This is a genomic window from Bifidobacterium hominis (assembly GCF_040095915.1).
Lineage (GTDB): Bacteria > Actinomycetota > Actinomycetes > Actinomycetales > Bifidobacteriaceae > Bifidobacterium > Bifidobacterium hominis.
In genome coordinates, this window is sequence record NZ_JBBMFR010000002.1 from 230687 (window position 1) to 288357 (window position 57671).

Sequence of the window (57671 nt, forward strand, 5' to 3'; positions counted from 1 at the left end):
CGCTCTCCCCCTCGCGGGTAAGGTCAAGCAGGATCGAATGTGCGGCGTCGCGTGCGGTTTGTCCGTCTTTCAACGTGTGGCCGCCGGTTTCGATAAGCCTGTTGAGGCTGCGTACGAACCGCTCTTCTACGATTTCGCGCGGCAGTTCACCGGTCAACGGGTCGAATGTGGATCGCAACAGTGCGACATACAGCATGGAATTGGCGCGCAGCAGCAACCGTAGCACGCCGGTTTCGTATACGGGTCGGAGTCGCTCCATCTCCCGTCTGATTTCAGCCAACAATACGCCTTTCCACGTGTTCCGATGCCTTGACGCAAGTCTTTATTGTAAACGAAAACATGAAAAAGACGCCGCATTTACAGTACGAATGCGACGTCTTTCCCATGTTTACGAAAGAGGGAAACCTACCTCCGTCCAGTTTCAGGCTAGATGCTCATGCTCATGAGCTGGGCCGCGTACTCCTCCACTAGTTCGCTGTCCCGTTCCGTCCACTCGTGGCTGGCGGAATCGTCCGGCACGAAAATAATGTCGCTGTTCTCATTCATTTGTTTTTACCTCCGTCCGTTCCGCTCTTCCCCGGCATCGTTGCCTGTTTGGCGGAACCGCTCCAAGTCTCCCGCATGGATTTTCCCTTTTCAAGAGAACGTTCACATTGTGGTCAAACGTTTTTTCAGCGAAGAAGGATCCGGCTCGGATTCGGGACGCGCGATCCGTTGGTCGGATACTTGGTTCTGCAATCCCGCGGTCTTTACCGGGATATGAAAAAAGCTTCCTTTCGGAAGCTTTTTGATGGAGCGGACAACGGGACTCGAACCCGCGGTCTCAACCTTGGCAAGGTTGCGCTTTACCAACTAAGCTATGTCCGCAAGTGCTTTCCACCGTGGTGGGCAACGAGTAGAAAATATACATGAAGCATGCCGACTCTGCAAATTACGGCGTGTCGCGCTATTTTCCAACGATAAAGCCGATATTGCGTCATGGTCCGAGGAGCCGGCGCCAACGATGCGGCCGGCGTTCCGACCGACTTCGTCCCCCCAGTGCGTCCTGCTGTCGAATGCCTTGCCGTTCCGCCATCTGTGCCCCATCGCTCTTCGCATTATGGCAGGCACCCATTATCCAACCGCGGCGGATAAGGCAGATGGCGTTGGGAAAAGCCGAACATAAGCTGTTGACGCGGATCGAAGGCGACTAGGCGTCCCACAGGCAACGGGCGAGATCGACGCGCAGTCCGGAAGCCCCGGCGTTCGAGTCTTTCATCTCGCCCGACTCGCTGAGTTCGGACATGCCCTTCGGGAGTATGAAGGCAACGCCTTCCTCTTCGAGCAGAAGCCGCTGTCTTTCCGGACCGCCGAACGCGAATCCGGGTGCCAACGAACCGTCTCGAAACACCACACGATGACACGGAATCACGCCCGGTTCAGGGTTCGAATGCAGGGCATAGCCGACGAAACGCGCGTTGCGCGGCGCTCCAGCCAAAACCGCAACCTGCCCATAGGTGGCGACTTTGCCCTTTGGAATGCGCCGCACCACCTCATAAACACGCTTATTGAACAGCCCTTTCTCCATCATCGCCCCTTTCCTGGTCGATAAATCCACCATGACTGACCTTACTATGCCCATTATGGTCTTGTTTTTCATGATGGAAGAGGCATGATGAACGTTCCGGTCATTTATGGTTGCGGGCGTTCGGTATGATGTTCGATTGGCGTTTGGCTTTATGAAAACGATGGGCAGGCCGTTATGTGCGGCACGGCCAGTTTGGAACGACAGTAACGAAAGTGCAGAGGTGTTGAGGCATGGCAATTGAAGCGCAGGAGCTTGAGATTCAGATCGGCGCGCGCACGTTGCTGCATCCCACGAATTTCCACGTCGCCAAGGGCGACAAGATCGGTCTGGTCGGACGTAACGGTGCCGGCAAGACCACGCTCACCCGCGTGATCACCGGCGACATGCTGCCCACCGCCGGCAAAGTGCGTGTATCGGGCAAGCTCGGCTATCTGCCACAGGACACGCATGCCGCCGATCCGGAACAGACCGCGCTCGACCGCATGATGAGCGCGCGAGACATCGCATCGATCATCAGTCGTATCCGCAAGGCCGAAAAGGAGATGACCGATCCGGATCCGGACGTCATGACCCGCGCGATGAACCGTTACGACAAGGCCATGCAGGATTTCGAAAAGGCCGGCGGCTATGCGGCGCAATCCGAGGCGACCGCGATGGCCGCAAGCCTCGGTCTGCCGCAGGAGGTCATGGGCCAGCAATTGGGCACGCTTTCCGGCGGCCAGCGTCGTCGTATCGAACTGGCCCGCATCCTGTTCTCCGACGCGGACACGCTGATCCTCGACGAGCCGACCAACCATTTGGACGCCGACTCCATCGAATGGTTGCGCGGCTACCTGAAGAAATACGAGGGTGGATTCCTGGTCATCTCCCACTCCACCGAACTGCTCGACGAAGTGGTCAACAAGGTCTGGCATCTGGACGCGCAGCTCGGCCAGATCGACATGTATTCCCTCGGTTGGAAAGCCTACCTGCACCAGCGTGCTGTGGACGAGGAACGTCGCCGTCGCGAACGTGAAGTGGCAGAGAAGAAGGCGGAACGCCTCATGCAGCAGGGTATCCGCTTGCATGCGAAGGCAACCAAGGCCGTGGCCGCGCAGAACATGATGCGTCGTGCGGAGAAACTTCTCGAGAACACATCCGAGGCACAAAAGCAGGAGAAAGTGGCGGATATTCGGTTCCCGGAGCCGGCTCCGTGCGGTCGCACGCCGATCATGGCGAAGGACGTTTCGAAAGCGTATGGTTCGAACATCGTGTTCGCCGGCGTGAACTTGGCCATTGATAAGGGTTCGCGTGTGGTGATTTTGGGATACAACGGTGCTGGTAAGACCACCACCCTTCGTCTGCTCGCGCATTTGGAAGAGCCGGACACCGGTTCCGTGGATTACGGTCACGGCTGTAAGATCGGCTATTTTGCACAGGAACATGACACGCTTGATTTGAACGCCACGGTGCTCGAAAACCTCATTCACGTGGCCCCGGAACTGAACGATACGCAGGCGCGTTCGATTCTTGGCTCGTTCCTGTTTTCGGGCGATGATGCGTTGAAACCGGCCCGTGTGCTTTCCGGTGGTGAAAAGACCCGCTTGGCGTTGGCGACATTGGTGACGAGCCGTGCGAACGTGCTGCTGCTTGACGAACCGACCAACAATCTTGATCCGGCTTCACGCGATGAGATCCTTAAGGCCATCGCCAAGTATGAAGGCGCCATTGTGCTCGTCACCCACGATGAGGGTGCGGTGCAGGCATTGAACCCTGAACGTGTGCTGCTCATGCCTGACGGCGACGAAGACCTATGGAACGACTCCTATCTGGAACTGGTCGCCGAAGAGTAAACCGAGTAATTCGAGTTTTATTGGGATTGAAAATGCCGGACGCGAGAAACGTCCGGCATTTTCTTTTCGCATGCGCTTCACAAGTATTCGACGACCCACAAACTTGCCTTGGGACCTGCGAACAATCCATGGCTTGCAAGCGGTCCCGACCCATGAATCGCATGTTGATTGCCAATTGTCGGCTTGAGCTAATTTGTTTGTCTGGAAGTCGCCATGCCAATCGTCTGAATCATTTTCGGATTTCGCCACGCATCCCCTAGCCTCCGCGCTCCTCTTGCGAAGGCAGCGCGCGGAACAGGCCAGAGGGACGCGACCTGTGCACAAGCCTTCATCGGCTTCGATTGGTGAGCGGCTCCCAAGGTTCAAGCTCAACCGGCTGATCGGCCAGTATTTCGCGCGTGGCCTCGTCAAGATACTCTTTGCGAATGATCAGTTCGGTAACATAACGGTCGAACCAAGCATCGGACGCCACATAATAGCCATCCTGACCATTATCCTTACCCCAACTGTTCTCCACCTTCCAACGATTCGGGCGACCATCCTCATCTAAATTCACGCCGGTCAAAGTCATGGCATGATTGCTTGGGCAATCGCCATACTCCAACCCCCTAGCCTTGTCGAACGTGAATTCCGTACCGAAAAGCTGGTCAACGCGCACGGTATCGCAATCAAAGAAGCCATCGCCACGCAGCGAAAACTGCATGCAATCACAAGCGAACCAAATCGGATGACCACCACTGATCTGATCCACGGCAGCCTTCTTGAACACGTCAAGAGGCACGTTCACGAACTCCATATCACCCGCCTCAGCCACATTGGCCGAAAAACGAATACGATACCGCTTGCCAAACGGACGGCTTTCCACCGGCACATTGCACAACGTAACCAGATCGTTCACGTCCACCGGCACGTACTTCTTGTAAAACTCCATCGGAGTGATGCCGAACTCACGAATCTGCGGACGCTCATCCTTACCGGTCTTCGCAGCCTTTTCAGACGAACCATCCCCCGCGGTTTTCTTCTTGGCATCATCCTTGTCATCGCTCATACGCGCAAGAAAATCAAAACGCTCCGGAGGCTCCCCCAACGCGATCGCGCACATGCGATACACCGTGGCCATATCCTCATTCTTCAACGCACGCAATTCATCCAACGACGTTCCAGCCGTATGACGGTCACGCAAATCGGATGCGAACTCACGCAGCTTCGTATTCAAATACTGCTTGAACGCATCCGAATTTCTCGAATTAGCCGACTCCGGATAAGCGCTCTTCGGCACCAAACCATACTTGTTCACCAAATCGGCGAACATCTGCCACCAACCACCATCATCGGCCGGACCATAATTAATCGCCTCGAACACACGACTATCCAACGGCTCATCCAACGTGGCAAGCACATTCTCCAAATACGTGTTCGACTTCTCCATCGCATCCCAGAAAAACAGGTAGGTTTCCGAAAACTCGAAGTCCTCCAAATTCCAACGATGCATCAACTCATAACGCAACGTATTAAGCGCCGCAAACATCCAACAACGTCCCGAACTACGCTGATTGGTGATACTCCCCTGCCTCAGTTCAATGGAGAAATCATTCTGCAGTACGCGCTCGCCCTTGTAGTCGGTAGCTGCGGCAAGTACGCCGGACGATACTGCCGCATTGGCGGCCACCAGATTGGCTCGGTCAGCGTTGAAGTCCACGGAATACTGTTTGAGCAGCGCTGGGTCGAGTGCTTTGACATCACTCATGGTTCATGGTCCTTTCGATGTGTTTGATTTCGGATTCTATGCCGCGTAAACGGCAACGCAGGTCGGATTCCACGTCCACGCCGTCGCGTTGCGCCTTGCGTATGATGGCGATGATTTCGTCGGCATAAGGATGGCTGACATCATGCTGTTCGTCCGTCCGTTCTGCGTTTGGATTGAATGCGGTTTCGAGCTGGTCACGATACTGCGATTTGTGCACTCTCGATACGATTTTCGTGGCACGTGGCAGTGCGCCTTGTGCGTGGGAGATGCCTTCGAGCACGGACTTGCGATGCTTCTCTTTCTGCTTCATCGCTTCCCACAGTTTCAGCGTATCTTGTGCGCTTTCCGGTGCCGGTACGGAATCGTCGGCAGCATCGTCTGTTTGGAAGACGTGCGGATGGCGGGTGATGAGCTTGTTGACGAGACGATTGCACACTTCATCGATATTGAACGGATCCTGCGCATCCACGGCACATACTTGCGCTTGGAAGACGGATTGTAGCAGCATGTCGCCGAGCTCCTCGCGCATATTGTCTCGATCGTTCGTTTCCACGGCGTCGATGTATTCGTAGGTTTCTTCCAACAGTGGTTTAAGCAGGCTTGTATTGGTCTGTTCGCCGTCCCAAGGGCATCCGCCTGGTTCGTGCAGAATGCGTACGACTTGCTTGACACGGTCCAACGCGCTAGGTGCATCGCGTACAGGGTCAAGTTTCGAACAATGCTCGAATCCTTCGGGCAACTGGTAATCATCATGTGCAGCTTCAGTCATGCCACCGATTGTTCTCGCATGTGCCGACCATGCAGCTGCAGCCGACAGCGGGCAGATTCCTCCAGTCGGTGGAGGAATCGGTACGTTCACGGTCGCCTCGATGCGGTCGCCGAGGAGCCCAACGACAGGCCACGGATCGGATGCCGGAGAAGATACGTGCGCACAAGCTCAAGGAGACACCTAATAAGAAAGCGTGCGAAAAGGAGGAGCTGGCACTCCGAATTCGTCGGAATGCCAGCTCCTCCTGAAAACCGTATCGTCGCCTCATACTCTACGTCTCATAACCATAGGTACACCGCACACCACTACGAGACGATTTTGTGGTCGGCGCGGTAGAGGTCGGGCTCTACGTAGATTTCGAAACGGAACCACGGCAGCGCGGTACGCACGCTTCGTTCGATTTTGTTCACGGTTTCAACATCGTAATCGCGGTCGAGCTTGCTGGTCTGCACCTTGACGCACAGCAGAATGTCATCCTCGGACATATGCACGGTCTGCATATTCAGCAGTCGTTCCACACCAGGCGTTGAAATAACAGCCTGCTCAATCTTCTTGCGCGTATCCGAATCGACGGCCTCACCAATCAACAGCGAACCGGATTTGAACATGAGCAGCAACGATCCCGCAATCAATACAAGACCAACCATCAAACCGCCGAATGCATCAAATATCTCATTATCAAACAGAATCGCAAGACCGATGCCAGCCCCTGCGAATGCCAAGCCGATCAAAGCAAGCGTGTCTTCCATAATGACGGACGCAAGCTCCGCCGACTTGGTACGCCTCCAAAAACGGAACACACCCATATGGGCCACACCCGTGCGCTCCATACGCTCGTTCGCTTCCTTGATGCTTTGATGCAGGCCGTAGCCTTCCAAACAAGCGCTGATAAACACCACGATAAACGCCACCAGCAGTTCCATCTGGTTGGCGTCACGCAGTGCGGGGTCTTCGGCAATGGCGAACAATTTCTTCACCGCCTCCGAAGTGGAGAAGAAACCACCGACGAAAAACAGCAGCGTCGCCACTACGAACGAAGCGAGATATTTGGCGCGGTACAGACCGAACGGATGATCGCCGTCCGTCTTATGCTTGGAGAAGCGACCGCCTGCCATGAGCACGATTTCGTTGGAACAGTCGGCGATGGAATGCACCGATTCGGAAAGCATCGCGGACGATCCGGTAAAGAACGCCGCAGCGAGCTTGGCGATGGCCACACCAATGTTGGCTCCGAGCGCCGCTTTTACGGCCGCTCCTTGATGTTCTGCCTCCTGTTGGCGAATATCGTTCGGATTGCTCGTACTACTGTCGTTGGAATCTTGCGATTCGTTCATTGCCTTTCCATTTCTTTCTGGAGTTAATACAAGACATATTCAATCATACATAGGGTGCTGTCATAGGGTGCCACCCGGATTGACACGCTTGCAGGTTCAGCGAAAAATCACTTCCTTGCACAGCGGATAGCCCCACGCGAACTGACATGCCATAGTCAGGAACTTCACCAACACCGCATTCCATCCGAATGCGGAAGGCAGCCATGCCAGCATGATCGAACCGAACAGGTAATTCCAAACCCACAGCAGCATGAACAAAGCCACGCTACGGCCGAAATTGCTGGACGATTTGAACGTGACATTGCGGTTCATCAGGAAGTTGTACGAAGCCGACAGCACGATGGCCACGCCGTTCGCGATGGCGGATGGTACGGAAAGCACATGCAGCAAGGTGAACGATCCGAATTCCACAATGGTTTGCGTTGCCGACACCAACAGATATTTGCCGAGCGTTTTCGGCTTTTTCGATGATTCCTGATTGGAGGATTTCGGATTATCCGACGTACCACTTTGCGCTGCCATTGCCTGCCGCCCGGTCCCATCACTCATATCACCCCCCCCCGAATCATATGTCGTTCAATCGCAAAACACTATAATGCGCCCGTCTCATATTCCCGACGTAATCGTGCATTTTTCTGAAGGATTGACTAGTCTTCCCTAGGTATTTTCACTGACAGCACAACAAGGAGCATCCAATGACGTATTCCCAGAACGCGCCGTTCCGCGCCGACGTGGTCGGCTCATACCTGCGTCCGGCAGAACTCAAGCAGGCTCGCGCCGATTTCGCAGCAGGCAAGATTGACGAGGCCGAACTCAAGGCCGTGGAAGATAATGCCATTACCGAACTGGTCGCCAAGCAGAAGGCCGCCGGTCTGCACGTCATCACCGACGGTGAATTCCGCCGTGGCTGGTGGCATCTCGACTGCATGTGGGGCTTCGCCGGCGTGGAAAAGGTGTCGATGGACAAGGGCTATTTCTTCCACGATGAGGAGACCCGCGCCGAATCCGCACGCCTGACCAGCAAGATCGCCTTCGACCCGGCCCACCCGTTCGTTGAGCATTTCAAGTTCATCAAGCAGTTCGAAGACGACACCGCCATTGCACGCCAGACCATTCCGGCTCCGGCACAGCTGTATGCGGAGCTGTTCCGCCCGGAGAACATCGCTTCCGTGCACGAGTTCTACGGCGACACCCAGAAGGATTACGACGAGCTTGCCGACGACAACGCCAAGGCCTTCCATGGTCTGATCATGGCATTGTATGAGGCCGGCTGCCGCAATGTTCAGCTGGATGACTGCACGTGGGGCATGTTCTGTGATCCGAACTTCAACCAGCATTACACCGCCGATGAGTTCGCCGCCATGCAGGAACAGTATGCCGCCATGAACAACGCCGCCATCGAGGATCTGCCAGAGGATCTGGTGATCACCACGCACGACTGCCGTGGCAATTACCACTCCACGTGGGCTTCCGCCGGCGGATACGCCACTGTGGCCGACGTGCTTTTCGGCAAGGAAAACGTCGCCGCCTACTACCTGGAGTTCGACGATGATCGTTCCGGCGACTTCGAGCCGCTCGCCAAGGTTTCCGGAGATAAGAAGGTTGTGCTCGGTCTGATCACTTCCAAGAAGCCGGAACTTGAGGATCCGGAAGTGATCAAGGCTCGCATTGCCGAAGCGGCCCAGTATGTGCCGCTTGACCGCTTGTGCCTGTCCACCCAGTGCGGTTTCGCGTCCACCGAGGAAGGCAACAAGCTTACCGAAGAGCAGCAGTGGGCCAAGATCGCGCTCGTGCAGTCCGTCGCCAAGGACGTATGGGGCGAGTGATGATCGCACACGCGTAGCGCGCTTGTAAAAAACATATAAGGGGCTGTTTGCAATCCAATCGTGACTGGCAAACAGCCCCTTTCGTACTGAAGCGAACGAAATCCTACCGCAATCAGCCTTGCATCTGCTCCGCTGCATCGTTGATGCAACGAATCGCATTCAGCGTACGCGGATACCCGATATACGGCATGCACTGCGAAATAACGGCAATCAGAAATGCCTTCTCATTGCCTACGCCCATATTGGCCTTCGCATGAGACGTCAGCTGCGGCTCGCAACCGCCCTGCGCGGCAAGGAAGCACAACGTGATCATTTCACGCTCACGCGTGCTCAAGCCATCGCGCGTGTAGTAGTCGCCGAAGCAGTTGCAGGCAAGCCACTTGTTGATGTGTCGCGTATCTTCGGGGCCGGATTGCGTGAATCCACGCATTCCTTCACCGAAGATTTCGATCTGCTTGTCTTCGCCCGCCCTGGCACGCGTTTCCGGCGTGGTGGTGCCTTGCGGTTCAAGCGGAAGATGCACGTTGGCCGCGCCGAGAAAGTTGTTGAGTTTCTTCAGGAACGGCAGGGTTTTGCCGAAACCACAGTATGCGGTCGCCTGATACACCATTTCCTTGATGGCGATGGACGACAGTCCGGTTTCGTAGGCCACCGGCAGCATCATTTCGAAAGCATCCAAGCCTTGGCATCCGACCAGCACGGCAAGAATGGCCAAAGAGCGGGTTTTGTCATCCAAATCAGGATGGTTCGCTCCCGGTTCGTTCACCACTTCGTCATAAGCGAAATTCGAGAAGAATTCAATGAATTCCGGATCGGTTTGCGACAATGTCCTGTCATTATTCCAGAACGAATTCATCCGTTTGTGCAGCTCTTCAAACAAGATTTGCTTCCTTTCGTTTGATTTGCGCTTATTCTATCGTCGGTATATTGCTCAGACCTCACTGATGCGCAGCAGCGACTTTACGGTGCGGCGCTCGTCCATGGCCGCGTACGCTTCCTGAATATCGTCGAGCGTGTATTCGGAGGTGTAGACGATGCCGGGATTGATGTTGCCGTCGAGCACTTCCTTGAGCAGTCGCTGCAGATCGTACGTGCGCACCGGTGCCGGACCGCCGCGCAGACCAACGTTGCGGTAGAACAGTCCTGGAATATCGGCTTCCACGCCGTGCGGCAAGCCAACGCGCCCGACTACAGCGCCCGCACGCGCAACCTTCATGGCAGTGTCGTTCGACAATGCGGACCCTACGCATTCAAGCACGGCGTCGGCACCGTAACCATCAGTCATTTCCAGTACCTTGGCTACAGCCTCGTCGCCACGTTCCTCCACGAAATCGGTGGCACCGAATTCGCGTGCGATACGTTGGCGGTCGGCATGGCGGCTCATGGAAATGATGCGGGTGGCGCCCATCAGCTTGGCGGACAGCACTCCGCACAGGCCGACCGCACCGTCGCCGAACACGACTGCGGTGTCTCCCGGCTTGATTTCGGCGGAAGCAGCCGCATGGTAACCGGTCGACATCACGTCAGAGAGGGTGAGCAGCGATGCGAGCATTTCGTCGGAGAAGCTCTTCGCGTCGCCCGGAACGACCACCAGCGTGCCATCGGCCTCGGGAACGCGCAGGTATTCCGCCTGACAGCCCAATCCCTCGTCTCCGAAATATCCGCCGTGGGGGCAGCTGGATTCGAAACCGGCCTTGCATACCGGGCACTTGCCGCAGCTGAACGGGAACGGTACGATCACGAAATCGCCCGGCTTGGCCACGGTCACGTCGTCGCCGATCTGCTCGACCACGCCGATGGCCTCATGTCCGGCCTGAGTGTTGGGTTCCTTGCTGCCGTCGCGGTAGAACCACAGGTCGGATCCGCACACGCATGCGCGTACCACGCGGATGATGGCATCTCCCCCATCGATGATGGTCGGTTCGGCATGCTCTTCGCATGCCATCTGCTTGACTCCCTTGAAGATCGCTGCCTTCATGAGTTGCTCCTTTGTTATACGAATTGAATTAAGGTAACGTCTGCGATGACGCCTCGACTTATGCGTCAGCCTTGCTACGAATCTGTTTTTTCACTGTTTCGATGACATCGTGGTTTTCCTCCAGAAGTCGTTGCGCTTCGTCGTCATGGCCTTCCGCCACGGCACGCCAATACAATGTTTTAAGGGAAACATAGGCTTGCTGCATGCGGATGCTTTCGGCTTTTGCGGCCAAACGCAACGCCTGCGCGTCCAGTAGCGCCATTTGCCTGCGCGCACCTTCGGTTCCGTCGAAACGGTTTTTCAGATACTCGCGCATGGCGTCAAGCGGCATGCCAGTCGCAGACAAGCAGGAAATAGTGACCAACGATTGAATGTCTTCGTCGGTGTAGGCGCGATGGCCAGAACTTGGGTCACGTGCGATCGGGGCAATGATACCGATTTGCTCGTAGTAGCGCAAAGTGGATTCGGGAAGTCCGGAAATCATGGATGCTTCACGAATCGTATGCCATGTTGTAGTGCTCATACCCTGCACTGTAAAAACTTAAAGTGCTTGAAGTCTAATTGGCGTGTTGCATGCTATCTCATAGCAAAAGAACATGTAATCCTGACAATTAGCTAAGTTGCGTCTGCAAAGCGTAACTTACGTGTTCATCGTAAGGAACATCAGACCACGCTGTTTTGGACGAATGCCACCTCACAACAAAAAGCTCTTATGCTGCTGAGTTGAACGAAATCGTGCGGATTAGATGTACTGGACTGGACCGTACGCCCGGATTTGTAATATTTGTAACGATATTTTGGATACAGGGAAATCCATGATGCGTATTCGGCAAACAACACGTCGTATAATACCTTTCGTCGTTCCTGCCCGAGCCGCGCAGGTCGAGGAACGGCCCACGGCGACTGCCGCGATCTCCGACTCACGGTGCACGGCATCGACCAACGCAAGGATTCATTATCATTATGGCGAAGCCATTCTCTAAAACCGTTATTCATAATACAGACGCGAAGCTGTCGAAGCAGGTAAGGCAGCCTTTGAAAACAAACCAAGGAATACACAAGGCCCTCACATGGCGTGTGGTCGATATCGCGGTCGGCGCGGCGGTCGGCGTGATGTCGGGAGTGATGTTTTGGGTGTTCGACGGCCTGTCGTATGGTCTTTTTCCGTTGATGACTTTGATTCTTCCTGGTTCAGCGGCGCTACTTCATGCTTTGTTCTACTTCCCCGCCACGCTGGGCTCTCTGATCGTGCGCAAGCCGGGAGCTTCGGCCTACGTGCTTTTGGTCGCATCGTTCGTCGAGGTGGTACTCGGCACGAAATACAGTGTGAGCCTGGTGGTAATCGCATTGCTGCAGGCGGCAGCCGCAGAAGCGGTATTCGCACTGTTCCGCTACCGTCGTTGGACGCTCGGCGTCACCATTCTGTCTGCTTTGGCGATTGGAATCGTCTACAACTTCTACCTGCTGTTCTTCTACTATCAGGCATTCACGTTCTTCAGCCCGCGAGGCATCATCGGCACTATTTGCGAGCTGCTTAGCGCGGTGGCATTCGCCGGTTTCGGTTCCTGGGGAATGTATTGCGCTTTACGTAAGTCAGGTGTTCTGTCGCGATTCGCTTCCTCGCATAAGGAACATAACGAAGAAAACGCCTGAAAGTACGTTTGAAAGCATGCCTCGACCATTTTAATTTTTTAATCAAATCTCATCAGTTTTACTGATTAAAAGGACGCAACGCCGGCTGCGACGTTGCGTCCTTTTATGCCATCGCACATAGTGCGATTACTGCGGAATCTTCGAACTCGAAATTCCCGGAATCAATCGGCGGTGATCAGCTCGCTCGAATCCATGTCGAAGTCGGACATGGCAAACGAGCGGATCGCCGGATCCTCATACGTGTTCATGTAATACGTGTTAGTCTTTCCGGAATAACCGCTGGTGAACAGCGTGCGCTCGAACTGGCCGTTGCCCATCTTGGACATGCCTTCAACCATCTGTACGGAGGCCAGCGTGTGGAACAGACGAGACACATTGGCGGACTCGTTGTTCTGCTGTGGATAGTGCGTGTTGGTGTAGGCGACACGTACGAAACGCGACGGCGAACTCACGTCACCGGGAATGCCGTGCATGCTCACGCCGGCGCCCCATGCGCTCAGTTCCGCCTTGCCCCAAGTGGTCGGCTCCGCCATTTCGTTGCTCACGCACATGTAGTTGCGCAGGTTTTCCATATGGAAGTCGAAGGTCGGTTGATTGGTGAGCACATCCACATCGTCATGATGAACATGCATGCCATCAGCCATCTGCTCGATGACGATGCTACGGGTGCCATCGCCAATGAACCAGTGCAGCAAGGACTCCTGCTGGCCGGGCACGACCTGCGAAACGAGCGTCACGTCCTTCAACGCCTCTTCGACTTCGTCGACACTGTCGAAATTGCGTGCCACCCACAGCGGGAATTCGAAAGTGGCGACGTTTTCGGTTCCCTCGACCGGTTCGTGCGCGAAGGAGGCGTATCCGGGGAAGTTCAATCCGGCGATGGCCAAGCCGTGCTCGTTGGCACAATCGAAATACATGGGGCGATCGGCCATAACCACGCCCACGCCGATCACCGCATTCGGCTCGCTCTTGCCTTTGGCCCCATACGCATAGTCATACCGGTAGCCTCGCGGAGTGACCAGAATGGTCTCGCCGTAGGAGAAGCTCCAGTCGAGATTACGGCCGAAATATGTGTTTCCCTCATCGTCGGAGAAACGAACACCAGTGCACATATGGACTCCCTTCCATGATTTGCCGTGTTTTTCTTGCTTGCGTGTTCATGGTAAACGCCGTTTGCTGGGAAAATCTTAAGTTTTGCCCGTGGAAGAACCTAGTCTGGATATCTACGCATTCTACGACGACCGTGATCCGCTGGATCCTCGCAACCGATAGCAGAGTCTCCGTCAAACGCGCAAATTCGAGGTCTCCTGCATGCGTGTTAGAGAATAGCCCGCCTCCCGAGTCCCCAAAACACCCACCCGCTGGAACAATCCGTACGCCAACTGCCTTCTTGGCGGGAAGATTCCCCCATTGGGTGGAAGATTCAGGACGTTACAAGCCGGCCAATGCCAGAAACTTTTTGTCGGACTGGATGCCTTGGGTGAGGAATTTGCCGTCCCTAAACAACGCATACGTGGTGACCGGCGCGGGCGTACGTTGGGCGGTCTCTTTATCGGTGATATGAATCGTTTTGAATGGAATATTGTGCTCTTCCGCCGTTTGCCGCACCCGCGGAACCCAATAGCATGTAAACGGGCATTGATCGGTGTAGTAGAGCACGAACCCGTCTTCGTCCACCGCGGGATGCTTGGCGCATTCCTTGAATTTCGGCAGCTCCGCATTCTCTTCAAAAGGCAGGGCCATGAGATTGATGCCGCAATCAGATATGTCGGTCACTTCGAAACCCTTGTAGGACAGAAACTTCGGATCGGCAAGGAACTCTCGTTTGCGACCCTCGGCTGAGAGAATGCAAATGCCTTTGCGCCCCTGCTCTTTGGCGTCTCGGATGCATTCGCTCAGCAGATTACCGGAATGTCCATGACCTTTCAAAGAACCGGCCACCCATAGACAGTTGATATAGATCCACCCGTCCGCATCGATCGGCACCCATGCGTTTTCCGCCGGAATATATTCGATGAAGCATTTGCCTCGTTCCTCGCTACGATAGAAGACGAGACCTTCGTTGAAACGCTGCTTGAGCCACTCTTTTTTCGCAAGGCTTTGCTTGCCGGACATGGCACAGCAGATATGTTCCTTGTCGATGTTCTCTTCAGTGATGTGGATGTAGCTCATTTTTCCTGCACCTCTGAGTCGGGGATGCTGTATGGGCATCTTCGTTGATTCCTCGAATATGACAAAAGCCCTTGATTTCCAAGGGCTTTCAAATGGCTCCTGCGACTGGGCTTGAACCAGTGACCGTCCGATTAACAGTCGGATGCTCTGCCAACTGAGCTACGCAGGAATGCGCTGTGCACAAGACAAAAATACTACACCAAAACTTGTGGATTTCAAATCTTCAGCGTGTCACATGTGTGTTTCGACTTGCAAAACGTTTCCATACGATGCTTTCGGCCTAATCTTACATGGAGATCTTCGTCAACGGCATGGCCGAATCGATGGCGAAATCCGGGTTTGACGGAGCCACTCCCGCTTCGACCAGGTTGACGCCCAGCATGGCCACCATGGCACCGTTGTCGGTGCACAGTTTGAGCTGCGGCACACGCACCTCTACCCCATGCTCGGCCCCGACTTCCAACAGTTTGGCACGAAGCTGCGAATTCGCGGAGAAGCCACCTCCTACAATCAACGTCTTCGAATCGTACTGCTCGCAGCCGCGCATCGCCTTCTTGGCGAGTACAGTCGCCACGGAATCCGCCAGCGACGCGCACACGTCATCGACGGGAATCTCATTGCCTTGCGCCTGCTGTTCCTCGATCCAACGCGCGACGGCCGTTTTCACGCCGGAAAAGCTGAAATCGTACGGATGCTGCTGGCCCGCTTTGCCTTGGGTGAGTCCCTGCGGCACTTTGATGGCATGCGGGTCGCCCAACTGCGCATGACGATCGATATGCGGTCCGCCCGGATAGGGGAAACCGAGCAGGCGAGCGACCTTGTCGAAGCATTCGCCGGCCGCATCATCAAGCGTGGTGCCGACCACGTCGATATGACGTGCGACATCCTCAACATGCAGCAAGGACGTGTGTCCGCCGGACACGATCAAGGCGAGCGTGTCTTCGGGGAACGGGCCGAACTGCAACTGTGTGACCGCAATATGCCCGATCACATGGTTGATGCCGTAAATCGGCTTATTCGCCGCCCAGGCAAGCGATTTCGCGCCGGACACGCCAACGGCGAGGCAGCCAGCAAGTCCAGGACCTGCGGACACGGCGATCGCGTCGACGTCAGACAACGTCATGTTCGCATCGGCCAACGCCTTGGAAACGCATGGCACGAACGCTTCGGCGTGGGCGCGTGACGCAATTTCTGGAATCACACCCCCGTAACGCGCGTGCTCATCCATGGAGGATGCGACGACGTTGGAAATCAGGGTGCGCCCCTGCACTACCGAGGCCGCGGTCTCGTCGCAGGTGGATTCGATGCCGAGTACGATTGGTCCGCTCATTGCTGCTCCGTTCGCTGCTTTGCTTGCTGTTCCGTTTGGTTGTTCTGTTTATTGTTCCGCTGCTGCGAAGCCGACGATCCTCGGCTCAAGGTCAAGGCTCATGGTGTACGCGTCGATGCCTTCGGGCTGGTAGTAGCGTTTGCGCAATCCCATTTTGGCAAAACCGAACCGTTTGTACAATGCCAAGGCCGGAGTATTGTCGACTCGCACTTCAAGCAACATGCGTTTGGCCCCCTGCTCACGTGCCCGCGCAATCAACGCCTCCATCAACGAAGCCGCGATTCCCTGCCGTTGGAACCGTCTGCCGACGCCGATCGTCATGATTTCCGCATCGTCGCCGTCATACCAGAAACCGGCATAGCCGCGCACAACGGGCTGTTGTCTAGCAGAATCGCCTGCAACCGATCCAGCAACCGGCTCATCCACGGCAACGCAACCCGCAATCCCGCAATCCGCGGTCTTGCCGTCATCATCAATATCGAACAGATACGTGCGTGCTGGCGCTTGGAATTCCTGGCGAATCGACTGTTCGCTCCACGCTCCCCTGCCGAACAGGTCCGCTTCCAAAGCGGCCATCTGCGGCACTGCGATCTGTTCATCGATGCTTGTATGGTCAACGATCATGCCGTATCGTCACTCCGTGCGTTCCGCGCCGGCATGGTTGAGTACATGCTTCAACGGGTTCGGCACCGACACGTCCGGCCTGCGCAAATACAACGGTTCGACCGGCTCCGGATTCACCAAAGACTGTTGCGAAGTGGCGAAGGCCGCGAATCGTTCCAATCCGGACGCGCCCTCGTCGAGCAGCGCCTGATCGCGCACTTCGCCGCCTTCGGGAAGGCTTGCCCACGATTGCGCGTATTTCGCCGCTCCATGGCCGACGACGTCGACCACATATTCCACGTTCGGATCGGCCTGGCGAAGCCGTTCCAGCACCTCGTTGACACGGTTCGCAATCGATTCGGGATAGTCGATATCCATGTCGATCAGGGTTTCCACACAGCCGTCTTCAACGTTTGCGTCATGGTCTTCGCCTGCGCTGCCACCGGCCTCATAGCCGCTGCCATCCAACAATGTGAAATACAGCTGCTTGCGTCGCGCATCATTCACGGCGAGCGTCAGATGATGGCGGCCGTCATGCTCCGCGTTGCGCACAAGCACCTGCGGGGAAAGCACATTCTGCCCGATAAGCTGTGCACCGGTGGCGAAGGCGAGCGCTTTGGCTGCAACGATTCCTGCGCGTAGTCCGGTGAAGGGTGCAGGTCCGATGCCTACGATGATGCGGTCGATGTTTTCCGGTTTGAGGCCGGCTTGTTCCACGGTTGTGGCGATGTTCACCTGTAGTTTTTCGACGTGGGTGCGTGAGTCGGTTTCGACGATGGGGTCGTGTCCGACCATGCCGACGGTTGAGCCGTATGAGGTGTCGATCACCAGTGTCTGCATTTTGTGGAAACTCCTTATGCCAAGCTGGGAACTACTGTACAACCGATGCTGGAATCGTGCTTGCTGCTGGTGTTTTAGCGGTTGTTGCGTGTGATGTCGAAGGTTTGCCAGGATGCGCCGACGGGAATGAAGGTTACGGTGCGGGTGCCGTTGCTGGTGAGTTCGTTGTCGGCTCTGCTTGTTTCGTCTGTGCTAACGGTGTTGAGTGGCCGGTCGATGTGGATTTCGAGGCGTTCCGGTGCGAGCGCGGCTGCCATCTGTTCTCCCCATTCCATGAGGATGATGGTGTTGTCGCTGGGGTCTTCGAGTTCTTCGTCGAGTCCGAGGGATTCGAGTTCATCGAGTAGTCGTTCGATGGCATTTTGGCCTGGGGCGTAGGCGTTGCCGCCGAGTCGGTAGGCGTCGACGTGTATGAGGTGGGCGGAGTTACCGCTGGGGAATTGGCCTTTGAGTTCGCGTGCGATGGTGAAGGTTGGCGAGACGATGGGTTCGCTGATGTTGAGTCCTGCGCCGAAGCCTTGTGCGAAGGTGGTTTTTCCTGCGCCGAGTGGCCCTGAGAGGAGTATGACGTCTCCGCCGTGGGTGAGGTGTGCGACTTGTTTGCCGAGTTCGCGCATGGCTTCGCCGGTTGTCGCTTCGACGGTGACGGTTTTGGCAGTGCCTTCGCTGGTGTTTTCGTTGGCGTCAGTAATGGTTGCCTCGCTCATGTTAGTTGGTTCGTCCTTTGCTGCTGATCAGTTCGATGGATCGTTCTAGCGCGTAGACAGGGTCCGATCCGTTAGTTTTGCTTTGTTCGTCGGCCCATGCGAGCATTTGGATGCATCGTCTCATGCCGTCGGAGGTCCATCCGGAGAGCTGTCTGGTGGCGTTTTTCAGCACCCATGAATTGGTTTTCGCTTCCGCTTCGCTGATGGTGCCGGAGCGTACGGCTGAGGCTTTGGCCATGGTGCGTAGTTTCATGGCGAGCGCTCCGATGAGTGCGATTGGCGCGGTGCCTTGTTCTATTGAGGCGCGCATGGCGATGATGGCGTCGGCGGCACGTCCGGAGAGTGCGAGGTCGGCGACACGGAAGCCGTCTACTTGGGGATTTGCTGTGAGGTATTGGTTGACGCGTTCCAATGTTATGGGATTGTCGTCGAAGTCGAAGCAGAGTTGTCTTGCCATGGCTGCGAGTTCGCCGGTTTTGTCGCCGAGTACGGCCACGAGTTGTTGTGCGGCCATGGGTTCGATGCGTCGGTTGCGTCGTTCGAAGCATTGTATGGTGAAGTTGAGTTTCGCTTCGGCTTTTTTGAGGTCGGCTACGGTTTCTTTGACGGCTCCGGCTTTGGTGAGTTGGTCGATGAGTCGTTTGCCTTTGATGCCGCCTTCGTGTTGGCAGATGACGATGCTGGCTTCGGCTGGATTGTTGACGGCTTGCTTGCAGTAGGCGACCATGGTTTCGCCGAGTTTGTCGTCGGCGTTTTGCAGGTTGGATACGATGACGATTGATCGTTCGGAGAGCAGCGATGGGCTTACCGCTTCGTCGAAGGCGTAATGATCGGCGTTGGTTGCGTCGAGTTCGATGGTTTCCGCGTCGGGGTGTTTGCGTTGCGCTTGGTGGCGCAGGTCGCGTACGGTCTGCTCGTTGAGGTACGGGTCGCCTCCGTAGATGAGGTGGAAGGGCGTTGTTGCGGATGGTTTCGGCATAGTATTCAATCTCGCTGTATCGGTGGACAAGATTCATTCGTTCCATTTCATGGTTTTGAGCGCGTTGTAGGTTCGTTCGCCCCATGCTTTCGCCCGTTCGATCGGATTGTGTATGAGGCGTCGGCCCGGCAGGTTTGGTTCCGTTGTGGTGATGCGGGCGAAGAGTGTTCCGGCGAATCGTGCGGTCGTGTATCCGATGATTTCGACGAGGATGATCAGTAGCGCGCCGCCTGCGTCTCCGGTCCATGGAATGGTGGCGTGGTCTCCTGATCCGAGGTTGAGGGCCATGAATTCCATGATGGCGGTGCCCCATGAGGCGAGGCTGGCGAATATGAACCCGAGGCTTGGCAGTATCCATGAGATGGCGAGACTGGCGAGTCCGGCAAGTGTGGAGAATCCCACGAAGGGTGCGACGACCAGATTGGCTGGAATGGAGTAGACCGGCAGTTCTGGTTCGATAAGCACTTGGATCGGCAGGGTGAAGAGTTGCGCGGCGATGGTCATGGCCATGGTTTGCGCGATGAATGCCGGCATGATCGGTGTGAGCCATGCGCCTAACGGTCCTGCGAACAGTACGATGCCAAGTACGGCGGCGCATGACAATGCGAATCCGAAACTGCGTGACATGTGCGGATTGACCATGAGCATGCCCAACGTGGTCCAGCTGAGGGTTGACAGGGCTTGCGTTCTTCGGCCGAGGAACAGGAAGCCCGCTCCCGCCAAACCCATGAGCAGGGCGCGCGACACCGAATCGGATGGGAACACGCACATCGCCAGCATGATGTACGACGCGCCGATGGCGATGGCCGTGACGCGTTTGGGCAGCAGCAGGAACGAGCAGACGGCGCGCACCAGGGTGGCGACGACCGCAAGATGCCCGCCGCTGACCGCCATCAGATGCAGTATGCCCGAACGTTGGAAGGCGTTTTCAAGCAGATTGGCGTATGTGGAATCAATACCCGTGCCCGTCTGGCCATTGCCACTATCTGGAGGAACGTAATCCTGCCCAAGAATACCTAAGGTCAGGCCGGGAACGAGCACTTTCCCTTGGTCGGAAAGCCGTGACGTCTGTTCGAAGAACGCCTGCTGCATCATGCCGATCGTGCGCAATGCGAGGTTCGGTCCCCGTATGCGTTCCACGGAGGCGATGTCCGTTAGCCATAGCGGCATGGCACCGTATTGCGATATGGCGAGCGTGCCCCGCATCCGGTATTCGCCGCCTTGTTTGAGCGTGCCGCAGTCCGGCCGGTCCGCATAGACGCGCACCCGCATCATGCTTGGCTGCGTGACCTGGCTTGCCGTGATCGTTGAGATCGTCGCATCAATCTGGCAATCGTTTGCACGTCTGTTCGAATTCACTGCGGGAGATGTCGTACGTACCAGCGTGACAACGTCGCTTTCGCCGTTTCTGGCCGCGTACGAGGCCGCATCCCTCCATTGCAATACGTCGTAGGTCAACGCGGAAGACGCGCATGCCATCGCCGCGACCACGCATACGATAATGCTGAAATGCCATGCCGAGACCGCCCGCCGCACGCCAACCGGCACTCGCAGCATAGGCGATCGCAGGAACGGCAATCCCAATAATCCCAATAATGCCAGCAACGGTACCGCCAATGCCACAACGAGCGGCAGCATGCCGAACCGACCATCCCGTTCGACGCAATAGTCGAATCCCATATGCGTGGCCAAGCTCGCCGCCCACCCGCATAGGGCGGCCGGCAGCAGACGCCAATCCCTGCTCCCCTGCTCCCCATCCCGCCATTCGAACGTGTTTCCTCTCATCGTGCGCACACTTGGTCTCGGAATTTCGCCAGCGTTTTCTCGCCGATGCCTTTGACTTCCAACAGTTGGTCGACATTGTCGAAACGTCCGATCTGATTGCGATAATCGATGATGCGTTGCGCGGTCACGGGGCCGACGCCTTTCAAGGTCTGCAGTTCGTCGGATCCTGCGGTGTTGATGTTCAGCAGACCGTCAGCCGGATCGGCGGGCTCCGCTGGTCCGGATGTTGGTTCGCTCTGGCTGTCGGGTTCCGTGGATGGCTGCTGGCTTGGTGTTGTTTGCGTGGACGCCGTCTTGTCTTTCTCGGTTCCGTTCGCCTTCGATTGTTCGGATTGGGTGATCTGCGATTGTTGGAGCGCACTGTAGTGGACGGCCTGTTGGATGAGCATGGTCAGGCTTGCGCAGAGCGCGCACGACAGGGTGAGTATGGCGATGACCGCGTGGATTGGTTGGAAGACGAGTCGTGGACGGTCGCGTTTGGGCCGGTCCTGTTCAGTCGGTTTGTCGGAAGGCTTGACGCCGGCCAGATCCCGCAATGTGGGTTTTGCGGGTTCAGGCGATTGTTCAGTTGTCGCGATTGCAGTGGACGTTTCAGCCGCTGCGGAAATCTCGGATATTGAGGTTGTTTCGGATATCGCGGGAACAGCATGTTCGTTGCGAACGTTCTGCCCGCGCGCGTTCTTTCCACGTGTTTCGGGCATGCCAAGTCCGCGCAGCCGTTGCGCGGACTGCGATGCGGTTTCGGCTTGCCTGTTGCGCCTGCCCGGCGGGGTAACGATAATGCCCATGCATCCAAAGTGGAGGATGCATGGGCATGTTGTCCAGTCGAAACGGCCCCTGTGGTCGAAGGATGGGAGTTATCCACATGTTCGGCGTGTCGCCTTATGCGGAAACGGTTCCCACCCTGTTGGAAGCCTCGTCAAAGGTCTCGCCAGAAGCCGTTGGATCCGTTTTTCGAAATATCATTCCGCAGGAACGATGGACACGATCTTCGGAGCCTTGACGATGACCTTGCGCGGTTCCTTGCCGCCCAGACGATCGGCGACGGCTTCCAACGCCATCTTCTCAAGTTCCTTAGGATCGATGTCGGGCGAGACCTCGAGCTTGGCGCGCACCTTGCCCTTGATCTGCACGACCGCGGTGACGGCGTCCTGGCCGACATAGCGTTCGTCGGCCTTCGGCCATTCGGCGTGGGCCAACGATTCGCCGTGTCCGAGCTTGTTCCACAGTTCCTCGCAGATGTGCGGAGCGATCGGGGAAAGCATCAGAATCAACGGTTCGACGGCCGCGCGCGGCACTTCGTTGAGGCTGGTCAGATGGTTGTTGAGCACGATGAGCTTGGCGATGGCCGTGTTAGGACGCATCGCTTCCATTTCCACGGTCACGTCGGCGATCGTGTTGTTCAGCAGCTTCAGCGTCTTCGTGTCGAGCTTACCATCGGTGACGCGCACTTCGCCGGTGTTCTCGTCGACGACGTTGCGCCACAGGCGCTGCAGGAAGCGCATGGATCCGACCACGTTGCGCGTGTTCCACGGACGGGATTCGGCCAGCGGGCCCATGCCCATCTCATACAGGCGGAAGGTGTCCGCGCCGTAGTTCGCATACATGTCGTCCGGCGTGATGATGTTCTTCAGGCTCTTGCCCATCTTGCCAAACTCGCGGTTGGCGTGCTCTCCGTTCCAGGTGAAGGTCGGCTCTCCGTTGGCGTCGGCCGGGCCTTCCACCACTTCGGCGGCCGGCACGTACTGGCCACGGTCGTCGGTGTAGGCGTATGCCTGGATCATGCCCTGGTTGAACAGCTTGTGGAACGGTTCCGCGGAATCCACGAAGCCGAGGTCGAAGAGCACCTTGTGCCAGAAGCGGGAGTACAGCAAGTGCAGCACGGCGTGCTCCACGCCACCGATGTACAGGTCCACGCCGCCGGACTTGCCAGTGGTCTCGTTGTGGTTCGGGCCCATCCAGTAGTCGAACTCGCTCTTCTCCACCATGTGTTCGGTGTCGGTCGGGTCGAGGTAGCGCATGTAGTACCAGCAGGATCCGGCCCAGTTCGGCATGGTGTTGGTGTCGCGGTAGTAGGTCTTCTTGCCGTCGCCCAAGTCGAGTTCGACCTTCACCCAATCCTCGTTGCGGCTCAGCGGCGCTTCAGGATTGGATTCGGCGTCTTCCGGATCGAAAGTCTTCGGGCTGTAGTCCGGCACGTCCGGCAGGTTGATCGGCAGCTGGTCGTCCGGCAACAGATGCGGGGTGCCATCTTCGCCGTAGACGATCGGGAACGGCTCGCCCCAGTAACGCTGGCGGCTGAACAGCCAGTCGCGCAGACGGTAGCTGACCGTGCCCTTGCCGACACCAGCTTCTTCCAGCCATGCGTTCACCTTGTCGATGGCTTCGTCCACGCGCAGTCCATTGAGGCTCAACGCGTCGCCCTTGGCACGGGTGGCGTCCACAGCGGAGTTGATGACGATGCCGTCGTGGGAGACGAACGGAGCCTTGCCCTCATAGTTGGCCAGATCGTCGCCGGATTCCGGCAGCGGCTGCACGGTGTAGGTGACCGGCAGACCGAACTTGACCGCGAAATCGTAATCACGCTGGTCGCCACCCGGCACGGCCATGATGGCGCCGGTGCCGTAATCCATAAGCACATAGTCTGCGGTGAACAGCGGCAGCTTGGCTCCGGTGATCGGGTTGATGGCGTACAGGCCGGTGAACAGGCCGGTCTTCTCGCCCGCCTCGTCCACACGGTCCTTGGCGGTCTTGGATTCCGCGGCCATACGGTAGGCCTTCACAGCCTCGACCGGAGTGGCGTAGCCGCCCTTCCAGTCTTCCGGAGTCTCGGACGGCCATTCGGCGGGAACATCCTCGAGCAGATGATGCTCCGGGGAGACCACGGCGAACGTGGTGCCGAACAGGGTATCGGGACGGGTGGTGTAGATCTCCATGTCCTTGACGCCGTTCGGGGTTTCGACGTCGAAATGCACGGAAGCGCCGTGGGATTCGCCGATCCAGTTGCGCTGCATGAGCTTGACCTTTTCCGGCCAGTCGATGCCGTCAAGATCTTCGATCAGACGGTGGCCGTATGCGGTGATGCGCATGGACCACTGGCGCAGCTCACGCTGGAACACCGGGAAGTTACCGCGTTCGGACTTGCCTTCGGCGGTGACCTCCTCGTTGGCGAGCACCGTGCCCAGGCCCGGGCACCAGTTCACCGGAGACTTGGAGATGTATGCCAGGCGGAAGTCGTTGAGCACGTCGGCCTGCTCGGCTTCGGTCAGATCATTCCACTGCTTGCCTGCGAATCCCGGAATCTCACGCTCGCCGGATTCGAACTGCTCCACCAGCGTGCTGATCGGGCGTGCGCAGCCCTTGGAGCCAGACGGGTTGGTGGCATCCTCGTCGTACCAGGAATCGTAGATGCGGGAGAAGATCCACTGGGTCCAACGCACATAGCCCGGGTCAATGGTGGCGAAGGAGCGGCGGTTGTCGAAGCTCAGGCCCATACGATGCAGCTGGCGGCGCATGTTGGCGATGTTCTGCTCGGTGGTGATGCGCGGATGCTGGCCGGTCTGGACTGCATATTGCTCAGCCGGCAGACCGAAGGCGTCGTAGCCCATGGCGTGCAACACGTTCTCGCCCTTCATGCGGTGGTAGCGGCTGACCACATCGGTGGCGAGGTAGCCGAGCGGATGGCCCACATGCAGGCCCTTGCCCGACGGGTACGGGAACATATCCATGGCGAAGTACGACGGGCGTCCTTCGGCGTTGCGACCCTTGCCGTCCCTCAGATCGCCATTGACGTTGGCGGCCCAGAAGGTGCCTTCGTCATCCCAAATCTTCTGCCATTTTTCCTCAATGCCCTGAGCCAAATCCGCGTTGTAACGGAACGACGGTTCGGCTGGTTCGTTCGACTGCGTCTGCGCGCTTTTCTCAATGTCACTCATAATGCATGAAACTAGCCGCGCAACTGGACACTTCGCAAGGCGTCAATCATTATGCAAGAAGCGTTTTGCAAAGCGTCACGCAAGGCGGGGGCCGTCAGCCTTCCGACGCTGCCGAGAGCGTTATCGCGGGAGGGTTGAGCGACATGTCGGGAACGTAGCCGATCGACTGTTTCATCTTGTCTATGGCCTGCTTCCACGAGCCGTCGTCCATCATGGACTGCAATGCGGCGTCGATCTGTTTGGCCAGCGTGGATTGGCCGGATTTGACCGCGATCGCGTACGAACGTTCGCCGAACGTTTCGCCTACGACCTTGAGATATCCGCCTCCCCTGTTGGATGCGAGGCCCGCCGCTATGGCGTCATCTGCCGCGATGGCGTCCGCCTGCCCGATCATCAATGCCGTTTCGCATTGCGGATACGTGTCGCGTTCGCTCACGGTCACATCTTCCGCAAGATTTCGCACGCTGTAGGAGGGTATTCCTCCTTTGGCCACGCATACCGTCCTTCCGGCAAGATCATCGGTTCCGGTGATGGTTCCCGCACTGTCGGAACGTACCAACAATGCCGCATGCACAGTCAGATACGGTCCTGCAAGCTCAACCTCACCATCCTGAACGTCATCAGCGGCGAAAGCATCGACCACCATGTCCACGGTGCCGTCTTCAAGTGACGAAACGCGCGTCGACGGCAGCACCTGTTTGAACACGATCTGTTTTTTCGCGAATCCCAGCGTGTTCGCCACATATTGCGCCACGGAAATATCGAAACCCGAATACTCTCCCCCATGCAGAAAACCCAAACCAGGCTGGTCCGCGGCCACGCCAATCGCAATGGTCGGCCCCTGCGCGAGACCATTGGTCACTACGGAAATGGAAGTGCCGCACGCGCTCGTGCCCAATACGGTCGAAGCGGCGCATACCAGCGCCGCGATATTTCGTGACAGACGTGACAGACGTAGCATACGCGCGATTCTACGCGATTCTACTTGAACATGCGCGAACGCGTCAGGAACCAGGTGACAATGGCCGAAACGACCAGCGAGATTCCGATGATCACGGCGAAGCCCCACGGCTTGTCCGTCAACGGCATGCCTAGCATGCCCTCCTGGAAGTTCATGCCGTACATTGAGAAGATCAATGTCGGAATCGACAGCGTGATGGAGATGATCGTGAAGATGCGCATCACGTTGTTCAGATTGTTCGACACGATCGACGCGAACGCGTCGGTCATGTTGGCAAGAACGCCGCTGTAGATGTTGGCCATCTCGATTGCCTGCTTGTTTTCGGTGATGACGTCGTCGAGCAGATCCTCGTCTTCCGGATACTGCTTGATGCGCGGCAGCGTGGTCAGCTTTTCCATCACGATTTCGTTCGATTTGAGCGACGTGGTGAAGTAGACCAACGTTTTGCTCAGTTCGAGCAGCATGAGAATCTCACGATTCTGCATGGAATGGCGCAGTTTGAGTTCGAGCTTGTCGCTTTCGCGGTCGATGATACGCAGATACCGCAGATACATGGTGGCGTTGCGGTACAGGATCTGCAGGATGAAACGCGTTTTCATATACGTGTTGAAACCGCGGATCGTACCTTCCATGAACGGGTGCAACACCGGAGTGTCCTGCATGCAGACGGTGATGATGGCCGACTGCGTGATGATGATCGACAACGGGATGGTCTCGTACCAGTCTCGCCCGCCACGCTCCTCGACGGTTGGAATGTCGACGATGATCATCGTGTAATCGTCTTCCACGTCCACACGGGACCGTTCCTCGTCATCAAGTGGGGCGCGCAGGTCGGCGAGATCGACGCCGGTTTCCATGGAAACGTTGGCGAGCTCCACATCGGTCGGATCCGAAAGGCATAACCAGGATCCGTTTTCGGGTTTTTGGATCTGCTCCACCTGGCCGTTAATCGTTCTGAACATTCTCAACATGTTTCTCACCCGCCTTTCGCGCTTCCCAACGTTCTATCGCTGTACGGCAGCCCGAATCCCATAGCCTACTGCGACCAGCTTTTCGCAGCCGCTCAGGGGCCATTCGGGCAAACAACCTTATTTAGGATAGTCCAACCTTGGGAGCTAACCGACCACAAGCCGGAGATTTCATCGAGAATTCATGTTCACCGCATGCGCCCACGGTGAGCAATGGCCCATCGTGGGTTACCGCATGTCACCGCATGTCACTGCATGATGGGCTTCCACAACGGCATGTTCGGGCCGCGCAATTCCTTCGGCCCATTCTCCCAGTCCGTAAACGCCGCGATGGCCGGGCCTTGGTTGAAGGCGTCAAGCTTCCACTGCCATGTGTCGGGTTCGGCGGGGCCTCGTCTGGCATCGACGCTCATCCGCGTCCAGAAGGCGTTGCGCATGGCGCCGAGATTGTTGAGATCGTCCGGATCCATGTCAAGCAATACGGCGACGGTGGCCACGATCCATGATCCGTGGCCGACGGCGAGCAGCGTGGTTGGCATGGAATCGCCGGTATGTTCGGCGATGATGCTTCGGATGGCTTGGGCGCCACGCTGTCCGGTGTGGCGGCGGCTTTCGACGCCATGCTTGGTTTCGCCCCCGGTGTGGGCGCGCCATGAATGGTAGTCGTCGGCGTACTGTTCGAGGATCTCCTCACGGGTCATGCCCTCCCATTCGCCGAAGCTGCGTTCACGTAGGTGCGGGTCGAGGACTACGTCAAGTCCGAGAAGGTCGGCAATGGCGTGGGCGGTCTGTTGGGCGCGGAAAAGGTCTGACGACACGACGACCATGCGTCGACTTGCGGCCGGCGCCTCGTTGATTTCGTCGATATCGGCGAGATACGCGCCCTTGTACGCGGGTTGGGCGAGTTCGTCATTATGGTCGGCGAGGTGCGCGACTTTCGCCCAATAGTACTTTTTGGCGAGTTCATAAGCGCTTTGGTCGGCCTGCCACCTGCCGACGATGTCGAGGGGAATGTCGATTTGGCCTTGCAGTCGTCTTGCGAGGTTGTAGGCGGTGCGTCCGTGGCGTAGGAACAATACTTCGTCGATCATGCATTTCATTGTAACTGTGGCGTGCGAGCGCGATGATGATTGCCCATACGGTGGTGAGCACGAACGCTGTGGCGGTGAGTGTCCCGTCGGTGAGGCAGCCTGTTTCGGGCGGGCATTCGTCGTGGTTTGGGATGCGTGTTCCTGTGACGAGGAGTCGGTGTGTGTTGATGCCGTATGGGGTGCAGGTCATGAGCGTGGCCTGATCGGCGGTGTCGTCGTGTTTGTCTATCCAGGTGAAATCGTCGGGGGTGATGGTGCGGATGGTTTGCACTTGGTATGTGAGGGTTTCATCGAGGGTGGTGATGGTGAATTCATCGCCTTCGCGGGCTTGGTCGAGTTTGGTGAACATGAGTTTGTCGGCGAGGCCTCGGTGTGCGGTGATGACGGTGTGGGTTCCCGCTCCCCCGATCGGTAGGGATGTTCCCTTCCAGTGTCCGGCGCCGATGGCGAGCACTTGTTCGCTGGTTCCGTGGCGTATGGGTAGGTTGATGCCGAGTTTTGGGTAGTTGATGGTTGCTATGACGTCGCTGGGTGGGATGATGAGTTGTTGGTTGTATTCGATGGGATTTTGTGTTGGGGTTTTATCCTTTGTTTGGTTGTCGGTTTGGTTGTTGGTTGAGTTGTCTGCTGGATCGTCGGTTTGTGGTTTGGTTCGGTTGGCGAGGCGTGCGTTGTAGAGTTTTGCCTGCCTTTTGCTTTCTTGGATTGTCGTGTCTGTGGTGTTGGTGACGGTGGCTGCGTATGCTTTGACGTTGGCTGCTTGTTGGATGTTGTCTTCGGCGCGCATGATCAGGGGGATGCTGATGATGAGTGCTGTTGCGGTGAGCATGGCGGTTCCCACGCACCATCGGATGATGTTGCGTTTTGCCGACGTGTTTTTGTGTCGGGGTTTGTCGTGCGTGGGGACCGTCATGTGTTTCCTATCGTTGGATGCCGGTTAGCGGTCGTCAGCTGATTTGCACATGCGCAGCATTACGATGCCTCCTATGAAGAGGAGCGTTGCGATGCTGAAAAGCATGGTCAATCCTGCCGCGCCGGTCAACGGTATTTCGGTGATGGTGCGGATGTTGGTGACGACCACGGTGTGGCTGTCGCCTTTTTTAATGAGGTTGTTGGGGTCGGATTTGACGTCGATGCTCCACGTCATGGTGGCATCGTCAACGTTGACGGTGACGACTGCGCTGGGCAGCATGAGCGGTGAGTAGTCTTGGGGCGCTTGTGTTTCGGTGATGGTGTATTCGCCTTTGAGTCCTTGGATTTTGGTTTCGCCGGCTTCGAACGTGGTGGTGGTTGTGGTGTCGCTGCTGGTGGCGAGGCGGTAGTTGCCTTTGCCGAGTGATACGAGTTTCAAAGGTGTTTTGTTGTTGGTGCCTTGGGCGATGGTGAATTTCGCGCCGGTGAGCTTTTGGTTTTTGGCGTCGACCTTGCGCAATGCGATTTCACCGGTGCAGACTTTGACCTCGTTGCCGGGCTGGTTGTTGTGGTCCTGCCATGCGTTGGGGTTATGGGAGTATTCCAAGTCGATGGAGTTGACGTTGCAGGGGCTTCCGATGACCGCGTTGCCGTTGAGGCGGGCCGTGTAGGTGACGGTGATCGTCGAACCGACCGGCAGGGCTGCCTTTGATGCGTCTGAAGCGAGGATGTCTCCGTTGACGCCGAACAGCCAACTGATGGTTTTGCCGTTGACGTTTTCCTTGTAGAACGTGTCTGCCAATGCTTTGCCTCCGACGGTAATCGAAGTGAGCGAAACGTAGTCGAGGCCTGTGCCAAGCTTGTCATTCAACGCGAGATGGTAGTGATCATAGCCTGTCCAGTTAGGGATTTTCTGCGTCACGCGGTAGGTCAGATCCTTGCCTATCGCTTCGGATGCGCTGTCTTTCCACGTGCTGCCGACGTTGACTTTCTTATCGGGTGCTTCCACGCTGGATACCTTGTAGATCACCTGTCCGAGCGTCAAGGTCGTGCCACTGGCCGTGCGCAGTTGGCTGATGCCGTTGACCGCGGTGCCGTTCATCATCATGATGGACGCGGTCGTTTTGACGGCGGTTCCGCTGCTTGGCGTGGTTGTTGCCGGGGTACGGTCCACGATGGCGTAGATTCCCGGCACAAGTACGTTGCCGGTCGACATGGTGGTTTTGTCTTGGCTGGCTGTGGCGACCGCCGTTCCCTCCTGCTTGGCGAAGTTGGTTTGTTTGGCGAGGCTATTGCAGAAGTTGCGTAGCTTTCCGCTCCACAGATCGCTGCGTGAGTCGGTCAGATTCTTCACCACCCACGCCATCGGATCGTTTTTGCCGTTGACGGTGAGGTTCGCGTCGGTGGCTCCGGCTGTTTTGGCCGCCGCGGTGATGTCTGGCGCCAATGCTGTGTTCGTGGTCAGATCGTAGCCGACGATCGTGTTGCCGTCCACGCTTGCCGCAGTGTATGTGGCGAGTTGGATGGCGCGGAGGTCCTTGCCTTCGAGGCTTTCCCCGTTGCTTGCTTTCACGCTCATGGACTGTTTGACGCCCAGATCGGCTAATTGTGGAGCAGCTTGGGCCGTGCTCGGCATGGCGAGGGCCGCCATAGCGCCAATGGCGAGGAATGCTACGCATCGGCGGCGTATGGTGTGTTGTGTCATGGTTCACCTTCTTCGGTTGCTGGTTGTCGCATGAGCGTCTTCGCTTATGCGTGCAGACCAGCATGGCAGAAACCAATATTCGCCCGCCACCTCCTTAAGAAAATCTGTGGATAAGTGGATGAGCGTACACTTATCCACACTTATCCACAACCCATACATGCAGCTGTCGTATAGGGATCCATAGTCGAACCGCCGCGAACGATATGCTGCATATGCGCGATATTCCGTTCCGATAACAGCGGAGAACCGCAGACCGGACATGCTGTCCCGCCTGCGGTTCTCCGCTGTTATCGTTTCGACTAGGTCAGTATGGAACTGATCAGTCCTTGACGATGGTTTTACCTGCCGTAGCGCCCGGGGTGAGATCCTGGATTTCCGTAATCTCCAAGACCGGAATGGTTGCCGGCTTTTTCGTACCGCGTTCCTCAGCGACTTTGACCTGCTCGTCATAGATCGCATCGTCGGAATGAAGCACGACGTTGCCACGGAAGCGGTAGCCTTTCTTCTGTTCAAGATTGGCGACCGCGACGACCAGATCGCTGCCGTCAAGCAGGTTACGGTATGTTTGGCCCGCGGTGCGCTCGTGGTAGCCGATATGGTTGCTGTCGATGATGAACATGCTCATTTTCGGTCCGAGATCAACCTGGCCTTCTTTGCTGATGGTGGCCACCCATGCGAGGTTGCTGTTGAGGAATTCCTTCATCTCATCGGTGAGATCTGCCATGATGACGTCCTTTCGTTTGCGTGCCCATGGAATGCGGGCATACTTTCAGACTACGTCAAGAAACCCCGTAACGCATGTTCACCCAACGTGAATAACATCACATACGTGCCTCATCTGAACACAAATTTAGGAAAGATGCACCTGTTCCGCACTTTGTTGAGGCGTCAGACCACGATCATCTGCTATCCAATCAATCATGGAAAAGAAAGGATTGATTTTGGGTTGGCATCAGCGGTATTTGCTGGACGATATGCACGTCGAGTTGATTCGCAATGGGTTCAAAGACAAAGCCTACGGCATGCCGCTATTCGTACTCGGCTTAGATATTGTATGTGAATTTCTTTATTCCATTGATGGTTTTTCTCTCAAAAGAATTTATGCAGATTCAGACATCTCCGATTTAGCCTGGGCTTTTTGCGATGTGACAATTCTTGTTTGCTGGCTTAGGTATGTCAGACGGTATCTGCCAGAAAAAGCACAAAGGCATTTCATTCCATCCCCCATTCTCGCTTTGCTTGTATGCGCGTGCGCAGCGCTTCGGAGGCCCTGAATCTGAGAGGGCGTCTTCCTGTGAACTCGATGAGGCTCACGCCCGCCAGCTCGTCCACGTATTTGCGGATCGTCTGCTTCGTCAGCATGAGGTCGCCGCCTGCGTCTTCGAGCGTCATGGACTTGGTGGTGTCGAACAGCTCCTCCTGCATGACTGCGTAGAGAAGCAGGGTTGCGTTCGTGGACAGCGCATGTTCCTTCCGTAGCTCGTCACGTAGGACAGTCGCCTTGTCGAGCTGGTCGATTTTGACGACGAGCTCCTCGATCAGGGATTCCTGCGCCCGTTCGATGAGTCCGAGGATGGTGTATACGAAGAACGTGAGTTCCCCGCTGTTGAGTTTGTCCTCGGCCTCGGTGAACGCCTTATAGTATTCGTTCTTGTTCTCCGCGATCGTCCTGGATAGGGACAGCACGGTGGGCAGAGTGAGGTCGTGGCTGAGGTAGAGCGCGAGCAGATACCTGCCTGTCCTGCCGTTGCCGTTTTCTTTACCACCTTATAACCGGTTTCTACCACCTTAAGACGTTTTTGAGGTTCGGCAAGCACTTCCGCGAAACAGCGTCGTTTCAACAAAAAAACCACCCCTTGCGGAGTGGCCCTCGATAATTGTGGAGCTAAGGGGATTCGAACCCCTGACCCTCTCCATGCCATGGAGATGCGCTACCAGCTGCGCCATAGCCCCAAAGTCTGCCTTGCAAACCTTGTATAAGATACATCACAGACATGGACCACGCAACTTTCGGCGTGTCGCCCGCATTAGGAAACTGCCATATGTAATCCGCAATATGCAATCTCGCCTCATGCGGGCGACACGGAAAGTACGGCACCGGTAACGCTAGTTGCTGCTTGCATCTCCTGTCGAACCGGCAGTACCATCGGTGGATCCCGATGTGCCAGTGCCCGTCGATCCGTCAGTGCCACTACTTCCAGTTCCCGATGATGAACCATCACCAGTGGTGCCGGACGTGCTTCCGTTCGAACCGGTACCGTTGGACGGGTCCGTTCCGGTCTGGCTGGGACCGTTGCTGGAATTATCAGATGACGATCCACTGCTTCCGGACGTGGAACCATTGGTGGTATTGCTTGACGTGCCATTGGAAGTGGGCGAGTCGGTGGAACCGCTGGTGGTCTTGCCGCTGCCATCCGTGGTGGTTTCATCATTCGAATCCGTGGAATCGGACTTGGGCTTCTGCGCAGGAACCTGCTCATTACCGGATCCGGAATCGCCAGTGTTTTCATGCGAAGGCACAACCTTCTCATGCACCACGTTACGCACCACGGTATCCGTTCCCTGACCGCCGGTGAAAGCGAGAATCAATCCCGCACTCACTCCCACACCAACCAGAGCGCTGACGAATGCGATGATCGCCGGAGCGTATTTGCTATGCAACCAATTCGAGGAACGCCGTCCCGCATGCTGCACTTGGACACCACGTGCGCTACGAGCAGCGGATTTCCCGTTGGCAATGCTAGCGCTACCGACACCACGCTGCCCGTCCTGGACCACAGGAGTCTCCCCCGCTCCGGCAATATCGCCAAGCGTGCGGGTCGCATCCTCATCCTCCTGCCCGGAGGAGATGACGCGCGGCGAGCCGGACGGCGCAATCGCAACAGTGTCGGCGGACAATACCATCGTGGCATCCGACGCAACGGGAGACGAGCCGATAATCCTCGTCTCGTCACCTTTCGTGGAAGAGCCAAGCACCTGCGTTTCATCCGCAGCAGGCTCATCCGAAGCCTCATCACTACTTGACGGTAACGGCACGGCCTGTTGGAGCTTCTCCCCCGACGCCTTTAAAACGTTCTTGTACACCTGCGTGGCAACCGCGGAAACAACCGAGCCCGCAGCCACGCCAATCACCGATCCCGCGATACCGATTTTCGCGGAAAGCAGGAATGACGTGACCGCCGCCAGCGCACCCGCGCAAATCGACGAAAAAGAGATTCCTTTAAAAAAATTTTCCACAAGCCCTGACGATAGCTAATTCCGCTATGAAAGTACTGGCGATTCTGTGAAAAGCTTGAAAAAACGATGACAGGCAGCGTTCGACACCATGCATCGGCCGGCTATGGACCGATTGCAGACCCGCTACAGGTTGGGATGTTCCCATTCTTCGGTGTCAGCAATGGCGGGACCATGGTTGTAATCCATCAAACGCCAACGCAATGCGGAACCGATCTCCAATGGAATGAGCCGCACCCAGTGAGCATTGCGCATCGACAGAATGTCGGCGAAATCACCGTGCGCGTCAGCCATTCCCAGCAATGTCTGCAACGTTTGAGAAATCCACGCGCCATGCGAGAACACATACAAATCCGTGTCACGCCCGGCACGGAACGCCCAATCGTTCAGCGCTTCGACGCCACGCCGCCCCACTTCCTCTTTGGGTTCAGCGCCATATTTGAGTTCTCCGCCACGAAATTCCGCCCAGGAACGGTAATCCTCAGGGTAACGCTGCGCCAGCTCTTCGACGGAAATGCCCTCCCAGTCGCCGAAGCTGCGTTCACGCACGCGGGCATCCGGATGCACCTCCAATCCGAGCGGATCCGCGAACGCATGGGCGGTGGCTGCGGCACGCCCCAGATCCGAACAAACAACCAGCCGTTTCGCAATATCGGAACGACGGTCAACATACAGTTCACGCAACGCCTTGCCTGTTTGTTCAACCTGCCATCGGCCCACTTCGTCGAGTGGAATGTCGATCTGGCCTTGCAAGCGGTGTTGCGCATTGTAGGCGGTGCGCCCATGACGCACCAGAGTGATGGCGTGAACGTGCTCCGGTACTGTGCCGCTGTGTTCGAGTTCGACGTTTCGAGGCATACTGCTTCCTTCTCCGTTGCTTTCTCGATTATGAAATTTGCGAATACTATCTCGCCTGATACGAAAACATGCCTTCCGCATCCAAACGTGAAGGCATGTTCGTACGTGTTATTCCGCGGTTTCCGTGGTCTCTTCGTCGGAAGCCTCGGGATGTTCAAGCTGCAGGTCGATGCTCGGGCAATCCTTCCACAAGCGTTCGAGGCGGTAGAAGTCGCGGGATTCCTGATGCATGACGTGAATCACGAAATCACCGTAGTCGAGCAGCACCCACTGGCCTTCGGTCAAGCCTTCACGGGAACGCGGCTGACGCTTGCCGCTCTTGAGATACAGGTCCTTTTCGATTTCTTCGGCGACGGCCAGCACCTGGCGTTCGTTCGAAGCGGTGGCGACGAGCATCGCGTCGGTGATGGCCAATGGTTCGGTGACGTCGAAGGCTACGAGGTCAGTGGCCTTCATACGGTCGGCCGCGGCTGCGGCGATGCGGATGGCGTCGATGGAATCTTGTACTGCCGGCATATTCAGCGCTCCCATTCGGGCTTCCAGCCCTCTACTACATGTTGTGTGTTTTCGGAATAGACCATGGAATCGTCCGGAACGTCGTGGCGAACCACGGAACCGGCACCGGTGGTGACGCCGCTGCCGACTTCGACAGGAGCCACGAACAGGTTGCCGGCACCGACATGCACGTTCGATCCGATGGTGGTGTGGTGCTTGTGCACGCCATCATAGTTGGCAGTGATGGTACCGCCGCCGATGTTGGTATGCTCGCCCAAGTCGGCGTCGCCCACATAGCTCAGATGCGGCACTTTAGTGCCGTTGCCGATGTGTGCCTTCTTCATTTCCACGAAGGCGCCGGCCTTGGATTCTTCACCAAGATCGTTGCCCGGGCGCAGGTACGTCCATGGGCCGATGTTGGCCGCGCGGCCAATGTGGCTCTCCTGCACGCGGGAACGCTCCACATGGGCATCGGCATCGATGACCGCACTGATAAGCGTCGTGTATGGGCCGACCTGCGCGCCCTCTCCGATTACCGTGCTGCCTTCGAGGAAGCAGCCGGGAAGGATCACGGCGTCACGTTCGATACGCACGTCATCTTCGATCCATGTGGTTTCGGGGTCGAGAATGGTCACGCCTTCACGCATCCAATGCTCGCAGACGCGCTTGTTGTGGGCTTTGGCGAGCGCCGCAAGCTGCACGCGGTCGTTGACGCCTTCGACGCTCAACGGGTCGGGGGCTGCGAATGCGCCGACGGCACCGTTGGATTTGGCGGTTTCGAGAGCATCGGTCAGGTAGAACTCGCCTTGAGCATTGTTGGATTTGAGGTTGGCAATCGCTTCAGCCAGCAGTTTGGCGTCGAACACGTAGACGGACGTGTTCACTTCGTGCACAGCCAGTTCGCTGCTGTTAGCGTCCTTCTGTTCCACAATGCGCAGCACGTTGCCTTCGCTGTCGCGGATGATGCGGCCATAGCCGGTAGGATCGTCAAGAATGGTGGTGAGCACGGTGGCACCATTGCCGCTTTGCTCATGGAAGGCAAGCAGCTGGTTCAACGTGTCGGCATCGAGCAGCGGCATATCTGAAGCTGCGATCAGCACCGAGCCGTCAAGCCCGCCTTGCTCCTTCAACTGCGTCATGGCGCACTGCACGGCTCGTCCGGTGCCAGGAATGTCATCCTGGTTGACGATGGTGACACGCTCATTGTAGGAGCGGGCCGCTTCGGCGACTCGTTCCGCCTGGTAGTGCACAACCACGGCCAACGTTTCAGGGTCGAGCGCCGCCACGGAATCCATCACACGGTTCAAAAACGTCTTTCCGGCCAAAGTGTGCAGCACTTTCGGCTTGTTGGAACGCATGCGGGTACCCTCACCCGCTGCAAGAATAATCGCGGCGCTTAATGCCATGTCTAATCTCCAATTCCTCCGGCCCTAACAAATCCAGACAAATTCAGATACGAAGCCAGTTATCCGACGTCCCATATTAAAACGAGCCCTCCCTAAACGCAAAACAACCACGTCTTGGAGCGACTTGCGGAACACTGGAACGTCAGCCTGTATGCCTCGGAATGACTGCCGTCTGATAGACGACTATAGAAAACGGCAATAACCACAAGGCGTTGCGCCGAAGAACGAGCGGATAGATTGATGTCCGACATGAACGTGGGGGTATCTCACGTAACGCATCATCGTTTTTCGAGAAGGGAATAACGACAAAATGTCAAACATCGCATACGATTGGATCGCACTCGTCGTGGCCGCGATCCTGTTCGCCGTCCTATCGTTCCTCAAACATAAGAAAAATGCAGGGTTCACTACACGCGTGCTGCTTGCAACGGCATTCGGCATCATTCTGGGAATCGCTTTCAAAGGCCATACCGATTATGTCGGCGCGGCAGGTTCCATCTGGTCCAACGCAATTACCGCACTGGTGGTTCTGCTGGCCTTGGGGCTTTTTCACCGTGCGGTATGCGACTCCGTTCATACCTTTCTTGTACGCGTCGCTCGCGTTGATTTGCGTGAGGATAGCCACCGCCCAACATCCGTCCGAAAATGGTTCGATACAGCATGCCTTGCGTAAATGGCTGTCGTGGATACTGTGCCTCGCATTGCTTATCGGCGGATCCGTCAGCTTCCTTTTCCGTGGAAACTACATCTATGAACGTGCTTTGACGCCGCATGCCGCTCAGGCCAGCGAATTCACACAATGCGACAGTTCGTCCGCTGTTGTTGCCGATGGTGAATTCACTTACATTGATTCGTATTACTACTATCACGATTGCGACAATTATCATTTCCTGAAGCAGGATGACGCGTCAAGCAGAGGTGGTTATGCTCCCCTCCATGGCAACATGACACAGGTTCGCGACTTGGATGACCTGTCAAGCAAGACCATCTACTATCTCACACGATCAAGCAACGATAAAAAGCAGAAGACGACGGAGTATCGCAACACCGACCATTATTCCGCAGGCGAATACCGGGTCGAAGTATTCGAACGACGTTAGGTCGGACGTCGGACTGTCAGAGCATGCCGAGCAGTTCAGCCTCGTCACGCATGGCACGGTACAGCATCCATTCCTGCTTGGCGTCAGACAATGCGCGGTGTTCCTCCATGTCGGCAATATGGTAGTCGACGATAAGGGTGGAAACCTTGTGGCTTCGTTTTTCCGGATGCAGCCGGCGGCTGAGATCCAACGTGTCGACGAAATGGTGCGAGAAACGCGCGTCCTGCTGAGCATAGGCGAGCTGCACCGCATTGTCGAGGAATGACATGTCGAAGGAAGCATTGTGTGCCATGACCACGGCCGTGTCCGAACACCAACGCGCGAACCCATCCATGACTTCGCGTACGTCCGGTTTGCCGAGCAGCATGCCATCGTTGATGCCAGTCAAACCCGTGATTCTTGAAGGAACATGTTCGAACGGGTTGATGAGCTGGTCGAACTCGTCAACCAGCTCATCATTATGAATTTTGACCGCACCGATTTCGATGAGTTTGGCACCTTTGCGCACACTCAATCCGGTCGTTTCCGTATCGATCACGATGTAGTCCGTGAATCGTCCGGACAACGGGTCCAAACGTCGGGGATCGCCGCTTCTACGCACTGCCATTCATCTCACCTCTGCCGCTTCATCTGCGATGTATAACTTAATCATTCCAACCTGACTTTCTCAGCCGAGAAAGCATAACAAAAAAGATCCTGCAGCATGACACTGCAGGATCAGCAAACCGTTATTCAGGCTTTACCGAAAAGCTTGTTCAGCAGGTCGGAGCGACCGTGACCGGGCAACGCTGGAAGCTCTTGAGATCGACATAGCCGGTGGTTGCCATGGCACGACGGAGCGCACCAATGTAATTGGTAGTGCCGTCCGCATTGTGGCTGGGTCCGAACATGATGTCTTCCAGAGTGCCGACGGTGCCGACGTTCGTACGGAAGCCTCGCGGAAGTGTCTGATGTCGGGCTTCGGTACCCCAATGCATGCCCTTGCCCGGAGCTTCCTTGGCACGAGCCAGCGGGGACCCAAGCATCACAGCATCGGCGCCAAGCGCGAACGCCTTGATGAAGCTGCCGGAGTCACCCATGCCGCCGTCGGCGATCACTTGGACGTAACGGCCGCCGGACTCATCCATATAGTCGCGACGTGCCTCGGCCACATCTGCAATGGCGGTGGCCATTGGAGCATGGACACCAATGGTGTTGCGGTTCGCGGACACCGCGCCGCCGCCGAAGCCGACAAGCACGCCGGCCGCGCCGGTACGCATCAGATGCAGGGCCGCGGTGTAATTGGCGGCGCCGCCGACGATGACGGGCACATCCAAATCGTAGATAAACTTCTTCAGGTTCAACGGCTCGTGATCCTGGGAGACATGCTCGGCGGAGACGACCGTGCCACGGATGACGAACAGGTCGACGCCCGCTTCGAGAACGGTCGAGTAATAGTCCTGCGTGCGCTGCGGAGACAGTGCGCCCGCAACGGTGACGCCGGCGTCACGAATCTCATGCAGACGCTCGACAATGAGCTCCGGCTTGATCGGCTCGGCGTAGATCTGCTGAATACGTTCGGTCGCGCTTTCAGCCGGCAGCTCGGCGATTTCGTCAAGCAACGGCTGCGGATCGTCGTAGCGGGTCCACAGACCTTCGAGGTCGAGCACGCCAAGAGCGCCCATCTTGCCCATGGCGATGGCGGTGGCCGGGCTGGTCACCGAATCCATCGGCGCGCCGATGACCGGCACATCGAATTCATAGGCGTCAACCTGCCAAGAAGTGGACACATCCTGCGGATCGCGAGTACGACGGGAGGGAACGATGGAAACGTCGTCCAGAGAGTACGCCAGACGACCCTTCTTGCCCAAACCGATTTCAATTTCCTGAGACATGCTTTCAAGGCTAATGCTCAGCAATGACAGTATGCAAGAGCGTGTCACCCGCCGCCACCCCGTTTTTTGGACATTAACAGGTATCGTTAACACGTTCGTTATAAGACAGGAACTTATCACCTTCAATCCCGACAGGAGAACAACACATGGCCAAAATCAAGGTCGAAGGCAAGGTCGTCGAACTCGACGGCGACGAAATGACCCGCGTCATCTGGAAAGACATCAAGGATCGCCTGATTCTTCCGTACCTCGACGTGGATCTCGAATATTACGATCTCGGCATCGAAAACCGCGATGCTACCGACGATCAGGTGACCGTCGACGCGGCGAAGGCCATCCAGCGTGAGCATGTCGGCGTGAAGTGCGCCACCATCACGCCGGACGAGGCGCGTGTCAAGGAATTCGGCCTGAAGAAGATGTGGAAGTCCCCCAATGGCACCATTCGCAATATTCTCGGCGGAACCATTTTCCGCGAGCCGATCGTGATGAGCAACGTTCCGCGTCTGGTTCCCGGCTGGACCAAACCGATCGTGGTAGCCCGACATGCGTTCGGCGACCAGTATAAGGCCACTGATTTCAAGGTTCCGGGGGCAGGCACGCTCACCGTCACCTTCACTCCGGAAGATGGTTCCGAGCCGATCGAGCATGTCGTGTACAACTATGGCGCCGACGGCGGCGTGGCCCAGGTGCAGTACAATGTGAACGATTCCATCCGTGGTTTCGCCCGCGCGTGCTTCAACTATGGTCTGATGCGCGGCTATCCGGTGTATCTTTCCACCAAGAACACGATTCTCAAGGCCTACGACGGCCAGTTCAAAGATACGTTCGCCGAAGTGTTCGAAAACGAATACAAAGACAAGTACGCCGCAGCGGGCCTGACCTATGAGCATCGTCTGATCGATGATATGGTGGCCAGTTCCCTCAAGTGGCATGGCGGCTACATTTGGGCCTGCAAGAACTATGATGGCGACGTGCAGTCCGATTCCGTGGCGCAAGGCTTCGGATCTCTCGGCCTCATGACCTCCGTGCTCATGACCCCTGACGGACAGACCGTCGAGGCCGAGGCCGCGCATGGCACCGTGACCCGCCACTACCGCCGTTGGCAGAAGGGCGAGAAGACCTCCACCAATCCGATCGCATCGATTTTCGCTTGGACCGGCGGCCTCAAGCACCGCGCCGACTTGGATAACACTCCGGAAGTCAAGCATTTCGCCGAAACATTGGAGAAAGTCATCGTGTCCACCGTTGAAGGCGGCCAGATGACCAAAGATCTCGCCATGCTCGTTGGTCCGGATCAGGCCTGGCTTGACACCGAAGGCTTCATGAACGCTTTGGACGAAAATCTCGCCAAGGCTCTGGCTGAATGATTCTTAGCCGAATAACCTTTGGCTGAACGTCCAACAGCAGACTCAAAGGGCTGGATACGTATGGTTCACACGCATATCCAGCCCTTTTTGACGTCCAGATATTACAATCGGAGCTCAGCATAGGAATCATCATTCGATTTTCATGAAGGAAACGGCATGACACTGCACCGCACGACCGTGACGAAACATCTGTTCGCACTGTTGGCATCGATCTCGCTCATCACGGCCATGGGCGCCTGCGCGTCCGACAATGAAACGCAATCGCATGAAGCGGACTCCGCCGGCACCGCCACTACCGTCGATGCCGGCAACGTGGTGATCTTCACCCCTTCTGATGGCATCACCATCTCCCAGCAGACGCCTTTGAGCAAATGGGAAAAACTAGTGCCGGAAATAGTCTCATCTTTGAAAGACAACAACGTCAAAGGTTCCAACATCACCGTCAAAACGGCGTCGAGCCTCGACAAACAAAGCCAAAGCGTGCAGGATTATGTGGTGGACCACGTCAACAGTACCGGCGACGATGCGGATTCCTCCGACAAAACCACGCTGGTGGTAGCGCCGGTGGCCGACACCACCGAATCCGACCGCCAGTATGGAGACTACGCGTCGCACGCCATCACATGGAATGGGAACTCCTCCGACGAAGACGCCCAGGATTACGCCCAATCCGCGGAACGCTTGGTTTCCGCATTGCAGCTCGCTAAAAACGAGGGTATGAAGGTCGTGTTAGTGTCGAACACGCTGCAGGGTTTCATTCCGGATGTGTACGCACCGATGACTACGGCCGAACAAGTCGGACAGCTGCAGGCCAAGCAGCTGGTCAGCAAACTTGAACTCGACAAAACCAGCTCCGACAATCCGAAGCATATCGAAGTGCTGCTCCCCTACGATGCCGCCGATGAAAGCGGCAGCACAGCGGACGCGACTTTCGCGCAAGACGTGTTCAAAGGCATTTGGTCAGTGCTCGGACCGTATTTCAAAGAAGGGAAAGCCGTTTCCCCATCCGGCACGCTGACCTCGTCGAGTACGGAATCCGATTGGGCGTCCGTGGCGTTCGACGCGGCAAAAAGCGAACGGATCAAATCCACACTCGCCGAACGTCTCGGCATGGACAAGGACACATCGCGTCATACCCGTATCGACGGCATCATCTCCTGCAATGATTATGTGGCCGGCTATGTTTCCGAAGAGCTCAACGATCTTGGCTATACCGGTTCGGCGGCCGACATCAACCCATCCATCACCATTTCCGGCATCGTGGACAATATCACCGGCAAGAAAGACCTGAAAAAACAATCCGTTCCCGATCCTGCGCAGGCGCCTAAATCCGATGACGGCGATTCCGATACGGAAGATACCAGCGATTCCCTTGACGAGCAGAACTCGCAATGGCCGATCATCACCGGCTACGGCGCCTACGTCAGCTCCATGCCGAATATCGTGAACGGCAAACAGTGGATGACCGCTTTGGAAAATCGCAAGACCTTGGCATCCGACATTGCACGGACCTGCGTGCAGCTTAACACGTCGGGCAAGCTTGCGAAGCTGACATTCATCTCATCCGTAGCCATGAAAGACAAGAAAGTGCCGACCATCCAAGAAGAGGCGCTTGCGGTCAGCGCCAACAATCTGAAGAAAACGCTGATCGAACCGGGATATATCTCGCTTGCCGACGCAGGACTGTAATCCGGCTGATACGAGATAATCCGGATCATCAAACATACGAAATCCGAACAAGAAATATAAAAAGCTGGTTTCCGTCGTAACAATTCGACGGAAACCAGCTTTTTATATTGCAGTCAACGCTTTTTTGCGATAATTGGCGCTTACTTGTTCTTTGGAACGTAGATGACTGTGTCGATCAGCGTGCGGTAATGGTCGACCACCGCCTGACGGCGTGCCTTCATGCTCGGCGTGACCAAGCCGTTTTCTTCGGTGAATTCGTCCGGCACGATTTCGAACTTACGGATCGATTCGGCGCGGGATGCGAGCTCGTTGGCTTTGTTGACGGCACGTTCCACTTCGGCGTGCACGATCGGATTGCGGGAGGCCTCCTCGAGGGATACTACGCATTCCGCGCCCTTCGACGCAAGCCATGCGTTCGTTTCGCCAAGATCCAACGAAATGATGGCCGCGATGAACGGCTTGCGGTCGCCGATCATCACGCATTGGCTCACCACGGGCGACGTCATGATCGACGCTTCCATCTCGCATGGGGAGACGTTCTTGCCGCCGGCGGTGATGATGAGGTCCTTCTTACGTCCGACGATGGAGACGAAGCCTTCATCGTCGATGGAACCAAGATCACCGGTATGTAGCCAGCCGTCGACGATTTGCTGCTTGGTGACGTCGGGATTGTTATGGTAGCCAGCGCATACGGCCGGACTCTTGATGCACAATTCGCCTTCATCGTCGACACCCATGGTCACGCCCTGCAGCGGCAGTCCGATGGTGCCAATCTTGTATCCGGAAGTCGGATTGACGCTTGACGGAGCGCAGGTTTCGGTCATGCCGTAGCCTTCCAGCAGCGGCAATCCGACGCCATTGAAGAAATGAGCGATGGATGAATCAAGCGGAGCGCCTCCAGAAACCGCATATTCCACATGACCGCCGAACACGTCCATGATCGAGGCGTACACCAGCTTGTTGTACAACGCATGCTTGAGATTCAAGACGACCGGAATGCCTTCGCCTGACTGCTGCGCATGCGACCAGTCGCGCGCCGCCTGCGTGGCACCTGCGAAAATACGTCCTTTGAGGCCGGCTCCGGCCTTCTGCGACGCCGCATTGTAGATCTTTTCGAAGATTCGCGGCACGGCAAGGATGAACGTCGGCTTGAACGCCTTGAAATCAGCCAGGATCGTCTTCAGGTTGCCTGACAGGCCAAGCGAAACATTGCCGGCGAAGCAGAAGAACTGCATGTAGCGGGCGAACACATGTGCCAGCGGAAGGAACAGCAGCAGACGACGGTTCGACTTCATCGCGATGTCGGGCATGGAGTTGATGCCCGAATAGGTAATGAACACGAAATTGGAATGGGTGAGCTCAATGCCTTTTGGCGTTCCTGTGGAGCCGGAAGTGTACACGATGGTGGCGAGGTCCGAGCCTTTGACTGCATGTTCGCGCTCTTGGAATTCGGCGTCGGACACGGCATGGCCGTATTCGATCATCGTGTCGATCGCACCAAGTCCGATGACATAGACGTCACCAAGATCGGAACATTCGCTCCTGACGGATTCGATCTTGTCGCGCTGCGCGTCATCTTCCGCGAACGCCATTTTGACGTTGGCGTCGTTGAAGATCATTTTGACTTGCGCGGGCGAATTCGTCTCGTACACGGGAACGGTGAGAGCGCCGATCGACATGATCGCCACGTCGAGCGCAGTCCACTGCCAGCAAGTGTGGGCGATGATGGACACCGAGTCGCCGGGCATGATGCCCTGGGCGATCAGGCCTTTGGCGATGGCGATGACCTTGTCTCGGAACTCGGTGGCGCTGAACGACGCCCACTTGCCATGCTCATTCTTGTATTCGACCAAGGAATCGTTCGGAGTACGGTTCGCTCGTTCCTCAAGCACCGAAAAAATATTTTTGTCTGTGTCAATCTGCTGTTCCAAAGGCCGCGTGTATTCCTTGTACATGGCATTTCTCCCCTGCGTAATCATCGTACATGCAGCATCATAGCCTGAGAGCTTCACTTTTTTCGGCGAGGCCACGACGTATGGACAAAACCGATGGTTCTGTCGACTCCTGTTTCATAGGACTTTCAATCCGATTCGCACCGTCCGGGTTTTGCTTTCCGGATCGGTGTATTGCCGTCCTTCCGATTTGATTCCCCAATGCAGGCAATGATCGTTACAATGGTCAGATTCGCCCTCCACATGCGCGAAACGCTCCCCTTTCGCAACATGTGCGCCGACATCGCGTTCCGCCTTGGCTGGTTCGAACGTCGAGGTCAGTCCGGAAAGGCTGCCTCCATGCCGTATGGTGACCACGGCTTTGCCTCCCACGCTGCCACTGAAGGCGATCACGCCGTCCGCTGGCGCGATAATGGCTTCCTGAGGGTCTGCGCGCAGGTCAAGGCCCCGATGTCCTGGAAGCCACTGTTGTTTCGGCGCGTCATACTTGCCAACTATCTGCGCGCCGTTCAACGGCCATCGCATCAGGGCTACGCAGGATCCGGACGCGCTACCAGAATTCGTCTTCGCATATGTCGGTTCAGCCGACCATAGGCAGCACAAGAGCAGCATGACGCACGCCAGCGCGCATACAACCATGATTTGGCGCAACTGCTGGCGAATGCGTTTCTTTTCCTCTTGGACGATTCTGTTCCGTTGAATTCGTCGACGATATTCATGTTCGTTCATGATGGCTCCTTCGCGTTGCTACGTTGCTGTGCCGCTTTATTGCTTTGTTGCGCTGTGCTGCGGTGAATTGCCAGCATGACAGTATGGTGATTGGATTGTCCAGCTGAAACGGCCCTGTGGTCGGAGGATGGGTTATCCACAGGCTTCGGGGCGTGTCGCGGCATACGATGGAACGCATGAGCGATAACACGTCACAGCGCAAAGCGTTGCAGCAGCTGGAAAGCGAGTCCGACTACGATCGGATCACCTACTATCAGAAGCCTTTTATGGTGCTGTGGGCGGCCGTGCAGGAGGCATCAAGCGAATTGCAGGACGATTACGCGCTCTCCCCCGAACTGGCGCAGTTGTGGGTTGCCGAGCAGATTCGCAAGGTGTCGGACTCGCTGGTGGATCGTCTTGCGGAAACGGCTTTGGCCCATGGCGAATCGAAATCGAATGTGGCGCGTGCGGCCGGCGCGAGTCCCGCCAATGCCTTGCGACGCTTCCCTCGACTCAAAGCCGATGGATCGCACGAGCGCACGCTGATTGACGACGTGCTTGATTCGTTGGAGTAACAAAAAAGCCCTTGATTTCCAAGGGCTTTCATGTGGCTCCTGCGACTGGGCTTGAACCAGTGACCGTCCGATTAACAGTCGGATGCTCTGCCAACTGAGCTACGCAGGAATATTTTTCCCGTTTTAAGTCTTCTCCTGAAAAAAATCAGGAAAACTCCTAAAACTGCGCTCCTGCGACTGGGCTTGAACCAGTGACCGTCCGATTAACAGTCGGATGCTCTGCCAACTGAGCTACGCAGGAATGTGCTTCCCGTACGGAATTGCTTCCGTGCACAAGTCACATATATTACACGCTTCGCACGTCTTCGCAAATCGAGTGTCGCACCGCGTGTCGCGACATCACCACTCGAGTTCCGCTATGTCCATCGGATGCTCGTTGACGTCGACGGCGGTGACCTTGCCATCATGCATGTGGATCACACGATCCGCGATTGGCGCGATTGCTGAATTATGGGTCACGATCACCACGGTTGCGCCTTTCTTACGGCTCATATCCTGCAGGATCTGCAGCACCTGCTTGCCGGTGTTGTAATCCAACGCGCCAGTCGGCTCGTCGCACAGCAGAATCTTCGGATTCTTCGCAACGGCACGGGCGATGGCCACGCGCTGCTGTTCGCCGCCGGAAAGCTGCGCGGGAAAATTGTCGACACGATCGCCAAGACCAACATCTTCCAACACTTTGACGGCATCCTGCGCGTCGGAAACAATCTGCGAAGCAAGTTCGACGTTTTCCTTCGCGGTCAAATTCGCCACGAGATTGTAGAACTGGAACACGAAGCCGATGTCCGTTCTGCGGTAAGCCGTCAACTGTTTCGGAGAGTAGTTGGAAATGTCACGCCCGTCGATGACCACTCTGCCCTCGGAATTTGTGTCCATGCCGCCTAGAATGTTCAGCACCGTCGACTTGCCTGCGCCCGAAGCGCCCAGAATAATGGCCAATTCGCCTTTCTCAATGCCGAAGTTCACATCGTCATTCGCGGTAATGGTGGTGGAACCCATTTGGTAACGCTTGTAACTGTGCTGCATTTCGATATATGCCATATCAGCCTCCATTCCACGCCGAAAAACCCTTGACTCCCAATATTACGACTACAGTAGGGATTGTTGCTCATAAACGACGAGGAAGGGAACGTTATGGACATCGCCGATGACGCCGACCGTTTGCAGACACTACTGTACAGCGCTTACGACTCCGATACCGTGCGCGAGCTGGAACGTCCGCTGCTTGACGACGGCGTGCCTCTGATGCGCATGGCCGCTTCGGCGGCGGCCCACGTGACCATGACACTGCTCGACGACGAGGATCTCGCCGTCGAGGATGCTCGCGTGACCCTGCTGGTAGGCGCGGGAGACAATGGCGGAGACGGCCTGTATGCCGGCGCGGAATTGGCAAACGAAGGCGCGCACGTCACTGCGATCGCCGTGGGTCGCTCCCTGCACGAGGAGGCTTTCAGCGCGTTTGTGCACGCCGGAGGCCGCGTTCTCGCACTCGACCCAGCCGCGGAAATACCCGGATGCGCCACGGGTTTTTCCGCGGGCGAAGCCGGAGAACGACTGCAGGCCGCCGTCGAATACGCCCAAGGATCCCATGTAATCATCGACGCGATGGCCGGCATCGGCGTAAGCGGCGCATTGCGTGGCATCGCAGGCACCATCGCATCCTCCTTGGGATTCGACGGCGAACTTCCCGACAAGCCCGCCCTGCCGAACAATGAACCCTCCTCCGACCTACCGCTTGTTGTGGCGATCGACACGCCGTCCGGCGTTGGTGTGAATGACGGTTCGCTGCCGGGACCATATATCCCAGCCGATGCGACAGTAACGTTCGGTGCGATGAAGCCGTGCGCGATGGTGCCGCCCGCCTCATACGCATGCGGACGGCTCACCTTGGTCGATTTCGGTTTCGATATTGATGATTGCGTTCCCGCAACCGAAATGACGGACGGTGATTTCGTAACGGATTCAATCCGTCTGCCGCAGCTTTCGGACGGCAAATATTCACGTGGAGTAGTCGGATTGGTGACAGGTTCCGCACGTTACCCAGGTGCGGCCGTGTTGTCTTCCACTGCCGCGGCGCGCACCAATACGGGCATGGTACGTTATCTTGGCCCACAGCGCACGCAAGATATGGTTCTTTCCTCGTTGCCTGAAGCTGTGATCGGCAAGGGACGCGTACAATCATGGGTGGTTGGCTCCGGCGTTCCCACAGGTGATGACGAAGCCGCCGATGCCGACATCCAGCGCGAAACCATAGCCGCGCTGCTGAAGCACTATGCGTTGCCTCAAGAGGTCGACTCCGAAGACGGTGACGACGCCAAGCATGCAAACGCATTGGATATGCCGCCAATCGTGGTGGATGCCGGAGCATTGGACCTGCTACCGAACAAGGTGCCGGCTCAGGTGGTCGTCACCCCGCACGTCGGAGAGCTGGCCCGCATGCTGACCCGGCTGGACGAAAACGAAGTCGGTGTCGACAAGGTACGGGCACAGCCGCTTGCCTGCGCCCGTAAACTCCATGAGCTGACCGGCGCGACCGTATTGCTGAAGGGCGCGGTGACCATGGTGGTAGGCACGGATGGCAAAAGCAATGAGCGTGTGATTCTTTCCGGTCGTGCACCGGCATGGATGTCTACCGCAGGATCGGGTGACGTGCTCGCCGGCATGTTGGGAGCCCTGCTCGCACAGCAGGACGACATGCTTGCCGAGGATCCGGCATTGGTTCCCGAAGTCGTGGCTGCCGGTGCCTACGTGCATGGTCTTGCGGGAGCGATCGCATCGCAATCCGAACAGCGTGGATGGCATCGTCCGCAAATCTATGGTCATTCCAAAAAACAGCATTTCGGAGAAATCGGCCATCCGATCATCGCCAGCGATATTATCTGTGGTATTCAGCCTGCATTTTTACAATTACTTTAATTGTGTAACAAATTTACTGAACACCAGCCCCAACGTCGGTGACTTTGCGCTACACTGACGTTGCCGATCCATATTTTTGCAGGAAGGATTTTCATGACCTCCCCCAGTGCCAACGTCACCGATGTGGTCTTTGATTTTTGCGGCGTGCTCATTGACTGGCAGACGCGCGCATGCCTTGAAGGCAGGTACCCTCAGGTAGTTGTGGACCGTATTTGCGCGGATAATGATCCGTGCGGTTTTTACGATTATGAGGATCGCATGGACCATGGCGAAGATTTCGAAGACATTTATCCCGACGTGGTACGCGAGCAGGGTGAGGAGATCGCCGAGATCTTCCGCGATTACATCGAACGCTACGACGATGCGCTCCCCCGCATGATTCCGAATATGGAACAGCTGCTGCGTGATTTAAAGGCTGCAGGCTACGGAGTGTGGGGGTTGACGAATTGGTCGCATGAGACGTTCCATTTCGCCTTCGAGCGTTTCCCCCAGCTGGGCGAGCTGCTGCAGGGCACGATCGTGTCTGGCGCGGAAAAGATGCACAAGCCGAATGCCGACATCTACGAACTGGCGCTGAACCGTTTCAATCTTAAGCCGGAATCCAGCGTGTTCTTCGACGACACCGCGAAGAATGTCACTGGAGCGCAGGCTGTGGGCATGCATGCATTCCAGTTCGTCGATGCCGATCAGGCGCGTCGTGATCTGAAATCCTTGGGCATGAATTTCTGACTGTTTCAAAACGAACATCTGAATTAGCAAAAAGGCCGGGCCGCACACATGTGAACCGCACCCCGATTGTTGGACTGAAGAAATTCAGATTCGATGACCGAAGGTGCGGTTTCATTATGTGTGACGGTTGCAGGAAGCATTACGGCGGCGAGTCCGACGCGTACATCGCGCACTGGAACATCAGACGGCGTCGGGAAAAGCTCGGGGACGCACCCCGGAGGAGTTCCGAAGAGCGTCTCAGTATTGCTTTGGCGTTACTGCGAATTCCGGCTACGGCGGAACAGCAGATAGCTGTACGCAGAAGGAACGAGCGCTGCGCCAACCGCTATCGTCGCAATAATTGCGGCCATGAGCACGTCGCTCACAGGCACGACAGAGCTGACGACGCCCGCTACGACCAATAACACTCCCAACACCATGAAAGAGATGCCACCTACACGCTGCGTGCGTTTCCAATTGGTTTCATCAGCCAAAGCCCAAGGCGTTCTGACGCCGAAGGTGTAATTCTGGCGCATGCGCGGAAGGTAATTTCCCACGCCGACGAACAACGCTCCCAGCACCACGCAAACGATAAGCCCAACAGGACCACTGGTAGCTGGGATCACGCCGAATGCGGTGGCTTCGGTGAACCATGTGATGCCGCACATGATGAGCGTGAACGCGATGACGAATCCACGATACAGTCCGCTGGCCTTCATGTAGCTTTCTCCCTTGGGATCCATCTTCGGGATGATGAGGAAAAGTCCCAAGCACAGTAACGGCAATATATCAAGAATCAACGTTATGGCTCTCGGACCGTAGCCATTGACCGAACCGTCGGCACCCCAATGAATCGGCACGTTTTCGGGAAGTCGACTGCAGCAAGCAAGATGTGCGGCAACATTGACCAAGCACAGCACAACAAGTGCAATGCACACGTTGCGGCTGATTGGAGCGACCTTCTCCCTCGAATCATTCTTATTCACGCTTTCAGCATTGTTGATGTTGTTATCGAAAGCTTTTTTGGAATCATCCAGATTGTTCCCGCACATAAGATTCTCCTTTATTGACCGTCCGTTTGCTTATTGTTTTCATTGCCGTCCATGAACCCCATGAACCATCCGATCAGATCCTGCATCACCGTGGTGTTGAGACTGTAGATGATGTTTTGCCCGTGCCGTTCGTCGGTTACCAGTTCCGCGGTTTTCAGCGTGGTCAGATGGTGGCTGATCGATGGTTTGCTCATGTTGAATTGTTCCGCGAGCTCACCGGCCGTCATGTCACGTTCGCGCAGCAATTCCAAAATGCGCCGTCGCGTGGGATCGGAGAGCGCTTTGAACCCCTCTCCTGCCATGCATTCCTCCTTTACGATACTGAATATTTAGATATTTTCTTATTTAGACAATTATCTAAATATATGCTCCGGACATACATATTCACGCCCGCGCGTTTACCACGGTTGACGAATCATAAGTTCATGAAGGAGGACGATGATGTCTATGCAACCGAGTGCCGCTGATCGTAGGGCGGGTTAATCATGCGGTCACGCCAATAGTAGACGTCATCATGTTCGCCGATTTCGCGATACACCTTGCATGGCTGGCCGAATGCGACTACGTTGGCGGGAATGTCTTTGGTAACCAGCGAGCATGCACCAATCACCGAATTATCGCCAATAGTGACGCCAGGAAGTACGGTAACGTTGGCGCCCAACCACACATTGCGGCCGATGGTGACCGGCAGAGAATACTGTGTGATCTTCTCGCGCAGGTCAGGACGAATCGGATGGCCGGTGGTAACGATAGTGCAGTTCGGGCCGATCATGGTATGTTCGCCGATATGCACTTCACCATCATCAACCAACGTGAGGTTGAAATTGGCGTAAGCATATGCACCAAAATACGTGTTGCATCCCCAATTGGCATGCAACGGCGGTTCGATATAGGCGTCCTCGCCGAATTCGCCAAGCAGTTGGCGTGCAATTTCGATACGTTGCGTCATTTGACTGGGGCGGGTCGCGTTAAAGTCGTACAGTAGTTCCATCTGTTCCTGCTGCGCTTTGATCATCTCTTCGTCATCGCAGGCATAGATCAATCCGGAATTCATAGTGTCAAGCACTCGTTGCGGCACAGTCATGGCAGCCTCCTTGCAGTCATTCACACTCGTTGCGATTATATACGAACTCAACGCAACTCATGCCGTGATTCCGCATGCCTTTCGCAATCCTCTGCACAATCATCGTCTGCGGCTAGCGAAATATTTCGCATGTTCGGCGGTGTGACCGTAAGTGCCATTGAACTCCCAATCACCACATCAAAACATCGCCAGTTAACCTGTTGCAGCCTTGGCTTCCGACACGATCAGCGGGCAGCCAAAATTTGCCAACGTGATTTGGTAAGGATATTCACATGCTCGACGCGCACCTCATGCATAAGAGGCACCGGCACCTCATCGCACGTGTGATGATAGACAAAACCAACCTTTTCCTGCACCCGCTTCGACTTCAGATTGCCATCATAATAACCGCACCAAATCGCACTCATACCAAGATCAACAAAACCATGACGGATAATCTCCCTAGCTGCCTCCGGCATATAACCCCTCCCCCAGAAAGGCTTGCCCAACCAGTAACCCAACTCACACTCATCATCACGATCCGTCATACCCGTATGACCATTAAGCTTTAACTCAATCGAGCCAATGGGGTTATTGCTGCCGCGCTCGCAAATCGCGCAGCATTCCTTGCCATTGAGCACATGACGAATCGTATTGAGACTTTCTTCTTTCGATCGGTGTGCGGGCCAGCCCGCGATAGGTCCGATATCCGGATCTTTCGCATAGACGTACAAGCTTTCCGCATCTGTTTCAGTCCAAGCCCTCAATGTCAGCCGTTCCGTCTCCAACATGTAGTCAACCTCTTTCATACGCAATGCATTGAACTGAGGTATAGCTTAGCCTGCAAGGAGAGTTTTGCCGTGAGATGCGCGGTGGGGCGTGATACGGATGAAGACGATGCATGCGAAAGTGACGACGGGTCTGACTCACCTATGGGCTTCGGCGAAAGGCTACGTCCAGTGCAGGGCGTAGGTTCGTAGCCAACACCTAAAGCAGGGGGCTCCTCAACGGGGCTGAGATAGGCGAATGCCTGACCCTTTGAACCTGTTGGTTAACACCATCGTAGGGAGCGAAGAATGAGCGTCATCGTGCACACGCATTTCCAGCGTCAATCGGCATCCGTAAAAGTCAACGCAACAGACGCGTCGGCAAAACAACCTGCATCGCGAAATCATCAAGCGTAATTTCGCTTTCTATCCCGTGTATCCAAGAATACGAGGCATGTCAGCGTATCCATTTACTGACGGAATCAAATTTTCCCCAACCCAAAACAGCATAATCAAGGGGGAATCATGAACAATTATCCGTATGCGTCGATGCGAGACAGCTTCGACCTGAGCGCCTATTTTGTGGTAGGCCCACAGGATTGCAAAGGTCGACCGATCACCGACGTCATCGATGACGCATTGCGCGGGGGCGCAAGCTTTATCCAACTGCGCGCCAAAGACGCCGACGCGAAGGACCTTACCGACATGGCGCGTGATATCGCGCAAATCATCGAAGACAACAACAAGTCAGATTCCGTGGCATTCGTGATCGACGACCGCGTGGATGTGGTCTGGCAGGCCCGCAGCAAAGGCATCAAGGTTGACGGCGTGCACATCGGACAGACCGATATGGAACCGCGTGAAGCCCGCACGCTGCTCGGCGAAGACGCCATCGTGGGATTGTCGGCGGAGACAGAAAGCCTGGTCAGACTCATCAACGAATTGCCCAATGGCTGCATCGACTATATCGGTGCGGCGCCGCTGCATGTTTCCGTCACCAAGCCGGAAGCGTCCGTAGGTGGCAATGACGGTTCCGGTCGCACGCTTGACAAAGAGCAGATCAACACCATTTGTTCAGCCAGTGGTTTTCCGGTAGTGGTAGGCGGTGGCGTGACCGCAGATGATATGGAAATGCTGGCGCGTTCAAAGGCGGCAGGCTGGTTCGTGGTGTCCGCGATTGCAGGAGCCGATGATCCGGAAGCCACAACCCGCGATATGGTAACGCGTTGGAAAGCCGTACGTGGCGACACGAAGCACGGATACGCACCGCGCATGAAAGCCCAGAACACAGCGGAAATCAGCCCTAGCAACGCAGCCGACGGCGCATCCGGTGAAAAGAAGTTCACCAATGCGAAGGAAGCCAAGGCCGCATCCAAGCTCGCCAAGCAGCAGCGCGTCGACATTGCCGCACGCGAGTCCAAACAGCGCGACAAAGCGCATATCCGCAAAACCACGCCGGTACATTTCGAAAACGAATTCGGCTCCTACGATCTGGAAGTGCCATACACCGAAATCAAACTGTCTGACACTCCTGGCGTCGGACCGAACGCGCCATTCAAGGACTACAACACCGAAGGACCGAAATGCGATCCGAAAGAGGGACTCGCTCCCCTGCGTTTGGATTGGATTCTTGACCGCGGTGACGTCGAAGAATACGAGGGACGTCGACGCAATCTGGAAGATGACGGCAAACGCGCCATCAAGCGTGGCAAGGCTTCCAAGGAATGGCGCGGCCGCCAGCATAAGCCGATGAAGGCCAAGGATCATCCGGTGACGCAAATGTGGTACGCGCGCCACAACATCATCACGCCGGAAATGCGCTATGTAGCGGAACGCGAGCATTGCAGCGTGGAACTGGTGCGCAGCGAACTGGCCGCAGGACGTGCCGTCATGCCTTGCAATATCAACCATCCTGAGGCTGAGCCCATGATCATCGGCTCGAAGTTCCTTACCAAGCTCAACGCCAATATGGGCAATTCGGCGGTCACTTCGTCTATTGACGAGGAGGTGGAGAAGCTCACGTGGGCCACCAAGTGGGGTGCTGACACCGTAATGGATCTGTCTACCGGCAACGACATTCACACTACGCGTGAATGGATTCTACGCAACTCCCCCGTGCCGATCGGCACCGTGCCAATGTATCAGGCACTCGAAAAGGTGGAGGATGACGCTTCCAAGCTCAGCTGGGAACTGTTCCGCGACACGGTGATCGAGCAGTGCGAGCAGGGTGTGGACTATATGACGATTCATGCCGGTGTGCTGCTGCGTTTCGTGCCATTGACGGCGAACCGCATGACGGGCATCGTTTCGCGTGGCGGTTCGATTATGGCTGAATGGTGTTTGCAGCATCATCAGGAAAGCTTCCTGTATACGCATTTCGACGAATTGTGTGAAATCTTCGCCAAATACGATGTGGCGTTCTCACTGGGTGATGGACTTCGTCCGGGATCGCTTGCCGATGCGAACGATGCGGCACAGTTCGCCGAACTGATGACTTTGGGCGAGCTTACCCAGCGCGCATGGGAACACGACGTGCAGGTGATGATCGAAGGACCTGGCCATATTCCGTTCGACACCGTGCGCATGAACATCGAAATGGAGAAGGCGATCTGCAAGGATGCGCCGTTCTATACGCTTGGACCGCTCACCACTGACACCGCTCCCGGCTACGACCACATCACGTCGGCGATCGGCGGTGTGGAAATCGCCCGCTATGGCACTGCAATGCTGTGTTATGTGACGCCGAAGGAACATCTTGGATTGCCGAACAAGGACGATGTGAAGCAAGGTGTGATCGCATACAAGATCGCCTGCCATGCGGCTGATATCGCCAAGCATCATCCGCATGCCATCGACCGTGACAATGCCATAAGCAAGGCACGCTTCGAATTCCGTTGGCTTGACCAGTTCAACCTGAGCTACGATCCGGACACCGCCATCGCGTTCCATGATGATACTTTGCCGGCCGAGCCTGCGAAAATGGCGCATTTCTGTTCGATGTGCGGTCCGAAGTTCTGCTCCATGGCCATCAGTCAGAATATTCGCAAAAAGTTCGGCAATGCCGAATCACAAGAGAAGCTTGTGGCCGACGCACAAACCATTGCCGCCGGCATGCAGGAAATGAGCGAGCGTTTCCGCGAACAGGGAGGCCATCTGTATCAGTAGGCTGATCAGCAAGCCGAATCGGTAAGGCTGAACGGTAATCGGTTGCAATAAGCGGGATTGTCAGCTTTTTAAGAAGGCCGGCAATCCCGCTTATTCGATTATTGACATTGACATGCTGCCGGCACTGTTGTTGATTCGCTGCGGTCGGCAGTCCACTATCCAGACAAGAGGGTATAAGCACTCCCCCACGGTCAGCACATGGCTCTAACCTGAGTTTATGACTCTTCTTCAGCTGAAATATATTGTGAAAATCGTGGAATGCGGTTCCATGAACGAAGCCTCGCACGAATTATACGTGTCACAGCCCGCGTTGAGCTCGTCTGTGAAGGAACTCGAAAACGAGCTTGGCATCGAAATCTTCACCCGCTCGTCGCAAGGCATCGCCTTGACCGTGGACGGAGCGGAATTCCTCACCTACGCGCGCCAGGTGCTCGATCAGGCGTCACTGCTCGAAGAACGTTACAAGAACGCGAAGCCACGCAAGCAGCTGTGCTCCGTGTCCACACAGCATTACATGTTCGCCGTCGAAGCGTTCGTGGAAATGATCAACTCCATCAAATCCGACGAATACGAGTTCACCATTCGTGAGACGCGCACCAAAGACATCATCAACCAAGTGGCGAACATGCTTTCCGAAATCGGCATCATCTACCTGTCCGATTTCAATAAAGACGTGATCGGCAAGATGTTGCGCGAAAAGCATTTGGAATTCCATCCACTGTTCCGTGCTCCATTGCATGTGTTCATTTCGCGCAACAATCCGCTGGCTGGCAAGAAAAAAGTCACGATGGACGACTTGAAGCCGTTCCCGTTCATCCAGTACGAGCAGGGCGAGGAAGGCAGCTTCTTCTTCGCCGAAGAGGCGGTCTGGCCGGAATACTCCCCCAAGCAGATCAACGTGACCGACCGTGCGACGATTCTGAACTTCATCATCGGTCTGAACGGCTACACCGTGTGCACCGGCATTGACAACGGCGATCTCAACAATGAGAAAATCGTGACCGTGCCGCTTGACACCGATGAGACCATGTTGGTCGGCTGGATCACGAACGAGCGCGCGAAGCTGTCGAAGGCCGCGGAAAACTATTTGGAGAAGCTCAAGTCGGTGGTGACCGACCATGGATACAATCTTATCGACTGAATGCACTGATCGACCGGATGCACTCTGATATGAGATATGAAAAGTGCCTCACACCGATGCTTTCGATTGGTGCGAGGCACTTTTTTATGTGCTCGACTATAGGATTCGCCTATACGATTCACCTATAGAATTCAGGCGCCATACTGCTCCAGATAGGCGTCGGCAGCAGCCTTGATCTCGTCGGTCACGTACGCGGTACCGTCAGCGGTTTCGATATGCTGTCCGGCCTCGAAGATCTCACGCACGTTGGCGATGGCGAACACCGGGAAGCCGAACTCTGCTTCGACGGCCTTCACCGCGGACGTGTCGGAATTCTTGGTCTTTTCCATACGATCCACGGAAAGCACCAAGCCGACAACCTCAACATTCGCTTCGGCCTTGAGCTTGGGAATGACCTCGCGTACTGCGGTGCCTGCGGTCATCACATCGTCGACGAGCAGCACCTTCATGCCGTCGGTCAGCTGGGTGCCGACCATCATGCCGCCGTCGCCATGATCCTTCTTCTCCTTGCGGTCGAAGGTGTAGCCGACTTCCATACCGTGGTCGGAAGTCAGAGCGATCGCGGTGGAGACGCCCAGCGGAATGCCCTTGTAGGCAGGACCGAAAATGGTGTCGATGTCGTTCGGCAGATTGCCTGCTTCGATTTCCGCAGCGATCTTCTCCGCGTAGAAGGCGCCGAGCGTGGCGATCTTACGTCCGTCGTTGAATGCGCCGGCATTGATGAAATACGGTGACTTGCGGCCGGACTTAAGCGTGAACTCGCCGAATTTCAGCGCCTGTGCGTCCAGCAGGAACTTGGTAAAACGGTGGTCGAGGGATTCAGTCATGTCATGCTCCTTTGATGAATGATCGAGGTCAGCGCCAAGTTTCGCCCTTGGCAAGCTTGTCTGCGAGTTCGGGACGTGCG

Annotated in this window: 52 protein-coding genes, 5 tRNA genes, 1 pseudogene and 1 riboswitch (2 of these 59 running past the window's edge); of the genes and pseudogenes, 12 read left to right on the top strand and 46 right to left on the bottom strand. The window is 56.3% G+C overall.

The features are described 5' to 3' along the window. From WMO36_RS02440 to WMO36_RS02450, 3 genes are all read right to left on the bottom strand, one after another. Positions 1 to 259: the start of a DUF3375 domain-containing protein gene (locus WMO36_RS02440; RefSeq protein ID WP_144090333.1), read on the bottom strand. 1238 nt of this gene lie to the left of the window's left edge; 259 of the gene's 1497 nt are visible here — the first part of the coding sequence; its start codon is at positions 257 to 259; its stop codon lies beyond the left edge, outside the window. 532 nt (positions 260 to 791) lie between these two features. Further along, positions 792 to 867, bottom strand: a tRNA-Gly gene (locus tag WMO36_RS02445). 322 nt (positions 868 to 1189) lie between these two features. After that, a complete protein-coding gene (locus WMO36_RS02450) occupies positions 1190 to 1567 on the bottom strand; it encodes an MGMT family protein (RefSeq protein ID WP_099595659.1) in 378 nt (125 codons plus the stop codon). 230 nt (positions 1568 to 1797) lie between these two features. Between WMO36_RS02450 and WMO36_RS02455 the strand changes: the two genes are divergently transcribed. Beyond that, entirely contained in the window at positions 1798 to 3399 is a 1602-nt protein-coding gene (locus WMO36_RS02455) for an ABC-F family ATP-binding cassette domain-containing protein (RefSeq protein ID WP_099571835.1), read from the top strand. A gap of 328 nt (positions 3400 to 3727) precedes the next feature. Here the strand turns inward: WMO36_RS02455 and WMO36_RS02460 are convergent, their stop codons facing one another. From WMO36_RS02460 to WMO36_RS02475, 4 genes are all read right to left on the bottom strand, one after another. Beyond that, positions 3728 to 5146 carry a C1 family peptidase gene (locus WMO36_RS02460; RefSeq protein ID WP_349076650.1) on the bottom strand — a complete coding sequence of 473 codons (1419 nt, stop codon included), beginning with the start codon at positions 5144 to 5146 and terminating at the stop codon, positions 3728 to 3730. Beyond that, a complete protein-coding gene (locus WMO36_RS02465) occupies positions 5139 to 5915 on the bottom strand; it encodes a MazG nucleotide pyrophosphohydrolase domain-containing protein (protein WP_144164058.1) in 777 nt (258 codons plus the stop codon). The genes WMO36_RS02460 and WMO36_RS02465 overlap by 8 nt, the downstream gene beginning before the upstream one ends. Before the next feature lie 305 nt (positions 5916 to 6220). After that, on the bottom strand, positions 6221 to 7249 hold the full coding sequence (locus tag WMO36_RS02470) for a cation diffusion facilitator family transporter (protein WP_004222025.1): 1029 nt from the start codon (positions 7247 to 7249) through the stop codon (positions 6221 to 6223). Between the two features lie 96 nt (positions 7250 to 7345). After that, entirely contained in the window at positions 7346 to 7771 is a 426-nt protein-coding gene (locus WMO36_RS02475) for a GtrA family protein (protein WP_226678356.1), read from the bottom strand. A gap of 173 nt (positions 7772 to 7944) precedes the next feature. Here WMO36_RS02475 and WMO36_RS02480 point away from each other — a divergent pair, with 173 nt between their 5' ends. After that, entirely contained in the window at positions 7945 to 9075 is a 1131-nt protein-coding gene (locus WMO36_RS02480) for a 5-methyltetrahydropteroyltriglutamate--homocysteine S-methyltransferase (RefSeq protein WP_004222020.1), read from the top strand. 112 nt (positions 9076 to 9187) lie between these two features. Here the strand turns inward: WMO36_RS02480 and WMO36_RS02485 are convergent, their stop codons facing one another. The 3 genes from WMO36_RS02485 to WMO36_RS02495 are packed head-to-tail and all read right to left on the bottom strand — an operon-like array spanning position 9188 to position 11576. Then, positions 9188 to 9955, bottom strand: coding sequence for a carboxymuconolactone decarboxylase family protein (locus WMO36_RS02485; RefSeq protein ID WP_065439206.1), 768 nt, complete (start codon positions 9953 to 9955; stop codon positions 9188 to 9190). 51 nt (positions 9956 to 10006) lie between these two features. After that, positions 10007 to 11053, bottom strand: a complete 1047-nt coding sequence (locus tag WMO36_RS02490) for a zinc-dependent alcohol dehydrogenase family protein (RefSeq protein WP_004222018.1) — start codon at positions 11051 to 11053, stop codon at positions 10007 to 10009. Positions 11054 to 11111: 58 nt separating this feature from the next. Beyond that, positions 11112 to 11576 carry a MerR family transcriptional regulator gene (locus WMO36_RS02495; protein ID WP_072043408.1) on the bottom strand — a complete coding sequence of 155 codons (465 nt, stop codon included), beginning with the start codon at positions 11574 to 11576 and terminating at the stop codon, positions 11112 to 11114. A gap of 440 nt (positions 11577 to 12016) precedes the next feature. On the opposite strand from WMO36_RS02495, the gene WMO36_RS02500 reads away from it, so the two are divergent. After that, positions 12017 to 12706, top strand: coding sequence for an ECF transporter S component (locus WMO36_RS02500; protein WP_004222014.1), 690 nt, complete (start codon positions 12017 to 12019; stop codon positions 12704 to 12706). 161 nt (positions 12707 to 12867) lie between these two features. Here WMO36_RS02500 and bsh read toward each other — a convergent pair whose 3' ends face one another. The 23 genes and pseudogenes from bsh to glmU all read right to left on the bottom strand — a co-directional run bounded on the left by bsh (position 12868) and on the right by glmU (position 36687). Beyond that, on the bottom strand, positions 12868 to 13818 hold the full coding sequence (gene bsh / locus WMO36_RS02505; protein ID WP_055063397.1) for a choloylglycine hydrolase: 951 nt from the start codon (positions 13816 to 13818) through the stop codon (positions 12868 to 12870). A 319-nt stretch (positions 13819 to 14137) separates the two neighbouring features. Next, positions 14138 to 14878: a YoaP domain-containing protein gene (locus WMO36_RS02510; protein ID WP_055063396.1), complete on the bottom strand. Its 741-nt coding sequence runs from the start codon at positions 14876 to 14878 to the stop codon at positions 14138 to 14140. A 93-nt stretch (positions 14879 to 14971) separates the two neighbouring features. Then, positions 14972 to 15047 (bottom strand) — tRNA-Asn (locus WMO36_RS02515). 117 nt (positions 15048 to 15164) lie between these two features. Then, entirely contained in the window at positions 15165 to 16208 is a 1044-nt protein-coding gene (gene tsaD / locus WMO36_RS02520) for a tRNA (adenosine(37)-N6)-threonylcarbamoyltransferase complex transferase subunit TsaD (RefSeq protein WP_004222006.1), read from the bottom strand. 48 nt (positions 16209 to 16256) lie between these two features. Further along, positions 16257 to 16832, bottom strand: coding sequence for a ribosomal protein S18-alanine N-acetyltransferase (rimI, locus tag WMO36_RS02525; protein WP_117660934.1), 576 nt, complete (start codon positions 16830 to 16832; stop codon positions 16257 to 16259). A gap of 9 nt (positions 16833 to 16841) precedes the next feature. Next, entirely contained in the window at positions 16842 to 17651 is an 810-nt protein-coding gene (gene tsaB, locus WMO36_RS02530) for a tRNA (adenosine(37)-N6)-threonylcarbamoyltransferase complex dimerization subunit type 1 TsaB (RefSeq protein WP_055063393.1), read from the bottom strand. A gap of 74 nt (positions 17652 to 17725) precedes the next feature. Beyond that, positions 17726 to 18268 carry a tRNA (adenosine(37)-N6)-threonylcarbamoyltransferase complex ATPase subunit type 1 TsaE gene (gene tsaE / locus WMO36_RS02535; protein ID WP_095279867.1) on the bottom strand — a complete coding sequence of 181 codons (543 nt, stop codon included), beginning with the start codon at positions 18266 to 18268 and terminating at the stop codon, positions 17726 to 17728. Positions 18269 to 18359: 91 nt separating this feature from the next. Further along, on the bottom strand, positions 18360 to 19337 hold the full coding sequence (gene holA, locus WMO36_RS02540) for a DNA polymerase III subunit delta (RefSeq protein WP_065434674.1): 978 nt from the start codon (positions 19335 to 19337) through the stop codon (positions 18360 to 18362). 33 nt (positions 19338 to 19370) lie between these two features. After that, the gene (locus WMO36_RS02545) at positions 19371 to 21122 is read right to left on the bottom strand and encodes a ComEC/Rec2 family competence protein (protein WP_022245651.1); all 1752 of its coding nucleotides are present in this window, start codon (positions 21120 to 21122) and stop codon (positions 19371 to 19373) included. Next, entirely contained in the window at positions 21119 to 21910 is a 792-nt protein-coding gene (locus WMO36_RS02550) for a ComEA family DNA-binding protein (RefSeq protein WP_004221989.1), read from the bottom strand. Before WMO36_RS02550 ends, WMO36_RS02545 begins: the two co-directional genes overlap by 4 nt. Before the next feature lie 174 nt (positions 21911 to 22084). Then, positions 22085 to 25057, bottom strand: a complete 2973-nt coding sequence (leuS, locus tag WMO36_RS02555) for a leucine--tRNA ligase (protein WP_022245650.1) — start codon at positions 25055 to 25057, stop codon at positions 22085 to 22087. Between the two features lie 94 nt (positions 25058 to 25151). Then, positions 25152 to 26018: a transporter substrate-binding domain-containing protein gene (locus WMO36_RS02560; RefSeq protein ID WP_022245649.1), complete on the bottom strand. Its 867-nt coding sequence runs from the start codon at positions 26016 to 26018 to the stop codon at positions 25152 to 25154. Positions 26019 to 26038: 20 nt separating this feature from the next. Beyond that, a complete protein-coding gene (locus WMO36_RS02565; protein ID WP_003834895.1) occupies positions 26039 to 26989 on the bottom strand; it encodes a magnesium transporter CorA family protein in 951 nt (316 codons plus the stop codon). Between the two features lie 245 nt (positions 26990 to 27234). After that, positions 27235 to 28017, bottom strand: coding sequence for a histidine phosphatase family protein (locus tag WMO36_RS02570; protein ID WP_349076700.1), 783 nt, complete (start codon positions 28015 to 28017; stop codon positions 27235 to 27237). Further along, positions 27950 to 28990, bottom strand: coding sequence for a class C sortase (locus WMO36_RS02575; protein WP_349076656.1), 1041 nt, complete (start codon positions 28988 to 28990; stop codon positions 27950 to 27952). The genes WMO36_RS02570 and WMO36_RS02575 overlap by 68 nt, the downstream gene beginning before the upstream one ends. Positions 28991 to 29014: 24 nt before the next feature. After that, positions 29015 to 30694 (bottom strand): isopeptide-forming domain-containing fimbrial protein, encoded by a 1680-nt coding sequence (locus tag WMO36_RS02580; RefSeq protein WP_250778557.1) that lies wholly within the window; start codon positions 30692 to 30694, stop codon positions 29015 to 29017. A 319-nt stretch (positions 30695 to 31013) separates the two neighbouring features. Then, a complete protein-coding gene (locus tag WMO36_RS02585; protein WP_099572037.1) occupies positions 31014 to 31418 on the bottom strand; it encodes a pyridoxamine 5'-phosphate oxidase family protein in 405 nt (134 codons plus the stop codon). 488 nt (positions 31419 to 31906) lie between these two features. Next, positions 31907 to 32449 (bottom strand): annotated as a pseudogene (locus tag WMO36_RS02590) (Fic family protein); the annotation flags it as partial. Positions 32450 to 32574: 125 nt separating this feature from the next. Next, positions 32575 to 32647: transfer RNA gene (locus WMO36_RS02595), tRNA-Ala, on the bottom strand. A 153-nt stretch (positions 32648 to 32800) separates the two neighbouring features. Beyond that, positions 32801 to 33931 (bottom strand): hypothetical protein, encoded by a 1131-nt coding sequence (locus WMO36_RS02600; RefSeq protein WP_250778559.1) that lies wholly within the window; start codon positions 33929 to 33931, stop codon positions 32801 to 32803. A gap of 123 nt (positions 33932 to 34054) precedes the next feature. Then, the gene (locus tag WMO36_RS02605; protein ID WP_099572035.1) at positions 34055 to 34786 is read right to left on the bottom strand and encodes a histidine phosphatase family protein; all 732 of its coding nucleotides are present in this window, start codon (positions 34784 to 34786) and stop codon (positions 34055 to 34057) included. A gap of 108 nt (positions 34787 to 34894) precedes the next feature. Next, positions 34895 to 35302 (bottom strand): ribosome silencing factor, encoded by a 408-nt coding sequence (gene rsfS, locus WMO36_RS02610; RefSeq protein WP_099572039.1) that lies wholly within the window; start codon positions 35300 to 35302, stop codon positions 34895 to 34897. A 2-nt stretch (positions 35303 to 35304) separates the two neighbouring features. Continuing rightward, positions 35305 to 36687 carry a bifunctional UDP-N-acetylglucosamine diphosphorylase/glucosamine-1-phosphate N-acetyltransferase GlmU gene (gene glmU, locus WMO36_RS02615; RefSeq protein WP_099572034.1) on the bottom strand — a complete coding sequence of 461 codons (1383 nt, stop codon included), beginning with the start codon at positions 36685 to 36687 and terminating at the stop codon, positions 35305 to 35307. Positions 36688 to 36997: 310 nt separating this feature from the next. Between glmU and WMO36_RS02620 the strand changes: the two genes are divergently transcribed. Further along, positions 36998 to 37360, top strand: a complete 363-nt coding sequence (locus WMO36_RS02620) for a hypothetical protein (protein WP_271725084.1) — start codon at positions 36998 to 37000, stop codon at positions 37358 to 37360. Continuing rightward, on the top strand, positions 37353 to 37787 hold the full coding sequence (locus WMO36_RS02625) for a hypothetical protein (RefSeq protein ID WP_349076661.1): 435 nt from the start codon (positions 37353 to 37355) through the stop codon (positions 37785 to 37787). Before WMO36_RS02620 ends, WMO36_RS02625 begins: the two co-directional genes overlap by 8 nt. 16 nt (positions 37788 to 37803) lie before the next feature. Here WMO36_RS02625 and WMO36_RS02630 read toward each other — a convergent pair whose 3' ends face one another. Both WMO36_RS02630 and WMO36_RS02635 read right to left on the bottom strand, forming a co-directional pair. Then, on the bottom strand, positions 37804 to 38394 hold the full coding sequence (locus tag WMO36_RS02630; RefSeq protein WP_349076663.1) for a 3'-5' exonuclease: 591 nt from the start codon (positions 38392 to 38394) through the stop codon (positions 37804 to 37806). Positions 38395 to 38542: 148 nt separating this feature from the next. Then, entirely contained in the window at positions 38543 to 39661 is a 1119-nt protein-coding gene (locus WMO36_RS02635) for a GuaB3 family IMP dehydrogenase-related protein (protein WP_349076665.1), read from the bottom strand. A gap of 146 nt (positions 39662 to 39807) precedes the next feature. Between WMO36_RS02635 and WMO36_RS02640 the strand changes: the two genes are divergently transcribed. Together WMO36_RS02640 and WMO36_RS02645 are read left to right on the top strand one after the other, a co-directional pair. Next, positions 39808 to 41028, top strand: a complete 1221-nt coding sequence (locus WMO36_RS02640) for an NADP-dependent isocitrate dehydrogenase (RefSeq protein WP_099572030.1) — start codon at positions 39808 to 39810, stop codon at positions 41026 to 41028. Between the two features lie 156 nt (positions 41029 to 41184). Further along, positions 41185 to 42717 (top strand): substrate-binding domain-containing protein, encoded by a 1533-nt coding sequence (locus WMO36_RS02645; protein WP_099572029.1) that lies wholly within the window; start codon positions 41185 to 41187, stop codon positions 42715 to 42717. Between the two features lie 140 nt (positions 42718 to 42857). On the opposite strand, the gene WMO36_RS02650 is transcribed toward WMO36_RS02645, so the two are convergent. Both WMO36_RS02650 and WMO36_RS02655 read right to left on the bottom strand, forming a co-directional pair. Then, the gene (locus tag WMO36_RS02650; protein WP_099572028.1) at positions 42858 to 44672 is read right to left on the bottom strand and encodes an AMP-dependent synthetase/ligase; all 1815 of its coding nucleotides are present in this window, start codon (positions 44670 to 44672) and stop codon (positions 42858 to 42860) included. A gap of 114 nt (positions 44673 to 44786) precedes the next feature. Beyond that, entirely contained in the window at positions 44787 to 45398 is a 612-nt protein-coding gene (locus WMO36_RS02655) for a M23 family metallopeptidase (RefSeq protein WP_099572027.1), read from the bottom strand. A gap of 176 nt (positions 45399 to 45574) precedes the next feature. Here WMO36_RS02655 and WMO36_RS02660 point away from each other — a divergent pair, with 176 nt between their 5' ends. After that, entirely contained in the window at positions 45575 to 45952 is a 378-nt protein-coding gene (locus tag WMO36_RS02660) for a transcriptional regulator (protein WP_180753427.1), read from the top strand. A gap of 33 nt (positions 45953 to 45985) precedes the next feature. Here WMO36_RS02660 and WMO36_RS02665 read toward each other — a convergent pair. The 3 genes from WMO36_RS02665 to WMO36_RS02675 form a co-directional block, all read right to left on the bottom strand. Beyond that, a tRNA-Asn gene (locus WMO36_RS02665) sits at positions 45986 to 46061 on the bottom strand. 59 nt (positions 46062 to 46120) lie between these two features. Beyond that, positions 46121 to 46193, bottom strand: a tRNA-Asn gene (locus tag WMO36_RS02670). A 98-nt stretch (positions 46194 to 46291) separates the two neighbouring features. Further along, positions 46292 to 46993, bottom strand: coding sequence for an ABC transporter ATP-binding protein (locus tag WMO36_RS02675; protein WP_099572025.1), 702 nt, complete (start codon positions 46991 to 46993; stop codon positions 46292 to 46294). A gap of 93 nt (positions 46994 to 47086) precedes the next feature. Here WMO36_RS02675 and WMO36_RS02680 point away from each other — a divergent pair, with 93 nt between their 5' ends. Both WMO36_RS02680 and WMO36_RS02685 read left to right on the top strand, forming a co-directional pair. After that, on the top strand, positions 47087 to 48868 hold the full coding sequence (locus WMO36_RS02680) for a bifunctional ADP-dependent NAD(P)H-hydrate dehydratase/NAD(P)H-hydrate epimerase (RefSeq protein WP_099572024.1): 1782 nt from the start codon (positions 47087 to 47089) through the stop codon (positions 48866 to 48868). Positions 48869 to 48961: 93 nt separating this feature from the next. Beyond that, complete coding sequence (locus WMO36_RS02685; RefSeq protein WP_099572023.1) at positions 48962 to 49597, top strand: HAD family hydrolase; 636 nt, start codon at positions 48962 to 48964, stop codon at positions 49595 to 49597. 254 nt (positions 49598 to 49851) lie between these two features. On the opposite strand, the gene WMO36_RS02690 is transcribed toward WMO36_RS02685, so the two are convergent. The 4 genes from WMO36_RS02690 to WMO36_RS02705 all read right to left on the bottom strand — a co-directional run bounded on the left by WMO36_RS02690 (position 49852) and on the right by WMO36_RS02705 (position 52500). Then, positions 49852 to 50628, bottom strand: coding sequence for an SdpI family protein (locus WMO36_RS02690; protein ID WP_302146870.1), 777 nt, complete (start codon positions 50626 to 50628; stop codon positions 49852 to 49854). An 11-nt stretch (positions 50629 to 50639) separates the two neighbouring features. Further along, a complete protein-coding gene (locus WMO36_RS02695) occupies positions 50640 to 50930 on the bottom strand; it encodes an autorepressor SdpR family transcription factor (RefSeq protein WP_099572021.1) in 291 nt (96 codons plus the stop codon). A 143-nt stretch (positions 50931 to 51073) separates the two neighbouring features. Continuing rightward, entirely contained in the window at positions 51074 to 51712 is a 639-nt protein-coding gene (locus WMO36_RS02700) for a sugar O-acetyltransferase (RefSeq protein WP_099572020.1), read from the bottom strand. A gap of 224 nt (positions 51713 to 51936) precedes the next feature. Beyond that, positions 51937 to 52500, bottom strand: coding sequence for a GNAT family N-acetyltransferase (locus tag WMO36_RS02705; protein WP_302146871.1), 564 nt, complete (start codon positions 52498 to 52500; stop codon positions 51937 to 51939). A 175-nt stretch (positions 52501 to 52675) separates the two neighbouring features. Beyond that, a riboswitch (TPP riboswitch) is annotated at positions 52676 to 52777 on the top strand. A 203-nt stretch (positions 52778 to 52980) separates the two neighbouring features. On the opposite strand from WMO36_RS02705, the gene thiC reads away from it, so the two are divergent. Further along, positions 52981 to 55623, top strand: a complete 2643-nt coding sequence (gene thiC, locus WMO36_RS02710; RefSeq protein ID WP_302146908.1) for a phosphomethylpyrimidine synthase ThiC — start codon at positions 52981 to 52983, stop codon at positions 55621 to 55623. Positions 55624 to 55840: 217 nt separating this feature from the next. After that, positions 55841 to 56764, top strand: a complete 924-nt coding sequence (locus tag WMO36_RS02715; protein WP_099595562.1) for a LysR family transcriptional regulator — start codon at positions 55841 to 55843, stop codon at positions 56762 to 56764. 131 nt (positions 56765 to 56895) lie between these two features. Here the strand turns inward: WMO36_RS02715 and pyrE are convergent, their stop codons facing one another. Continuing rightward, a complete protein-coding gene (gene pyrE / locus WMO36_RS02720; protein ID WP_099572017.1) occupies positions 56896 to 57591 on the bottom strand; it encodes an orotate phosphoribosyltransferase in 696 nt (231 codons plus the stop codon). 28 nt (positions 57592 to 57619) lie between these two features. Next, positions 57620 to 57671 carry the 3' portion of a dihydroorotate dehydrogenase gene (locus WMO36_RS02725; RefSeq protein WP_099572016.1) on the bottom strand. It continues 899 nt past the right edge of the window, so 52 of the gene's 951 nt are visible here — the last part of the coding sequence; its start codon lies beyond the right edge, outside the window; the stop codon is at positions 57620 to 57622.

Coding starts and splice junctions, on each gene's coding strand:
- WMO36_RS02450 (WP_099595659.1), bottom strand. CDS start 1,567: ATGGAGAAAGGGCTGTTCAATAAGCGTGTTTATGAGGTGGTGCGGCGC.
- WMO36_RS02455 (WP_099571835.1), top strand. CDS start 1,798: ATGGCAATTGAAGCGCAGGAGCTTGAGATTCAGATCGGCGCGCGCACG.
- WMO36_RS02460 (WP_349076650.1), bottom strand. CDS start 5,146: ATGAGTGATGTCAAAGCACTCGACCCAGCGCTGCTCAAACAGTATTCC.
- WMO36_RS02465 (WP_144164058.1), bottom strand. CDS start 5,915: ATGACTGAAGCTGCACATGATGATTACCAGTTGCCCGAAGGATTCGAG.
- WMO36_RS02470 (WP_004222025.1), bottom strand. CDS start 7,249: ATGAACGAATCGCAAGATTCCAACGACAGTAGTACGAGCAATCCGAAC.
- WMO36_RS02475 (WP_226678356.1), bottom strand. CDS start 7,771: ATGGCAGCGCAAAGTGGTACGTCGGATAATCCGAAATCCTCCAATCAG.
- WMO36_RS02480 (WP_004222020.1), top strand. CDS start 7,945: ATGACGTATTCCCAGAACGCGCCGTTCCGCGCCGACGTGGTCGGCTCA.
- WMO36_RS02490 (WP_004222018.1), bottom strand. CDS start 11,053: ATGAAGGCAGCGATCTTCAAGGGAGTCAAGCAGATGGCATGCGAAGAG.
- WMO36_RS02495 (WP_072043408.1), bottom strand. CDS start 11,576: ATGAGCACTACAACATGGCATACGATTCGTGAAGCATCCATGATTTCC.
- WMO36_RS02500 (WP_004222014.1), top strand. CDS start 12,017: ATGGCGAAGCCATTCTCTAAAACCGTTATTCATAATACAGACGCGAAG.
- bsh (WP_055063397.1), bottom strand. CDS start 13,818: ATGTGCACTGGTGTTCGTTTCTCCGACGATGAGGGAAACACATATTTC.
- WMO36_RS02510 (WP_055063396.1), bottom strand. CDS start 14,878: ATGAGCTACATCCACATCACTGAAGAGAACATCGACAAGGAACATATC.
- tsaD (WP_004222006.1), bottom strand. CDS start 16,208: ATGAGCGGACCAATCGTACTCGGCATCGAATCCACCTGCGACGAGACC.
- rimI (WP_117660934.1), bottom strand. CDS start 16,832: ATGATCGTTGACCATACAAGCATCGATGAACAGATCGCAGTGCCGCAG.
- tsaB (WP_055063393.1), bottom strand. CDS start 17,651: ATGCAGACACTGGTGATCGACACCTCATACGGCTCAACCGTCGGCATG.
- tsaE (WP_095279867.1), bottom strand. CDS start 18,268: ATGCGCGAACTCGGCAAACAAGTCGCACACCTCACCCACGGCGGAGAC.
- holA (WP_065434674.1), bottom strand. CDS start 19,337: ATGCCGAAACCATCCGCAACAACGCCCTTCCACCTCATCTACGGAGGC.
- WMO36_RS02545 (WP_022245651.1), bottom strand. CDS start 21,122: ATGAGAGGAAACACGTTCGAATGGCGGGATGGGGAGCAGGGGAGCAGG.
- WMO36_RS02550 (WP_004221989.1), bottom strand. CDS start 21,910: ATGGGCATTATCGTTACCCCGCCGGGCAGGCGCAACAGGCAAGCCGAA.
- leuS (WP_022245650.1), bottom strand. CDS start 25,057: ATGAGTGACATTGAGAAAAGCGCGCAGACGCAGTCGAACGAACCAGCC.
- WMO36_RS02560 (WP_022245649.1), bottom strand. CDS start 26,018: ATGCTACGTCTGTCACGTCTGTCACGAAATATCGCGGCGCTGGTATGC.
- WMO36_RS02565 (WP_003834895.1), bottom strand. CDS start 26,989: ATGTTGAGAATGTTCAGAACGATTAACGGCCAGGTGGAGCAGATCCAA.
- WMO36_RS02575 (WP_349076656.1), bottom strand. CDS start 28,990: ATGACGGTCCCCACGCACGACAAACCCCGACACAAAAACACGTCGGCA.
- WMO36_RS02580 (WP_250778557.1), bottom strand. CDS start 30,694: ATGACACAACACACCATACGCCGCCGATGCGTAGCATTCCTCGCCATT.
- WMO36_RS02585 (WP_099572037.1), bottom strand. CDS start 31,418: ATGGCAGATCTCACCGATGAGATGAAGGAATTCCTCAACAGCAACCTC.
- WMO36_RS02605 (WP_099572035.1), bottom strand. CDS start 34,786: ATGCCTCGAAACGTCGAACTCGAACACAGCGGCACAGTACCGGAGCAC.
- rsfS (WP_099572039.1), bottom strand. CDS start 35,302: ATGCCGGCAGTACAAGATTCCATCGACGCCATCCGCATCGCCGCAGCC.
- glmU (WP_099572034.1), bottom strand. CDS start 36,687: ATGGCATTAAGCGCCGCGATTATTCTTGCAGCGGGTGAGGGTACCCGC.
- WMO36_RS02620 (WP_271725084.1), top strand. CDS start 36,998: ATGTCAAACATCGCATACGATTGGATCGCACTCGTCGTGGCCGCGATC.
- WMO36_RS02630 (WP_349076663.1), bottom strand. CDS start 38,394: ATGGCAGTGCGTAGAAGCGGCGATCCCCGACGTTTGGACCCGTTGTCC.
- WMO36_RS02635 (WP_349076665.1), bottom strand. CDS start 39,661: ATGTCTCAGGAAATTGAAATCGGTTTGGGCAAGAAGGGTCGTCTGGCG.
- WMO36_RS02640 (WP_099572030.1), top strand. CDS start 39,808: ATGGCCAAAATCAAGGTCGAAGGCAAGGTCGTCGAACTCGACGGCGAC.
- WMO36_RS02645 (WP_099572029.1), top strand. CDS start 41,185: ATGACACTGCACCGCACGACCGTGACGAAACATCTGTTCGCACTGTTG.
- WMO36_RS02650 (WP_099572028.1), bottom strand. CDS start 44,672: ATGTACAAGGAATACACGCGGCCTTTGGAACAGCAGATTGACACAGAC.
- WMO36_RS02655 (WP_099572027.1), bottom strand. CDS start 45,398: ATGAACGAACATGAATATCGTCGACGAATTCAACGGAACAGAATCGTC.
- WMO36_RS02660 (WP_180753427.1), top strand. CDS start 45,575: ATGAGCGATAACACGTCACAGCGCAAAGCGTTGCAGCAGCTGGAAAGC.
- WMO36_RS02675 (WP_099572025.1), bottom strand. CDS start 46,993: ATGGCATATATCGAAATGCAGCACAGTTACAAGCGTTACCAAATGGGT.
- WMO36_RS02680 (WP_099572024.1), top strand. CDS start 47,087: ATGGACATCGCCGATGACGCCGACCGTTTGCAGACACTACTGTACAGC.
- WMO36_RS02685 (WP_099572023.1), top strand. CDS start 48,962: ATGACCTCCCCCAGTGCCAACGTCACCGATGTGGTCTTTGATTTTTGC.
- WMO36_RS02690 (WP_302146870.1), bottom strand. CDS start 50,628: ATGTGCGGGAACAATCTGGATGATTCCAAAAAAGCTTTCGATAACAAC.
- WMO36_RS02695 (WP_099572021.1), bottom strand. CDS start 50,930: ATGGCAGGAGAGGGGTTCAAAGCGCTCTCCGATCCCACGCGACGGCGC.
- WMO36_RS02700 (WP_099572020.1), bottom strand. CDS start 51,712: ATGACTGTGCCGCAACGAGTGCTTGACACTATGAATTCCGGATTGATC.
- WMO36_RS02705 (WP_302146871.1), bottom strand. CDS start 52,500: ATGAAAGAGGTTGACTACATGTTGGAGACGGAACGGCTGACATTGAGG.
- WMO36_RS02715 (WP_099595562.1), top strand. CDS start 55,841: ATGACTCTTCTTCAGCTGAAATATATTGTGAAAATCGTGGAATGCGGT.
- pyrE (WP_099572017.1), bottom strand. CDS start 57,591: ATGACTGAATCCCTCGACCACCGTTTTACCAAGTTCCTGCTGGACGCA.